This is a genomic window from Neisseria sp. P0007.S010 (genome assembly GCF_051962875.1).
Taxonomy (GTDB): Bacteria; Pseudomonadota; Gammaproteobacteria; order Burkholderiales; family Neisseriaceae; genus Neisseria; species Neisseria subflava_A.
Genome location: NZ_JBQCUX010000007.1, coordinates 1 through 57,671 on the forward strand (window position 1 = coordinate 1; position 57,671 = coordinate 57,671).

The 57,671-nt window shown below is 46.6% G+C and carries 51 protein-coding genes, 1 tRNA gene, 1 pseudogene and 1 riboswitch (1 of these 54 running past the window's edge); of the genes and pseudogenes, 25 read left to right on the plus strand and 28 right to left on the minus strand.

Annotated elements, in window-relative coordinates:
* Window positions 1–105 precede the first annotated feature (105 nt).
* The 5 genes and pseudogenes from ACTHR7_RS06320 to ACTHR7_RS06340 all read right to left on the minus strand — a co-directional run bounded on the left by ACTHR7_RS06320 (window position 106) and on the right by ACTHR7_RS06340 (window position 8,070).
* The gene (locus ACTHR7_RS06320) at window positions 106–2,835 is read right to left on the minus strand and encodes a lactoferrin/transferrin family TonB-dependent receptor (protein WP_440370531.1); all 2,730 of its coding nucleotides are present in this window, start codon (window positions 2,833–2,835) and stop codon (window positions 106–108) included.
* A gap of 86 nt (window positions 2,836–2,921) precedes the next feature.
* Window positions 2,922–4,700 (minus strand): transferrin-binding protein-like solute binding protein, encoded by a 1,779-nt coding sequence (locus ACTHR7_RS06325; protein ID WP_293206794.1) that lies wholly within the window; start codon window positions 4,698–4,700, stop codon window positions 2,922–2,924.
* Between the two features lie 137 nt (window positions 4,701–4,837).
* A pseudogene (locus tag ACTHR7_RS06330) lies at window positions 4,838–5,371 on the minus strand (glutamate racemase); the annotation flags it as partial.
* 428 nt (window positions 5,372–5,799) lie between these two features.
* Window positions 5,800–6,240 carry a TIGR01244 family sulfur transferase gene (locus ACTHR7_RS06335; RefSeq protein WP_107868273.1) on the minus strand — a complete coding sequence of 147 codons (441 nt, stop codon included), beginning with the start codon at window positions 6,238–6,240 and terminating at the stop codon, window positions 5,800–5,802.
* A gap of 78 nt (window positions 6,241–6,318) precedes the next feature.
* Entirely contained in the window at window positions 6,319–8,070 is a 1,752-nt protein-coding gene (locus ACTHR7_RS06340) for a M61 family metallopeptidase (protein ID WP_107868272.1), read from the minus strand.
* A 332-nt stretch (window positions 8,071–8,402) separates the two neighbouring features.
* Between ACTHR7_RS06340 and ccoN the strand changes: the two genes are divergently transcribed.
* From ccoN to ccoP, 4 genes are read left to right on the plus strand one after another with little or no spacing between them, the layout of a single operon-like run.
* Complete coding sequence (gene ccoN, locus ACTHR7_RS06345) at window positions 8,403–9,836, plus strand: cytochrome-c oxidase, cbb3-type subunit I (RefSeq protein WP_199900813.1); 1,434 nt, start codon at window positions 8,403–8,405, stop codon at window positions 9,834–9,836.
* A 24-nt stretch (window positions 9,837–9,860) separates the two neighbouring features.
* A complete protein-coding gene (ccoO, locus tag ACTHR7_RS06350) occupies window positions 9,861–10,472 on the plus strand; it encodes a cytochrome-c oxidase, cbb3-type subunit II (protein WP_107868270.1) in 612 nt (203 codons plus the stop codon).
* A gap of 4 nt (window positions 10,473–10,476) precedes the next feature.
* Complete coding sequence (locus ACTHR7_RS06355) at window positions 10,477–10,650, plus strand: cbb3-type cytochrome oxidase subunit 3 (protein ID WP_107868269.1); 174 nt, start codon at window positions 10,477–10,479, stop codon at window positions 10,648–10,650.
* A 23-nt stretch (window positions 10,651–10,673) separates the two neighbouring features.
* The gene (gene ccoP, locus ACTHR7_RS06360; RefSeq protein ID WP_107868268.1) at window positions 10,674–12,020 is read left to right on the plus strand and encodes a cytochrome-c oxidase, cbb3-type subunit III; all 1,347 of its coding nucleotides are present in this window, start codon (window positions 10,674–10,676) and stop codon (window positions 12,018–12,020) included.
* 141 nt (window positions 12,021–12,161) lie between these two features.
* On the opposite strand, the gene ubiT is transcribed toward ccoP, so the two are convergent.
* From ubiT to ACTHR7_RS06420, 12 genes are all read right to left on the minus strand, one after another.
* Entirely contained in the window at window positions 12,162–12,608 is a 447-nt protein-coding gene (gene ubiT, locus ACTHR7_RS06365) for a ubiquinone anaerobic biosynthesis accessory factor UbiT (RefSeq protein WP_049323906.1), read from the minus strand.
* On the minus strand, window positions 12,595–13,512 hold the full coding sequence (locus ACTHR7_RS06370) for a U32 family peptidase (RefSeq protein ID WP_070646651.1): 918 nt from the start codon (window positions 13,510–13,512) through the stop codon (window positions 12,595–12,597). The genes ubiT and ACTHR7_RS06370 overlap by 14 nt, the downstream gene beginning before the upstream one ends.
* A 10-nt stretch (window positions 13,513–13,522) precedes the next feature.
* On the minus strand, window positions 13,523–14,530 hold the full coding sequence (gene ubiU / locus ACTHR7_RS06375) for a ubiquinone anaerobic biosynthesis protein UbiU (protein ID WP_070646652.1): 1,008 nt from the start codon (window positions 14,528–14,530) through the stop codon (window positions 13,523–13,525).
* A 334-nt stretch (window positions 14,531–14,864) separates the two neighbouring features.
* Window positions 14,865–15,485, minus strand: a complete 621-nt coding sequence (locus ACTHR7_RS06380; RefSeq protein WP_440370532.1) for a DUF2238 domain-containing protein — start codon at window positions 15,483–15,485, stop codon at window positions 14,865–14,867.
* A 106-nt stretch (window positions 15,486–15,591) separates the two neighbouring features.
* Window positions 15,592–16,581 carry a phosphatidate cytidylyltransferase gene (locus tag ACTHR7_RS06385; RefSeq protein ID WP_293206725.1) on the minus strand — a complete coding sequence of 330 codons (990 nt, stop codon included), beginning with the start codon at window positions 16,579–16,581 and terminating at the stop codon, window positions 15,592–15,594.
* Window positions 16,578–17,285, minus strand: a complete 708-nt coding sequence (locus ACTHR7_RS06390; RefSeq protein ID WP_440370533.1) for a lysophospholipid acyltransferase family protein — start codon at window positions 17,283–17,285, stop codon at window positions 16,578–16,580. The genes ACTHR7_RS06385 and ACTHR7_RS06390 overlap by 4 nt, the downstream gene beginning before the upstream one ends.
* Window positions 17,286–17,348: 63 nt before the next feature.
* Window positions 17,349–17,723 (minus strand): hypothetical protein, encoded by a 375-nt coding sequence (locus ACTHR7_RS06395; RefSeq protein ID WP_070646655.1) that lies wholly within the window; start codon window positions 17,721–17,723, stop codon window positions 17,349–17,351.
* Between the two features lie 2 nt (window positions 17,724–17,725).
* Window positions 17,726–19,024 carry a phosphatase PAP2/dual specificity phosphatase family protein gene (locus ACTHR7_RS06400; protein ID WP_440370534.1) on the minus strand — a complete coding sequence of 433 codons (1,299 nt, stop codon included), beginning with the start codon at window positions 19,022–19,024 and terminating at the stop codon, window positions 17,726–17,728.
* Between the two features lie 53 nt (window positions 19,025–19,077).
* Window positions 19,078–20,820: a bifunctional alpha/beta hydrolase/class I SAM-dependent methyltransferase gene (locus tag ACTHR7_RS06405; protein WP_440370535.1), complete on the minus strand. Its 1,743-nt coding sequence runs from the start codon at window positions 20,818–20,820 to the stop codon at window positions 19,078–19,080.
* Between the two features lie 113 nt (window positions 20,821–20,933).
* Window positions 20,934–22,931 (minus strand): DUF262 domain-containing protein, encoded by a 1,998-nt coding sequence (locus ACTHR7_RS06410; RefSeq protein WP_440370536.1) that lies wholly within the window; start codon window positions 22,929–22,931, stop codon window positions 20,934–20,936.
* Window positions 22,918–24,252, minus strand: a complete 1,335-nt coding sequence (locus ACTHR7_RS06415; RefSeq protein WP_440370537.1) for a DUF262 domain-containing protein — start codon at window positions 24,250–24,252, stop codon at window positions 22,918–22,920. The genes ACTHR7_RS06410 and ACTHR7_RS06415 overlap by 14 nt, the downstream gene beginning before the upstream one ends.
* A gap of 41 nt (window positions 24,253–24,293) precedes the next feature.
* Window positions 24,294–25,046, minus strand: coding sequence for a PP2C family protein-serine/threonine phosphatase (locus ACTHR7_RS06420; protein WP_440370538.1), 753 nt, complete (start codon window positions 25,044–25,046; stop codon window positions 24,294–24,296).
* A gap of 231 nt (window positions 25,047–25,277) precedes the next feature.
* Between ACTHR7_RS06420 and ACTHR7_RS06425 the strand changes: the two genes are divergently transcribed.
* Window positions 25,278–25,562 carry a PepSY domain-containing protein gene (locus ACTHR7_RS06425; protein ID WP_440370539.1) on the plus strand — a complete coding sequence of 95 codons (285 nt, stop codon included), beginning with the start codon at window positions 25,278–25,280 and terminating at the stop codon, window positions 25,560–25,562.
* 196 nt (window positions 25,563–25,758) lie between these two features.
* Window positions 25,759–27,561, plus strand: a complete 1,803-nt coding sequence (locus ACTHR7_RS06430) for a Pycsar system effector family protein (RefSeq protein ID WP_440370567.1) — start codon at window positions 25,759–25,761, stop codon at window positions 27,559–27,561.
* A 51-nt stretch (window positions 27,562–27,612) separates the two neighbouring features.
* Here the strand turns inward: ACTHR7_RS06430 and ACTHR7_RS06435 are convergent, their stop codons facing one another.
* Window positions 27,613–28,212 (minus strand): CDP-alcohol phosphatidyltransferase family protein, encoded by a 600-nt coding sequence (locus ACTHR7_RS06435; protein WP_107868258.1) that lies wholly within the window; start codon window positions 28,210–28,212, stop codon window positions 27,613–27,615.
* A 71-nt stretch (window positions 28,213–28,283) separates the two neighbouring features.
* A riboswitch (PreQ1 riboswitch) is annotated at window positions 28,284–28,329 on the plus strand.
* Between the two features lie 3 nt (window positions 28,330–28,332).
* Here ACTHR7_RS06435 and queC point away from each other — a divergent pair.
* Window positions 28,333–28,992, plus strand: a complete 660-nt coding sequence (queC, locus tag ACTHR7_RS06440) for a 7-cyano-7-deazaguanine synthase QueC (RefSeq protein WP_371459833.1) — start codon at window positions 28,333–28,335, stop codon at window positions 28,990–28,992.
* Between the two features lie 95 nt (window positions 28,993–29,087).
* Here the strand turns inward: queC and ACTHR7_RS06445 are convergent, their stop codons facing one another.
* Window positions 29,088–30,149, minus strand: a complete 1,062-nt coding sequence (locus tag ACTHR7_RS06445) for a L,D-transpeptidase family protein (protein WP_107868256.1) — start codon at window positions 30,147–30,149, stop codon at window positions 29,088–29,090.
* A 139-nt stretch (window positions 30,150–30,288) separates the two neighbouring features.
* Between ACTHR7_RS06445 and rlmD the strand changes: the two genes are divergently transcribed.
* The 9 genes from rlmD to ACTHR7_RS06490 all read left to right on the plus strand — a co-directional run bounded on the left by rlmD (window position 30,289) and on the right by ACTHR7_RS06490 (window position 38,912).
* Window positions 30,289–31,614, plus strand: coding sequence for a 23S rRNA (uracil(1939)-C(5))-methyltransferase RlmD (gene rlmD, locus ACTHR7_RS06450; RefSeq protein ID WP_440370540.1), 1,326 nt, complete (start codon window positions 30,289–30,291; stop codon window positions 31,612–31,614).
* Between the two features lie 124 nt (window positions 31,615–31,738).
* Complete coding sequence (locus ACTHR7_RS06455) at window positions 31,739–33,214, plus strand: 23S rRNA methyltransferase (protein ID WP_440370541.1); 1,476 nt, start codon at window positions 31,739–31,741, stop codon at window positions 33,212–33,214.
* 23 nt (window positions 33,215–33,237) lie between these two features.
* On the plus strand, window positions 33,238–34,341 hold the full coding sequence (locus ACTHR7_RS06460) for a response regulator transcription factor (protein ID WP_070584882.1): 1,104 nt from the start codon (window positions 33,238–33,240) through the stop codon (window positions 34,339–34,341).
* A gap of 10 nt (window positions 34,342–34,351) precedes the next feature.
* Complete coding sequence (locus tag ACTHR7_RS06465) at window positions 34,352–34,888, plus strand: GTP-binding protein (RefSeq protein ID WP_003748733.1); 537 nt, start codon at window positions 34,352–34,354, stop codon at window positions 34,886–34,888.
* 1 nt (window position 34,889) lies between these two features.
* Window positions 34,890–35,531 (plus strand): peptidase M23, encoded by a 642-nt coding sequence (locus ACTHR7_RS06470; protein ID WP_070584884.1) that lies wholly within the window; start codon window positions 34,890–34,892, stop codon window positions 35,529–35,531.
* Between the two features lie 39 nt (window positions 35,532–35,570).
* Window positions 35,571–35,930, plus strand: coding sequence for a roadblock/LC7 domain-containing protein (locus tag ACTHR7_RS06475; RefSeq protein ID WP_070460119.1), 360 nt, complete (start codon window positions 35,571–35,573; stop codon window positions 35,928–35,930).
* Window positions 35,931–36,026: 96 nt separating this feature from the next.
* Window positions 36,027–36,102: transfer RNA gene (locus tag ACTHR7_RS06480), tRNA-Asn, on the plus strand.
* A gap of 198 nt (window positions 36,103–36,300) precedes the next feature.
* A complete protein-coding gene (locus ACTHR7_RS06485) occupies window positions 36,301–37,092 on the plus strand; it encodes a fimb protein (RefSeq protein ID WP_107857293.1) in 792 nt (263 codons plus the stop codon).
* Between the two features lie 260 nt (window positions 37,093–37,352).
* On the plus strand, window positions 37,353–38,912 hold the full coding sequence (locus ACTHR7_RS06490) for a TerC family protein (protein ID WP_440370542.1): 1,560 nt from the start codon (window positions 37,353–37,355) through the stop codon (window positions 38,910–38,912).
* A 63-nt stretch (window positions 38,913–38,975) separates the two neighbouring features.
* Here the strand turns inward: ACTHR7_RS06490 and ACTHR7_RS06495 are convergent, their stop codons facing one another.
* Window positions 38,976–40,079, minus strand: a complete 1,104-nt coding sequence (locus tag ACTHR7_RS06495; RefSeq protein WP_440370543.1) for an anhydro-N-acetylmuramic acid kinase — start codon at window positions 40,077–40,079, stop codon at window positions 38,976–38,978.
* Between the two features lie 153 nt (window positions 40,080–40,232).
* On the opposite strand from ACTHR7_RS06495, the gene ACTHR7_RS06500 reads away from it, so the two are divergent.
* Window positions 40,233–41,807 carry an inorganic phosphate transporter gene (locus ACTHR7_RS06500; RefSeq protein WP_070606917.1) on the plus strand — a complete coding sequence of 525 codons (1,575 nt, stop codon included), beginning with the start codon at window positions 40,233–40,235 and terminating at the stop codon, window positions 41,805–41,807.
* Window positions 41,808–42,135: 328 nt separating this feature from the next.
* Here the strand turns inward: ACTHR7_RS06500 and ACTHR7_RS06505 are convergent, their stop codons facing one another.
* From ACTHR7_RS06505 to secA, 4 genes are all read right to left on the minus strand, one after another.
* Window positions 42,136–42,573 (minus strand): ProQ/FINO family protein, encoded by a 438-nt coding sequence (locus tag ACTHR7_RS06505; RefSeq protein ID WP_070712254.1) that lies wholly within the window; start codon window positions 42,571–42,573, stop codon window positions 42,136–42,138.
* Window positions 42,574–42,774: 201 nt separating this feature from the next.
* Window positions 42,775–43,248, minus strand: a complete 474-nt coding sequence (locus tag ACTHR7_RS06510; RefSeq protein WP_440370544.1) for a type II secretion system protein GspG — start codon at window positions 43,246–43,248, stop codon at window positions 42,775–42,777.
* A 212-nt stretch (window positions 43,249–43,460) separates the two neighbouring features.
* A complete protein-coding gene (gene aroC / locus ACTHR7_RS06515) occupies window positions 43,461–44,561 on the minus strand; it encodes a chorismate synthase (RefSeq protein WP_293203853.1) in 1,101 nt (366 codons plus the stop codon).
* Between the two features lie 132 nt (window positions 44,562–44,693).
* Complete coding sequence (secA, locus tag ACTHR7_RS06520; RefSeq protein ID WP_107810701.1) at window positions 44,694–47,447, minus strand: preprotein translocase subunit SecA; 2,754 nt, start codon at window positions 47,445–47,447, stop codon at window positions 44,694–44,696.
* 154 nt (window positions 47,448–47,601) lie between these two features.
* Between secA and ACTHR7_RS06525 the strand changes: the two genes are divergently transcribed.
* The 7 genes from ACTHR7_RS06525 (at window position 47,602) to argF (ending at window position 53,376) form a co-directional block, all read left to right on the plus strand.
* Window positions 47,602–48,024: a DciA family protein gene (locus tag ACTHR7_RS06525; RefSeq protein WP_199900392.1), complete on the plus strand. Its 423-nt coding sequence runs from the start codon at window positions 47,602–47,604 to the stop codon at window positions 48,022–48,024.
* A 291-nt stretch (window positions 48,025–48,315) separates the two neighbouring features.
* A complete protein-coding gene (gene azu, locus ACTHR7_RS06530; protein ID WP_070460143.1) occupies window positions 48,316–48,885 on the plus strand; it encodes an azurin in 570 nt (189 codons plus the stop codon).
* Window positions 48,886–48,977: 92 nt separating this feature from the next.
* Window positions 48,978–49,487 (plus strand): hemerythrin domain-containing protein, encoded by a 510-nt coding sequence (locus ACTHR7_RS06535; protein WP_070584903.1) that lies wholly within the window; start codon window positions 48,978–48,980, stop codon window positions 49,485–49,487.
* Between the two features lie 34 nt (window positions 49,488–49,521).
* The gene (locus ACTHR7_RS06540; protein ID WP_107868245.1) at window positions 49,522–50,142 is read left to right on the plus strand and encodes a glucose-6-phosphate 1-dehydrogenase family protein; all 621 of its coding nucleotides are present in this window, start codon (window positions 49,522–49,524) and stop codon (window positions 50,140–50,142) included.
* Between the two features lie 111 nt (window positions 50,143–50,253).
* Window positions 50,254–51,387 (plus strand): succinyl-diaminopimelate desuccinylase, encoded by a 1,134-nt coding sequence (gene dapE / locus ACTHR7_RS06545; RefSeq protein ID WP_107868244.1) that lies wholly within the window; start codon window positions 50,254–50,256, stop codon window positions 51,385–51,387.
* Between the two features lie 96 nt (window positions 51,388–51,483).
* Window positions 51,484–52,239: a methylated-DNA--[protein]-cysteine S-methyltransferase gene (locus tag ACTHR7_RS06550; protein WP_107868243.1), complete on the plus strand. Its 756-nt coding sequence runs from the start codon at window positions 51,484–51,486 to the stop codon at window positions 52,237–52,239.
* 141 nt (window positions 52,240–52,380) lie between these two features.
* Complete coding sequence (argF, locus tag ACTHR7_RS06555; protein ID WP_107868242.1) at window positions 52,381–53,376, plus strand: ornithine carbamoyltransferase; 996 nt, start codon at window positions 52,381–52,383, stop codon at window positions 53,374–53,376.
* A 97-nt stretch (window positions 53,377–53,473) separates the two neighbouring features.
* Here argF and ACTHR7_RS06560 read toward each other — a convergent pair whose 3' ends face one another.
* The 3 genes from ACTHR7_RS06560 to hemN all read right to left on the minus strand — a co-directional run bounded on the left by ACTHR7_RS06560 (window position 53,474) and on the right by hemN (window position 56,235).
* Window positions 53,474–54,460 carry a TraB/GumN family protein gene (locus ACTHR7_RS06560; protein WP_440370545.1) on the minus strand — a complete coding sequence of 329 codons (987 nt, stop codon included), beginning with the start codon at window positions 54,458–54,460 and terminating at the stop codon, window positions 53,474–53,476.
* A gap of 38 nt (window positions 54,461–54,498) precedes the next feature.
* Window positions 54,499–54,744, minus strand: coding sequence for a DUF1289 domain-containing protein (locus tag ACTHR7_RS06565; RefSeq protein WP_107868276.1), 246 nt, complete (start codon window positions 54,742–54,744; stop codon window positions 54,499–54,501).
* 69 nt (window positions 54,745–54,813) lie between these two features.
* Complete coding sequence (gene hemN, locus ACTHR7_RS06570) at window positions 54,814–56,235, minus strand: oxygen-independent coproporphyrinogen III oxidase (protein WP_107868240.1); 1,422 nt, start codon at window positions 56,233–56,235, stop codon at window positions 54,814–54,816.
* Window positions 56,236–56,397: 162 nt separating this feature from the next.
* On the opposite strand from hemN, the gene fnr reads away from it, so the two are divergent.
* Complete coding sequence (fnr, locus tag ACTHR7_RS06575; protein ID WP_039862092.1) at window positions 56,398–57,132, plus strand: fumarate/nitrate reduction transcriptional regulator Fnr; 735 nt, start codon at window positions 56,398–56,400, stop codon at window positions 57,130–57,132.
* A gap of 86 nt (window positions 57,133–57,218) precedes the next feature.
* Here fnr and ACTHR7_RS06580 read toward each other — a convergent pair whose 3' ends face one another.
* Window positions 57,219–57,671: the 3' portion of a CysB family HTH-type transcriptional regulator gene (locus ACTHR7_RS06580; RefSeq protein ID WP_049336754.1), read on the minus strand. The gene runs 498 nt beyond the window's last position; the window shows 453 of its 951 coding nt (coding positions 499–951); its start codon lies beyond the right edge, outside the window — the gene reads right to left on this strand; its stop codon occupies window positions 57,219–57,221.

Genomic DNA, 57,671 nt, shown 5'->3' on the forward strand with positions numbered 1-57,671 from the left:
AAGAAGGTGCTCATGGAAAATCCCCTAAATGTCTTGGTGGGAATTTAGGGGATTTTGGGGAATTTTGCAAAGGTCTCCTATTGCCTTGATGCACGGTTGCTTAGGTTAAAACTTCATCTCCAAAGTCAGGGTGTAATTTCGTCCCGGTGCGGCGTAGCGGTTATACCTGCCAACATTATTGTGCCTATTGACCGCTCCTTCGGCAGTCTGCCTTACAGACTCCCAAGTGGTATACCGGTAGTTGAAGAGGTTATACACGCCTGCGCGCAGGGTCAGGTGTTTCTTGATATTGTAATATCCGGAAACATCCGTAACATGCCAAGGCCGCGTCCGCCGTGATGCTGCTTTTTTAGCATTGGCATTACCGTTCAACAGCGCCTGGCTGCCTAGCAGTTCGTCAACAGATTTTGCCTTGGAATAAGTAAACATCGTATTGATGCCCCATATTCCGTCAGGATGGTCGTAACCCAAACCCAATACATATCGTGAAGGTTGGACGGCATCAAAGAGATATGAAGTTACAAACGTCCTGTCGGCGCGTATATCGGCATCTTTGACCTTGATACGGTTATAGGCAAGCGTGGAATACAACCCGTCCGGCAACCCGCCCCATACACCGTGCCAATCGATTTTACCCAAAATATTGATACCGGCTATCCGTGCATTTTGAGCATTTCGATATCCGGGGTCGCCAGAAGCCGAAGTTTGCCCGTTTTGAGTTCGGGTTTCATAACCGAATGCAATCAGGTCGCGATAAGCATTGTTGAAATAGCTGGCTTCCAAATTGCCGAAGTCCCCTTTAAATACAATACCTGTCTCTCTATTAAAGGATTTTTCCGGTTTCAGATCCAACGTTTTCAAAGACTCCCCGGCTCTCCAGCCGTACATTTCGGCAAACGACGGTAGACGGAAGCCCGTAGAAGCGCGATAAGTCAAATCCATCCAGGTGAAAGGCTTGAGGACTACGCCTGCGTTCCAAGAAAGGTTGCGGTGAGTGCCGGTAGAGACACTCTTATCTTCCGAATGCGTACTGCGATAATCGTAACGTATGCCTGCTCCGACATCCGCCCACCTGCCCAAACGAACATTGTCTTGAACGGCTGCATAATAACCGTTGCCGCCGATATTCCTCGGTGTGCAGTCTGTATAGGTGTTATTGCCGAAACGGCATATCGGCGATGTATTGACCGTGGTCTTGCCGATAGACACCCAATACGGTTTGCCTTGGCTTCCGTTGGGTGACTGCGCCCCTTCCGGGATTTTCGATCCATATGCCTGAACTGCGTTTTGAAGATAATAATCGCTGTGGGACAATTGCGACTTAAAGCGGTCGTACCCTAGATTGATACTCAAATTGTGACGGATTTTGGCCGTATCAAATGCCTTTTTAAATACTGCTTGGAACAGGTTTCGGCTTTCTTCATAAATCATCCGGTCGGATTTATAGAAGGAATACGGTTTATTGCCGTCGGGACGGCAATTTTTATCCGAACCGTCGTGAGAGCAATGCGTCTGCTGCAAACGGTTGTCCAAATCTATACCTTGCCGGTCATAAGAAAGTCGGGCGTAATCGGCCCAGGTATCCTTGTCAGCATTATGGTAAACATATTCGACCCCGTACCGGTTTTTAGTATGGCGTTCATCATAAAACACGCCGGTACCGTAACCGATACCCTGCAATGTACCGCCCTCTCCCTGAACAAACAGCCTTTCGGCCTTATTATTGCCCGAATATTTGCCAAAGCCGCTCGGCGTACCGTTTCTCCGGACACTTTCATTCAGATCGGCCTCGGTAAAATAGGCAGGAACAGTCATATCCCGTGTATCAAAGGTCTGCTGCGTACGTTCAAGAACGGCTCCGACATAATGGCGGTTGTCCAAATGCCAACCCGGTCGGAACAGCCATGATTGGCTGCCATACTCAAGCGGGTCCGCAAGGAAGCGGCTGGGGCCGGTATAATCCTGCGTGCTGACGGTTTTGCGCTCATCTTTGGCCAAAGCATCTTTTTTCGCATTGTCTTTACAGGCCGCATATCCATTGGAACATTCCTCTTCGACAATGAAATTTGCGTACGGATGGGTATCCTCGACCGGCATCAGCCGGTTGAAACTCTGCACACCTTTACCAGCATCTTTATGCGCATGGATTTCCTGCCCCCACCGTTTAGTATAAATAAGGAGGGCTTCCGCGCCGCCGCTGCGTCCTGCAAGCGCAAGGGACTGTGTCAGGGCATGGTCTTTTCCAGAATAGGCAGTTTTACTCTGAATGCCCCACTGTTTTCCCTCTCCGATAATGTCGGCTGCGGTTTTGGTTTGAAATGCGACCGAACCTGCCAATGCGCCGTTTCCGTATTCTGATGAATTCGAACCCTTGCTGATTTCAACGGCCTTAACGTTTTCATACTCAATTTCATTGATTGCGCCGCTGCTGCCCGCCGTCCTCGTCCCACCCAATGCCGCCTGCGCGGTGTAGGACTGTATTTGCGAAACGCCGTCTACCGTTAAGGAAACGCGGTTTTTATCCATGCCGCGTATTGAATAGCCGGAACTTGCGCCCCGACCCTGTTCGACCACGGCAATACCCGGATCGTAACGGGTCAGGTCTCGGATATTCAAAACCTGTTCTTTACTTAGCGTCTCGGAAGATTTGACCAGCTTGCCCAGCCCGGTTACTTCGTTATCACGGCGGGTTTTCTGTTTTTTCGCATTGACCTGCACGGTATCGAGCTGCTTTTCCCACACTTGTCCAGACGGTAAAACATCCGCATAAGCAGGCAGCGCAGTCATCAGCGACAGGCATAAAATATTTAATCGGAACAAATGTTGCTGTTTCATATCATTTCTCTACTTGCTGCCTTCAGACGGCATTTAAAGCCGATATGCCGTCTGAAGAACTTTCCTCTGTCAACCGGCAGCCCAGTTTACCGGACAAGCTGTTGGCGTTTCGTACCGAATACCACTGCCGCCTTGCCGCTTTCTCCCTCCAATGTATTTCCGGAGAACGATCCGCCCATCTCAATGGCGGTTTTGCCGTAGAAGCCGCCGGACACATCTGCACGGATATTCGTCCGTTTCGGATCGATGGTATTTTTCGGATCTAATGCAAAGCCGTTTTCACCGGTTTTCGCCACACCTGAAAAACCGTTGCCCTGAATCGTGGCAGTGATGGTGAATACGGGGGCAATACGGTCTTTCGCCGTCAGCATACCGTTGAGGGTTTTCTCGGCAAAATTAACTTTAAATTCCGCCCGGTTACCGCCTTCCTTATTGGAAGGTTCGGCACTCCAGCTCGTACCATTAACAATAGTACCCGACCATGTACCGCGATATAACGCCTCTCCCGCCGTTACAGGTATATCGGAAACCGGCGTACGGCTGCCCTGCAGGAACATATCGTGCGAACCGCCGTGTTCCAACACCCCGAAATGCAGGTAATCCAAATTGGAGCAGCATACCGACACCTTCACACCGTCTTTCTCAAATACATGCTGGAATGCCGTCTGAGTGCCTTCGGACGGCACAAGCGCAAGCTCTACGCCGTCAATCAGCAGTTTGGCCACGTTGCCAAAGCTGTCTATCTGTTTTTTCACAAAATCCGCACCGATGCGGTAAGCGTCCATAAAGGTTTCAGCCAATGGTTTTTCTGCACCGTCTTTCTGTTTCGCGCTGAATACGGCAAGCACTTTCTTATCGTTTGCCAAAAACTTGCCGCCCAACTCATCGCCCTGAGGCCCGTAGAAACCACCTTCCAGACTATCAGAATCAGAAATAAAGGGATGACCGTTCCCAGTATCTTTATCTGCAGCCAACGCCTTACCTTTGAAACGGTTACCGTGCAGGTTAGCCTGAATGTCGTAACGTTTAATTTGTTTGGCTTTATTTTCGGTTTCGTTATGGGTAATCCGGTTATTGCGGTAGAGCGCGCCGGTCATGGTCTTGGCGGCGAAGTCCACCTCAAACTCGCTGGTCAGCCCAAAATCGGTCTGACCTTCCGGTGCCTCGCTTTTATTGCGCAACACATCCGCTTCCTCGGCAGACAAAGCCCCGTACCTATCGCCCGCTTGCGAATTACCCAACTGGGAAAACTTCTGTTTTTCCTTGGCATCGGTTACATAATCCCAAGTGCCTTTGTAAATCGACTTGCCCATCGGCAGAGCTTGGGAAGGATTGCTGCCTTTGTAGAAAAGGTAGCCGTCCGCGCCGGAAAGGGCGATATTGTTTTTGAAATCGATTTTATTGGCACCGTTGCGGTAGATATAGCCCGAGCGGACATATTGGAAATCCGTGTATCCTTCCACACGGCTTTTGCCATCGCCCGTTGTGATGGATTCGTTCAGCGTACCCTTATCCATCGCAAAAATCTCATTCTTTTGGGGAAACTCACCCGGCTCACCCGCACCTAATTTCTCCCAATCCGCTTCTGATAATGCCTTATGATCTTCTTTATTTTTCGGGTGCCAGTTCCGACGCGGTATTTTGGCTGCAAAACCGTAAACCGGACGGTCGTTTTCCGCCGCCTGCGCTTCATCGGGTTTTGCCGGTTTTTCAGTCTGTTCGTCTTGGTATTTCGGTGCTTCGGACTGCGGGTTGTGCTGTTTCGTTTCCACGCTGTCCAAATCGAAACTGCCGCCACCCGCGCAGGCAGAAAGCAGCAGCACAGGCAGGATACCGGCTGCTTGGGCAATAAGTGAATTTTTCATATCAACTTTTTTAAAAATGATAATAGTTTATATTTTATTAACTTAAAATGTAATTTGCAAACATTTTCTGACGTACCTTCACAAAAAACACCCGCACATCCTTACTCCGGATATGCGGGTGTTTGAGCAAACCTTGCCTAACCCAAAGACACCATTTCAATCTGCTCCATCGTTCTACTTAGAAAACGTTCGCCTATCATTCTGAATTTCAAAGGAATATCGCTGACATAAAAACGATAGTCGGGATTATTGTTGTCAGTATTGAGTAATCCCTCCTGCGCAAGGACGCGTGCTGTTTCTTCAGCCGTCGTAATTGCAGAATCAACCAACGTGACATTACCCGCCTCCCTACCGATTAAGGGCTTGAGCAAGGGAAAGTGCGTGCAGCCCAACACCAGCGTATCGATGCCGTCTGCAAGCAATGGTTTGAGGTATTCGCATACGGTCAGGCGGGTAACTTCATGTTCCAACCAACCTTCCTCCACCAAAGGGACGAGCAGCGGCGCAGCCTGCGTGCGGACGAGCGTATCAGGGTTGTTCCTATGGATGGCGCGCGCATAAGCATTGCTGTTGACTGTCGTATTGGTGGCGATAATGCCGATTTTATTGTTGCGCGTCGTTGTCAGCGCGGCTTTCGCGCCGGCGGAAATCACGTCCAACACAGGCATATTGAGACCTTTGCAAAATTCCCCAAAATCCCCTAAATGTCTTGGTTGGAATTTAGGGGATTTTGGGGAATTTTGCAAAGGTCTCGGCCTTAAAGAGGGTAGGTATAAAAAAAGGGGGTGGCTTTCGGCCACACCCAAACACACACACATCAAGAGGAAAGAAAAATCATTTAATAAGAGAGCTGGCTCTTATAGAGGAAAACTGGAGGATTCGGGCTAGGCCCTGAAGCATTGAAAGGCATTATAAATGAAAATAGGGTTAGGGTATTGATACAGGTCAATTCGGGCTTGATTTAGAAAATATATTTTTAGGATAGTGGAAATAAATTAAAAATAAGGTTTGATTGTGAATAAAAGTCATTAGGCCGTCTGAAAAATGGGTTTCAGACGGCCTGATCGGTTTAAAGGCTGCTACTTATATAAATTAAGTATTAAGCCAAACCTTTATCTTTGGCTTCTTGTAGGCGGGCTTCAAAGTTGCTGAGATTGACGCCTGCCTGCTCGGCTGCGGCAACTACTTCGGCTACGGATGCGCCGTGTTGCACTTGATGATAACCCCAAAGCAGGGAGCAGCGAGTACCGGTACGGCAGAAGGCAAGAATGGGAGCCGGAGATTGTTGCAACAGATTTTGGAAGGCTGCAACATCGGCTGCGTTGATTTGAGGCGCAACGACGGGCAGGTGGGAAAATTGGTTGATGCCGGCCTCTTTAAACCAGTTTTGTACTTCGGCAAAAGCCGGTTGGTTTTCTTCTTCGCCGTCCGGGCGGTTGCAGATGATGGTTTTGATGCCGAGACGTACGGCTTCTTGGACATCTGCTTCGGTCAGTTGGGGGGCGATATAGAGGGAGTCGGTCAGTTTACGGATGGGCATAGTTTTTCCTTTCTTTATATTAAATGGATATGTAGATTTCAGACGGCCTAGGAAGTGGCAGGCCGTTTGAAGTTTTATTTAATGATTGTACAACCAGTTTTCGAGTTTTTGGCGATCGGTAATGTGCAGTAGGGCGGTATTGGCTTCTGCTGCTTGAACTGTGATGCTGGTCTCGCGCAATAGGCCTTGGCGGAAGAAATGGATGGTAGTGCGCGTGCCGATAGGCAGTTTGCTCCACTGCGCTGCAAGGTCGTTGCAGGCATAGCCGCCTAGGGCGATGATTTTGTCTTGCGGGCAGAGTCCGGCATTTTCTGCGCTACCGCTATTAAATACATGAGTCAGGACGGCATGATCGCTGCTTTGTTTGAAACGTGCGCCCAGATCGTTGGCGGGGGCAACCAATTGGGGTTCGCTGGCAAATGCTCCGCCGTGCTGGCGTGGCAGGGGGATGAAGTCAAGTTTGACACCTACGCTTTGCAGGCATTCTGCGAGCGGAAGGTCTTCGGTGCTGTATAAGGCCGTCTGAAAGAAGGTTTCTAAATCTAAACCGGTTATTTCTTGACAACGGGATTGCCAGTGTTTTTCGGGTATGCCTTGATGAGTATTGCGCCAGTCGCGATAGTGTTGCTGCATCACGCTGTCGAGGGTGTATTTGCCTTGGCTTTTTTCACGGATGATAAGGTCGAGGCAAAGTGCGGCCAGTGCGCCTTTTTGATAGTAGCTGACGATGGCGTTGGGGCTGTTTTCGTCTTGTTTGTAGAACTTGTCCCATGCGCTGAAACTGGATTGGGCAAGGGTTTGTTTCAGACGGCCTTGTGTCTGCTGTACGCGTGTGATGCTTTGTGCAAGCAGAGTAAGGTAGGCTTCGGGACTGATGGTTTTGCTTCGGGCTAGAAAAAGGTCGTCGTAGTAGGACGTAATGCCTTCAAATGCCCAAAGTTGCTCGGTGTAGTTTTCTTGATCGAGATTGTAAGGTGCGAAGACGGCCGGTTTGATGGATTTGACGTTCCATGCGTGGAAGTATTCATGGGAAAAGAGGCCGAGCAGTTCGGTATAGGCTTTGTCGGCTTCGCCCATATCATAAGATGGCAGACTGTGGCGGTCGGCGAGCAGGGCGGTGCTGCTGATGTGTTCCAGCCCACCGTAGAGGTTGTCGCCCAGATGTAGTAAGAAAAGGTATTCGGTAAACGGGGCAGGGGAGGGGAACATCGCCAACTCGGTTTCGCAGATTTTTTGAATATCGGCGAGGAAGCGGGCGCGGTCGAAATCAGGATAGATACCGCTTAATGCAATACGGTGGGGGATGCCTTGTGCTTCAAAGTCGAGGAATTCGATGATGCCTGTTTCAACGGGGTGATCAATAAGCTCGGCATATGAGGCCGTCTGAAAAGTGGTCGCCGAAATTTGTGGCAGGGTGGTGGCTATCTGCCATGTGTGTGGCAGGGTAGGAAATTCGACTTGGTGAGGTTGTTGCTCTTGTCCGTGTACTTTTAAGAATAGGCACGCGCCGTCGAAAAAGCCGCGCTCAATACTGAGGAATGAGCCGCGTACAGACAAGTCGAATGCGTAAATAGTGTAGTAAATTTCCCACGCTCCGCTGAGGGCCGGGGTTTGCCAATGGTTTTTGCTGGTTTGTATCAGCGGCTGGGTTTTGCCGTTGCAGCGCGCGTTGATGTGTGTGATGTGGCGGGCAAAGTCACGGATGAGGTAGCTGCCGGGTACCCAGTTGGGTAAGCTGATTTCTGTTTCTGAATCATTGGTTTGAGTGAATGATAAGGTGATGTGCCATTCATGAGACAGAAAGTTGGGGGTAATTTTGTAATTAATCATGGCTATTGGTTAATTTGCTAAAGTTTATTAAGAGGAAGGGGTTTTAAAGGGTAGGCTTAATCTATATCAATAAAACTGTACGAAAAAGGGGGCTTGAAAAAATGCTGTGTCCGATTTATTGGATATGTTTAAATAATTTATTGATTATAAAAGAAATGAGATTATCTCTCACTAAAGGTTTTATGCAATGTGGAATGTAATTTTGCTTGGCATGTTGTGGTGTCTATGTTAAATTTAGAAAAATTTGAGCCTTAGCCGTATTGCGCTTTTCATAAACGTAAGGGTTGGGGTGAGATAAAAATTTTTTATACCCATAATTTATGGAGACTTCCATGGACACACAAACTTATAACTACAAAGTGGTGCGCCAGTTCGCCATCATGACTGTAGTTTGGGGTATTGTGGGCATGTTGGTCGGTGTAATTGTAGCCGCCCAATTATTTGCTCCATCCCTTGATTTATCTGAAATTGGACCTTGGTTCCACTTTGGTCGCCTGCGTCCGCTGCATACCAATGCGGTTATTTTTGCATTCGGTGGTTGCGGTCTGATTGGTACATCATACTACGTTGTTCAACGTACATGTAATACCCGTCTGTTTGGCGGTTGGTTGCCTGCATTTACCTTCTGGGGTTGGCAGGCTGTCATCGTGGCTGCGGCTATCAGCTTGCCTATGGGTTACACCCAAGGTAAAGAATACGCCGAGTTGGAATGGCCTATCGATATTTTGATTACGCTGGTGTGGGTTGCCTACGCCATCGTATTCTTCGGTACGATTGCCAAACGTAAAATCAAACATATTTACGTTGCCAACTGGTTCTACGGCGGCTTCATCTTGGCTGTTGCGCTGTTGCACATCATCAATAATATCAGCATCCCTGCCGGTTTGATGAAATCTTACCCGGTTTACTCTGGTGCGATTGATGCGATGGTTCAATGGTGGTATGGCCACAATGCGGTGGGCTTTTTCCTGACAGCCGGCTTCTTGGGTATGATGTACTACTTCGTACCAAAACAAGCAGGCCGTCCTATTTACTCTTACCGCTTGTCCGTTGTTCACTTCTGGGCTTTGATTTTCACTTATATGTGGGCAGGTTCTCACCACTTGCACTACACCGCATTGCCTGACTGGACTCAATCTTTGGGTATGGTATTGTCTTTGATCCTGTTCGCACCTTCTTGGGGCGGTATGATCAACGGTATCATGACTCTGTCTGGTGCATGGGACAAACTGCGTACCGACCCGATTTTGAAATTCTTGATCGTATCTCTGTCCTTCTACGGTATGTCTACCTTCGAAGGTCCAATGATGTCTATCAAAACGGTTAACGCTCTGAGCCACTACACTGACTGGACTGTTGCGCACGTTCATGCCGGTGCATTGGGTTGGGTAGGCTTCGTAACCATCGGTTCCGTTTACTATATGATCCCACGCCTCTTCGGTAAAAACGAAATGTACAGCACCAAACTGGTTGAAGCGCATTTCTGGATTGCAACCATCGGTGTGGTTCTGTATATCGCCGCGATGTGGATTGCCGGTGTGATGCAAGGCCTGATGTGGGGTTCTTTGAACGAAGACGGCACACTGACTTATTCCTTTGTCGAATCTGTAAAACGTACCATGCCTTACTACATGATTCGTTTTGCCGGCGGTCTTCTGTACCTGAGCGGTATGCTGATGATGGCATACAACGTTTACCGTACAGCCATCAGTGGTAAAGCGGTTGATGCTGAGATTCCTGCGGTTTCTCAAACCCAACACCACTAATAATAAGAAAGATAGGCTACCAAAATGAAATTGCAACAATTAGCTGAAGAAAAAGTCGGTGTACTGATTGTATTCACCCTGCTTGTTGTCAGCGTCGGCTTTCTGATTGAGGCCGTCCCGCTGTTCTTCTCCAAGGCAGTTACTGAACCTGCGCCAGGCGTAAAACCATACAACGCCTTGCAAGTGGCCGGTCGTGATATTTACGTACGCGAAGGCTGCTACAACTGCCACTCTCAAATGATTCGTCCGTTCCGTGCAGAAACCGAACGTTATGGTCACTACTCTATTGCCGGTGAGTCTGTTTACGACCATCCGTTCCAATGGGGTTCCAAACGTACCGGTCCGGATTTGGCTCGTGTCGGTGGTCGCTATTCTGACGAATGGCACCGCATCCACTTGCTGAACCCACGTGACGTTGTGCCTGAGTCCAATATGCCTTCATTCCCATGGCTCGCTCGCAACAAAGTTGATACCGAGGCAACTGTGGCGCATATGAAAGCTCTGCGTAAAGTAGGTACGCCTTACAGCGATGAAGAAATTGCCAAAGCACCTGAAATGTTGGCCAACAAATCAGAGCTGGACGCTGTCGTCGCTTATCTGCAAGGCTTGGGCTTGGCATTGAAAAACGTAAGGTAACATCATGGACGCTAACTGGGCTCGCTCGCTCTTTACTGTTTGGGTTTTTATCAGCTTTATTTTAGTCCTTTATATTGTGTTTAATAGACGCAATAAGAAAAGCTACGATGATGCTGCGAGCAGTATTTTCGAGAATGATGATAAAGACTCGTCTCAAAAAGACGGGCGAGAACAGTAAGTCCGTGATCACGGAGCAAAAGAATGAACACAACATCTCATTTTACCAGTAATTTCTGGAATATATACATTGCAGCTATCGTCGTGCTCAGCTTCATCGGCTTGGCTTGGCTTCTGCTTTCACAAAACGTTGTGAAACGCCCTAAAAAAGGCGAAGAAGTACAAACTACAGGTCATGAGTGGGACGGTATCTCAGAATATAACCATCCTCTGCCACGCTGGTGGTTTTGGCTGTATGTCCTGACATGGATTTTCGGTATCGGCTATTTGGTCATGTATCCGGGTGTCGGTGACTTTAAAGGTATCTGGGGCTGGACTAGCCACGGTCAGTATGAAGAAGAGGTTGCCAAAGCCGAACAAGAATACGGCCAAGTTTATGCTAAGTTTGCCAAAATGCCGATTGACCAAGTGGCTAAAAATCCTGAAGCACGTGCCATTGGTCAAAACCTTTTCAATACCTACTGTATCCAATGTCACGGTTCAGACGCCAAAGGCTCTAAAGGCTTCCCAAATCTGACTGACGATGACTGGTTGTGGGGTGGCGAACCTGAAAAAATTCAGGAAACTATTGAAAAAGGCCGTACTGCCGCCATGCCTGCATGGGGTCCTGCTTTGGGTGAAGAAGGCGTGAAAAACGTAACACAGTATGTTATGTCTCTTTCTAAACCTAAGGGTCAATACGACGAAGAACGTGCAGAACGCGGTAAAGCCCTGTTTAGCGGCCCACCTGCCAACTGTTTCACTTGTCACGGCGACAAAGGTCAAGGTATCCAAGGCCTCGGCCCGAATCTGACCGACGATGTATGGTTGTGGGGCGGTACTCAAAAAGCGATTACCGAAACCATTACCAACGGCCGCAGCAGCCAAATGCCTGCTTGGGGTCACTTCCTCGACAAAGACAAGCTGCACATCATGACCGCTTATGTTTGGGGTTTGTCCAACAAAGACGGTAAAAAAGCTCCTGCTAAAAAAGCCGAGCCTGCTCCGGCAGCTCAACCTGCCGATGCTTCTGCTCCAGCGGCTGCTTCAGTTCCTGCTGCCGATAAAGCTGCTTCAGATGCTAAAGCTGCTCCTGCTGCTGAAGCCAAACCTGCTGAAAAAGCAGAAGCAGCTCCGGTTAAGGTAGACGGCAAAGCTGTTTTTGAAGCTAACTGTAAAACATGTCATGGCGGTTTGATTCCAGGCGCTCCTGTCGTAGGTAAAAAAGAAGACTGGGCTCCTCGCATTAAACAAGGTAAAGACACTCTGCACAAACATGCTATCGAAGGCTTTAATTCTATGCCGGCTAAAGGTGGCAATGGTAGCCTGAGCGATGATGAAGTTAAAGCAGCTGTTGACTTTATGGCAAATGAGTCTGGCGCAAAATTCTAATTTTGAGTCGGATTGAAAAAAGCGTACCTAATAAGGTACGCTTTTTTATATTTGATAAAACCAGACATATCAAAGAGGTGAAATATATAAGGCTGTCTGAAACATTCAGACGGCCTTTGTTCTTGGTTCAACCAAAATTAATCAATCCAAAGTGGACGTACTGCGTTTCAGGAACCATTCGCTGAAAGGCCACTCGACGCTGTCGAGTAAGTTTTTGGTAATTAGCCCCAGTTCCGTATCGCCTTCGATTTGCAATTTACGGTTGAAAAATAAGGTATCGGGATCTTCCTCGCGCATCATCATGCGCATGAAGTCTATACCATTGGCCGCCAACCTCAGATCGGGGGCGCCGCTGAAGTTGTCGTCCAGGAATTTTTCCGTATCGGCACTAAACCGCACTTTGATACCGGCATCCAAAACTTCGATTTCGAATTTTCTTCCGGCAAAAAGTTCCATATCGGCAGGCAGTAAACCTTTTTTCAGCATGGTATTCAATACGGAGACCAAAACAAAGCGTGGAGGTTTGCCGGGAAGTTTGGTACCGATTTTTGCCATCCATTTGGGTAATATGATTTCAGGCAGCGCCATAATATGCCTCCTTCACGGTTTCAATACCGGGCTGACCGCGCCAATAGCCGTCAACCAGTGTTCCGGTAGTCAGTCGTTCCAACTCGGGGCGGATATCTTCCCATGTGGCTTTTCCGTCCAATACATCGCGGTGAATTTGGATAATTTCAGCCATGCCGTGCATTTGTGGCGACAGTCTGAGCATATTCACGCCGATTTTATTCAAGTTTTCATGGTGGGGCAGTAGGTTTTGGCAGCCGTAAGACATGGTTTGGATGCCGTTGATGGTGAGAAACGGCTGGCCTTCGCGCGTATTCATGGCCATACCGTGCTCGTGGTCGAGGCAGCGGAACTCGCAACTGTCTTTATTCAAATTGTAATGGCGGGCGGTAAAGCAACGTGATGAATAGGCAAGCGGCATTTTGCCCCAAGCGAAGAGTTCGGTTTCAATGCCGTCTGAAGCCTTGATGATTTCGGCAACCTTATCGCGGCTCAGCTCGGACGGTGTAATCCAGCGGAATGCCCCTAATTTTCGGAATACGTCCAAAGTGGTTTCGTTGTAGATATTCAGGCTTGCGCCGGCAACAAACGGGATGCCGTGTTCGCGTGCCAATTTGACCGCACCCATGTCGTTGGCTTCAACTTTAAACTTTCCCTGCTCCGTGATTTTGCGCAGGCGTTTCAGATCGGATTCGCTTTCGAGCAGGACTTGTGAAGAAAGAATAATCTCCTTACCGCTTTCCGCCAAGTCTTCAGCCAGTCCGAACCAGTCGGCAAAGCGCATTTTCTGACGGCGTGAGCAGACTACCTCGCCCAAATAGACCGTATCCAACGGCGTATCCAGCATGGAAACGTAAAATTCCAGTAGGGCTTCTTTTTGCCAGAAAAATAAAATAGGGCCCAGCGATAATTTCAATGAATTCATTTTCTTCCCCTTATTTCCATGGGCGGTTGTATGCGCCCAAAGTTGTCTGATGACCTTCCGAAACTTTGCTCAAGGCATTGTTCCAGGACGGATTGACTTTGAAATGCGACGGGTCGGCTGCGGCTGCATCCAGTGCTTGGCGCAGGGATTTGGTTACTTGCGCCGTATACATCGGACTGCGTTGGCGTCCCTCGATTTTGATGGCGGATACACCGATTTTGATGAGTTCGGGCAACATTTCCAAAACATTCAGGCTGGTTGGTTCTTCCAAAGCATAGTAGGTTTCATCATTGACTTCAAAGCGGCCTTTGCACAAGGTTGGATAACCTGCCGGTTCATTGGGTTTGTATTGGTCTATCAATACCTGGTTTAGACGTACGTTCATGCGGTCGGGCAGTTGTTCCCAGCGGACGGATTTTGCCGGAGAGCAGACACCTTGCATATTGGGCGATTCGCCTGTTGCATAGCTCGACAAGATGCAACGGCCTTCCACCATCACACACAAACTGCCGAAGCCAAAGACTTCAATTTCCACATCAGTATTGTCAATTACATGTTTGACCTGATCGATGGTCAGCACGCGCGGCAAAACGGCACGACGGATGCCGAATAGCTCTTTCATCATATTGATGGCTTCGTAATTGGTGGCCGAACCTTGTACCGACATATGCAGGCGTAAATTCGGATGTTTGTCTGTCGCATACGCCATGATAGCGGGGTCGGCAACAATAATCGCATCGGCACCCAAATCCGCCGCCGTATCCACAGCGGCGTGCCAACGCTCTACTTGGCCGGCTTGTGCGAATGTATTGATGGCCATCAGTACATTGCGCCCGCGCGCATGGGCGTAAGCTACGCCTTCCCGCGCAGATTTCATATCGAAATTCAGTCCTGGAAAGTTTCGTGCATTGGTCGCATCTTTCAAACCCATGTAAACCGTGTCCGCACCGTTGTCCACAGCGGTTTTCAGTGCAGGCAGGTTGCCGGCGGGGCAGACCAATTCTGGAATTTTCTGCATTTTGTGTTCCTCGTCTTGATGATAACCTCTATCGGGTTAATCAATATTTTGTAGAATTCCGAATATTTTATGGATTAATGACACAAGATATGCTGACTTAAATCAAATCGAAAAATTCAGGTTGACGTAGGCATATTGTTTACAAAATCTTAACAGACGTTGTTTTTTATATATTTCATGTGCTTAAAAATTTTGATGACGGATTTTGTTTTAAAATCGGCTTATGTTTTTAACTATCGCATTTATTAATTTTTACAATAATGGCGATAGAAAAATGAAAAAAGGCCGTCTGAAAATCTGGTTTCAGACGGCCTTCTGCTTTAAAGGGGTAGATTTAAGAGAAACCCAAGCGTTTATCGGGTCGGGTAAACACGAAAATAAACAGAGAAGTTAACGCGCCCAAAGTATCGGCAAGCATGTCTTTTTGCGCGTCCCAAATATCGCCTTGAGAACCCAAGAATTCCAGTCCGGCCTCTCCGCCGTCGATGACGGCATATTGCCATTCGATGATTTCATAGGCGGCAGCCACGCTCATAATGAAGAATAGGGAGAAAAATAAGGCCAACGGCAGGTTGCACAGCTTGCGACGCAGCAGCCATTCAGCCATTGGGTAGGCATAAAAGCCGATGATGTAGTGGGCAATACGGTCGTAATGATTGCGGTTTTCTCCCAAAATCGGTTCGACAAAGCGGTTGATGGATTCAAACGGCACATCGGCAAAAGTATAGTATGCACCGATGGAATGCATAATCAGCCAAAAACTCATGAATAAGTAGGCTAAGTTGCTGAAGCGGAAAATGCGGTAGGTGGCAACCAGAAGGAAGAATACGGATGCTACGGGGATGATTTCAGCGTACCAGACCGCGCGGTCATAGGGATTGATGCCTGACCAAACAATAAGGGCGAAGATAATCGTAGCAAGAAAAATGGGAAAGATTGGAGAGGGTTTATTCATGTTGTGTGTGTAATAACAATGGTTACGTATTGTATAACGAATTGGCAGGGCTGGCAGTTTCATACATTCAAGGCCGTCTGAAAACATCTTTCAGACGGCCTGAAGTTTAGCCGTTCCAGAAATAACGGGTGATGTGGAAAAACACGGGTGCGGCAAAACAAATCGAATCCACACGGTCAAGCATACCACCATGTCCGCGTATCATATTGCCCCAGTCTTTGACACCGTAATCGCGTTTGATGGCAGACATAACCAGGCCGCCAAAGAAGCCCATCAGGCAGACGATGAAGCCGATAACGGCTGCTTGGCCGTGGGAGAATGGCGTAATCGGCGCCATCAGCGCGGCAATGGCCGTGGCCGATAAAATACCGCCGACAGTGCCGGAAATGGTTTTTGATGGCGAAAGCGAAGGCATGATTTTTGCACCGCCAATCAGTTTGCCCCAAACGTATTGCAACACATCCGATACTTGCACCACGCCAATCAGGAAGATCAGCAACAGGATATTGTTGCTATTATCGAAGCCGTCCAAGTCTAGAAACATCAGCGCCGGAACATGGGACAGACAGAAGATGCAAATCATCGCCATCCATTGTGTTTTGGCGGCGCGTTCCAAAAAGTATGCCGTTTGGCCGCTGAGGCTGGCAATAATCGGCAGTATCAAAAAGCCGTAAACCGGAATAAAAATGCTGAACATGCCGTACCAGCCGTCATAGACGAAATAGTATTGCACCGGCAGAAGCAGGTAAAAGCAGACCACCATGCTGTAATAGTCGCTGCGTCGGCGATAGACGAGGGTCATAAATTCGCGCAGTGCGGCAAATGAAATCAGGAAAAACAGTACAACCGTCCCGATTTTGCCGAACCAAAATGCGCCCAGCAACACCAGCGTCATCAGCCACCATGCGTAAATGCGGGCATTGAGGTTGGCGATGGTGGCATTATCTGCGCCGTTTTTACGCTTGAGCCATTGTCCGATGATGCTGGCAAAACACAATACGGCAAATACGCCGACAAAAATATAGCTGGCTTGAGGAGTCAGATGAGCGGCGGTTTGTTCGACGATGATTTGTTGGGAAGTCGTAGAAAGGCTCATGCTTGTCCTCCTTTGTTTTGCTGAACTTCAGATTCATTTTGGCGAAGCTCGCTGCGGTCGTTTTCAGACGGCCTGAGTGCCAGCAGCGCTTCACGGCTACGTGTCAAAAAGCTGTCTTTGTCTTCGTTTTCCTGCAAAGTAAGCGGCTGTCCGATATGGACTTCACACAAAAGCGGGATAGGCAGGATTTTGCCTTTGGGCAGTACGCGGCTGATGTTGTCTATCCAAATCGGCACAAATTCGGTATTGGGTTTGCTTTTCGCCAGATGATAAATACCGGACTTAAACGGCAGCAGGATGGTGTTATCGTCAGTGTTACGCGTGCCTTCAGGGAAAATAATCAAAGAGTCGCCTGCGTTCAGCGCATCTTTCATCTGTTCGGTAATCGCTTGCGGATTATCGCTATGGCGCGGAATCAGCAAGGCGTTGAAAACATTTTGAATGATGAAGCGTTTGAGTTTGCTCGTCAGCCAATAATCCGAACCGGCGACAGGGCGCGTGGACAAGCGCCAGCGGCGGGGCAGGGAAATCCACACCAATACAAAATCACCATGGCTGCCGTGATTGGCGTAATAGACCTTTTGGTGCTGATTGAATGCCAGCTCGCGCGGACTTTTGGGGCGTACGCCCGTAAGAAAAGAGACCGACAGACATAAGGCTTGGTCGGTCAGCCAGGCAAGTTGTTTTTTGAGGAAGTTTTTCATTGTTTCTGCCTTTTGAAGTGAGATACCGCTCTAGATCTGGTTTGGGTAAATTAGCAAAAATAATCAAATGCTTTGGATAAGCAAAATTAAAAATTGTGCGGCGGTCAGGTATAAGCTTTTGCGCCATAAGGAAAGTGCGCCGTTTATCCGTTGGGTCAAAGTACGGCTGCCTGAAATTTGACGCAAACCGTTTTGCTGTAAGGCGTGGTCGAAGTCTTTAGGAGAGTAGCAGTTGTCGGCAAAGTCTTGGAATATGCGGCGATCGAAGTGAACGCGGATATGGCAGTACAACAAAACCGTTGCCAAGACAAGTTGTACCGCAAACCATGCGCCGCCATATTTTACCGACAAGGCGAGCAGCAAGGCGTTGCAGGCGGCAACATAATGTGCGGTAGAGAGCAGGTGGGCAGTAATACGGCTATCGGTTGCGTTGTCCATCATTATCCTTGTTTTAAACGGTTGGCCGCAGCTTGGACTGCTTGGGCGGTGGTCGGCGATAATACCATTTGCGGCCGAGCCTGTTTGAGTTCTGCCTTTGCTTGCGCCAAGTCTTGGCAGCCACCATAAACCAGTAGCCACGTCAGTACCACTGCGGCACTTCTTCCATAACCTAAAGCGCAACATACCAGCACTTTGCCGTGTTTTTGGCGCAAGGTTTCCAATATCAAGGCCGTCTGAACCAAATCGTTTTCAAACGGCGTTACCATATCCAGTAAAGGCAGAGCGCGATATGCTCCCTGATAGCTACAGCAGGGATATTCGGCGCATACATCCAATACAGCAGGTAGATGGTTTGAAATACCCAAAACGCTGCCAATCCATACATCATGGCGGACTTGTGCCATTTTCGCCTTACCGCGTAACCAATACGCCATGTTTAGCCGTACACCCACCAGATAAGGCAATAGCAAAACCGTCGCTGCTGCCGATAATTTACCGTTAGCCTGTTTTTGGAAGAAGGCTACATTTCCAGTTAAATAGGCAAAAGCCACCATCAGCAAAGACACGCTAATCCATATCAACCACAGCCACGCTCCACCCAGCAATGCGGGTAACGCCGTCAAACACGCACCAAGCAAATATAACAACGCAATCTTTTTTGAGTGTACATTACTCAAGCCCAGTTTTAACGGTGAAGTCATCTGACGCGGAAAAGCCCACAACACTAGCCAGCCGAGCAATGCTCCGGTCGGCACGTCGATAAAATGATGTTGATAAGTCGTCAGTACCGACAAGGCAATCAGGTTTTGCCATAAGAAAAGCGGCAGGCGGATTTTTGGAAAGCGCGTCCAATAAAATGCACCCACGATAATCGCCAGTGCGATATGTAAAGATGGTGCTTGGTTGTACGGCAAATCAAATGCAGCCAATGAATCAAACAGCCAGCCTGACAGTCCATTGGCAGGCGGTTTAGGCCACCCGAAACGCAGCGGAAACAGCACAAAGCAAGCAGTCGCAATCAGTTGGGCGGCTACAAGGTGCGCTACATATCGGTTTTGTTCATGTATATCACGACAAAGAAAAAATGCCGCGGCATACATCAGGTTCAGCGACCAATAAGGCACAATCGTCCATGCCCAAAACGGAATATTGCTCTCCCATGCAAAAGCGATTTCAGGCACATAGTCCAGCGATGCCGCGTAATGATTGGAGATGCCGTAGCTGGTGTAGAACAGGATACCGACTAAAATCAGCTTGAGCAGGGAGGCTTTGAGGGAGGATTTCATGGATAGGTACATGGTTTAAATAAGGCCGTCTGAAAGTTAAAAAAATGTTCAGACGGCCTTTATTTTTATTTCTTCACTGCCAAGCTCACGGTGAAAATACCGTCTTCGTCTATCCATTGATAGATTTTCTCAAAACCGGCTTTTTCAACCAACTGATCCATTTCCTGCTGGCTGCGACGGCGCATTACCCAGTTTGGGCTGCCTGCTTTGTGGCTGGTCAGGGCGCGGGCAATCATTTCCAGTTGCGGATGCCACGGCTGGCCGGTGTAGATCAAGTAGCCGCCGGTTTCAATGGCTTCGCCGAAGCCGTAGAGCGAGTTCAAAATCAAATCGTTGTCGGCAAACAATTCGTGCAGGCCGGAGACGATGCCCAGCGTTGGACGTGGCTGTAAATCGTGATAGTTGGCGCGGTCGTAGGCATTGACTTCATTGAAGGTTACCGTCTCTTGCAAGCCGCGCTCGGTAATCAGCTTGCGGCCGGCTTCGACATTAATCGGACTGTAATCGCGCAAGCGTACGGAATCAGGCAATGTGTCGGCAGTCAGTGCGTCCAATACATAGCGGCCATGACCGGACGCGATATCCAAAACGTGTACAGGTTTGCCTGCTTCACGCAGTTTGGCTGAGGCCGTCTGAATGGCTTTGCCGATATTGACTTTGCGTTGGCGAATGCCGCGCCAGCCGATGGCGTTGAGATAGTATTTGTCCACCCATACACCGAAAGCATTGCTGCCTTGCGGTTGATTGCGGTAAACGTAATCCAGTGTACTACCTGAATCAAAACCTGTTTCTTGACCGATTCTCAAGCCTTCACTCCAGCGCGAACCCAGTTTGAGCGAGGCGCGATATGTTGCCCAAAATGCGCCACGAGGCGTACAAACAGGCAAAGGTGTAGCCAGTTCGTCAGCTTCTCGACGGCTGTCTCCAAATAAGTGCGCTTGAGTCAGGTCGACTTGTTGCAAAGGTTGATTGAAACGCTCGCGGATAAAACGGCGCATTTCGACAAACGCGATTTCACGGTCTTGCTCGCCTAACGTATCGTGGTAGAAACCGGGCAGGATATGGCGCTCTTTAATATGGCTGCCTAAGCGGTTGTAGAAATCGTGTTGCGGTTTGTGATGAACAACCCAATCGCTGCCTGAGATCAACAGTTGTACAGGCGTAGTAATCGCTTGTGCATCGGCAACCACACGTTCAGCCGCTTCATATAAACCCAGCAGGATACGAACGGAAATAGCGCGGGCAATAAGCGGATCATTGTCGTAGCTTTTTTGACGTTCGACGTTGTGGGTCAGATAGTGGGCTTTGACGTAGCTGTTGACAAAGAAATTGCCACGCCATTTTTGCATGATTTTCAAACCGGTACGGGCAAACGGCACATAGAGTTTGACTTTGAACGCAGGCGAAGCCAATACGGCGCAACGGATTTTCGGCGCGTAATCGTGCAACCAAGTAGAAACCAATACCGCACCGACACTTTGCGCAATCACACAAATGTTTTCAGGTTTGATGCCGTATTCGCTTTGAATGTGTCGGATAAAATCATCCACATCTGCAACCGAAGTGCCGATACTCGGACTATCGCCGCGCTCACCGGGGCTGTAACCATGACCGCGTGCGTCCCAAGCAAAATAGGCAAAATCATCAAACCCCAGTTCATCTGCCACAAACATCATCCGGCCGGAGTGCTCATGTCCGCGATGGAACAGCACAATGGCTTTGTCGGAAGAACCATCGGCAGCAGGGCGATAGCGGTAGAAAAGCGAAGTACCGTCTTGGGTAGAAAAGTATTTTTGCTGTTCGGACATGAGAAACTCCTAATAGTCATATTTTTTGAACAGTATCATGACATATCGAATAAATGCAATGATTATCCGATAGACGGACGAATGCAATGATGGGGAGATATGTTAAGTGCCGATTATGGTCGATACGATGAGTCAGTCAGTGGTTCATTTAAGATTTTTAGCATTTTTTTCTCATGATCTTTTATCTCGCTTTCTGTCCAGTTTGTGTAACTCATCATAATAGCTTGTTTTAAGCTATCATAAGTATCCTTTTCTTTGTAATATTGCCGTTTCCAATCTGGAAGTTTATTACTGAAACTGGAATTTTTACTTTGAGATAACAAATATAGATTGCCAAAATTATCTAAGACATTTGTATCTAATTTATCTAGGCCAAAATCTTGAGAGGGATTTTGTGGGTAATGGTGCTCAACCGAGCTTCTAAAACTAAATCTAAAATTTTTCCAGATAGATTGTTTAGATTGGTCAATAGCTGAAAAGACCTCTACCTTGTCTTGATATTTCCATAATTGATAATCCAAGCGATTAAATACAAAATTTGGGACGTTTACTCCATCATTCCAAGACTTATGTACTGAAGAGATGGTGTAATTATCATTTAAGATAATTTTCATAAAATCCCTGTTTCCATTGCAGTTGTTTTCAAAATAAAATTTATCACAAAGATTTTCAAGAAACTGAATATATGTCTCTTGAGTAATACTTTTCTTATTCTCGAATAACCAACGCAATGTAGCATATAGCCAGTTTTTATAGATTCGGGATGGATTAGAAACATGAAACATAGAAAGCAACATTATTGCATTCTTGGTTTTATCATTGGTTTCTTGAGTATCAATGGAATCGCCATTGTCGATACCAAAAACATTTTTATAGTAATAATTCTTTGATTCTTCTTTTTTAATTTCCCATAAAGACCAATGCTCATTTTCTGAACGTAGTGAATTTGACTTAATAATATATTTATCAAATAAATATCGACAAGATAGCAATGTATCTATGAAATTTACAATCTTTTCTTTGTTCCAGTCTTCATTGTCAAAAGCACGCCAAAGTTCTTTTTCATCCAGAGGAATCTCTTTAAAGGTAGTTTTGTTAATGCCAGTAGGAAATTTTTCTAGATAAATTTTCAAGATATGCATTAAGAAGTTAGGGAAATCAATAACGGAATTAAAACGCCCATCTGTCTGCTCGTTTGTTTTTTCTTGGGAAGAGTGAATATCCCCATTATTGGCGGTTATCAATTGACGAATTGATTGTTCTTCATTTGCGGAGCCGTTATCTGAATGTTGAGTTTTTTCTGTATCAGCAATATTCTCAATAATTTCATTAAATTTTTTTGGAATAGTATTTTCCCAATTCTTGCCAAAAATATTTTCTCTAAGTGACTGGTTGATTCCTATTACAACATATCGGCTCATGTCAGAACACGCATCCCAAATTTTGGCAAAAATAGAGCGTTCACTATCTGTGTCTAAAACCTTCATCAAAGTAGCCTTGATAATCTCATGTTTTTCTAATTGCTCTCCCCGCGTATTCATAATTTCAAAGTAATGATTGAGGTCGGTGTCTTCGGGTACTTCGGTTCTAATAATTTTAACGTTTTCTTGTAAGAACTCTGCCAAACACCTTCCTTCTTTTTCTGTTCTCTCAGTTTCCCAATATTTTTTTATTGATTTTAAAGCATTTTTAAAAACATCAGGTATAGAGTCGGAGTCAAGATCTCCTAAGGCATCGTCGGAGTCATGTCTATGCTCAAAGTATACGTTTCTAACAAAGGTATCTGATTTTAAGTAGTGCATGATTTTTAAGTAGTGCATGATTAAAGTCAGTGTGGTCAATCGTTGTTGTCCGTCTATGACTTCTAAACCTCCATTTCCTCTTTTATAAATGACTAAGCTTCCAATATAATAATTATTCTTATTTTTCTTATTTTTCTTATTTTTCTCATTTTTCTCATATGCATTCCATAGGTCTTGAATAAGAAGGCTGATTTCATCATCTCCCCATGCGTAATTACGTTGATAAATAGGAATAATATATTTGTCTTTATTTAAATTTAATAATTCATTTATGGTTAATGTTTTTACGTAATCATTATTTGTTTTCATCTTTAATTTCCAAAATCTCTTTTATTTTAGGGTCTACATGTTTTGAAAAATTGACTTTTCCGGTTTGTTGAATAAAACGCATGACTTGTTCGGGTGTTATGGATCTTTCAATATAAGAAATTAATCCAGCTTTATCATGAACTTTATCATGAACTTTATCATGAACTTTATTTTCAATGGTCTTAAAGGTAATACGCTGATATTCTACCCGAGTACGGTAAGCCCATAGAAAAGCTTTGGTTATAAATTCTTCAAAATGGCTTTCTCCAAATTTATCAAAGTAGAACAATACGGTACATTCAAATAAATTTCTAATGTATTTATCACCAGTTCGATAGCTGTATTTATGATTGTTTAAAAAAGCCATTACTCCTTTTTCTAAATCAATTCCATTAATAGAATGAATTTTATCTAACAATCCATCCTTTTCTTTGAATAGTTTTTCATAGATGGCTGTATAATGTTCAATGTAATCAAAGAAATATTTTCCATTGATTAACACTTGTGTGGCCTGAAATGCTGATATTGATCGATATAAAAATGGATTTTCATGTAATAATTTTTGTATGGTATGAGTAGATAATATTCCGTGTAAGTAAGGATAATCAACTTTTTCATGAACGCCTTTAAATGTATCTAATTCATCTGATGTAAATATTTCTGCATTCTCTTTGTAATGCCAGCGGCGAAGTCTAAATAAGATATAATTGATAATTTTATCTAAATTATTTATATCATTAGACATTGCAGATTTTTCCCAGCGTTCGACACATTGGTGAATGACCTTCTCGTCTTTATCCCTTATGTCTCTTAAATGATAGGCTTTTAAGAGGTCATAAGATTCTAAAGGTTTGCCTCTGGCATTTTGTGAATCAAAAAATTGAAAAGCCTCATCTAAGTCATTTAATTCAATACAAACCATTTCACACCTGTTAAGGAGGTAATCCTTAAATTCATTTGTGAAATTATAGTTTTTAAGAAAATTATAGTTCGTTGTAATATTATTTTTGCTGATGCTATGATTCGGTTTTTCCTTTAAAAGAGACACATCCTTCCCCAGCTTATGAAGCAATAACGAGAGTGTAATAAGCCGCTGTTGGCCATCTACTATTTCAGAACAGTCTTTATCTTTATTTTTATTTAAAACAATTGTTCCGATGCGGTATATTTTTTTCCCCTCCCTAAAATTTTGGAGCAGGTCATCGATTAATTGTTGTACATTTTTGATTGTCCATTTGTATGGTCTTTGATAATTAGGGATACTCAAATTTAATTTAAATATGTCATCAATCTTGAGTATTTCTGCTTTTTCTATGCTCATATAGATACCCCTTAGTATGAAAAATAGGTAAACATTATAGACTACAATCGGCAAACTACTACCGACATATCATCATAAACTCTTTGTTTTGCAATTAATTTACGAAATACAGTCAGACGGGACTTATCGTTATCATATTGTTGCCAAATTTTTTCTCTTATTTCTTCCGATAGGGCGTCGCTTAGGCCGTCTGAACAAAGCAGCAGGCTTTCTCCTGCTTTAAGCGTAAGTTCGATATGACACATTTTGTCTTGGAATTCGGAATAATCTGCTGCTAGATAAGAAGAAACGCCGCCATATATGGTGGCGAACTCTTCTTCTTTTTTATCCGACAAATCATCCAGCAATTCGGAGAGTATCGAGTGATCTTGGGTCAGTTGCTTCCATTTTCCTTGTGTATCAATCAAATAGGCGCGACTGTCGCCTACGCTGATGATTTTGGTTTTGCCGGTGGTTTGGTCGATTTCGGCGGCAACAAAAGTGGTTGAGGAACCAAAATAATCTTCCGCCAACTCTTTAGATAAAGCGGCTTGTATATGATTGATGGTTTGACGGCTGAGTTTGGCTGTACGGCTTAATAGGTGCATGGCTAATTTGCTGGCTTTTTCGGGATGGTTGCTATTGGAAATGCCGTCAGCTATCCCGATGATAAAGTGTGGACGGGTTTCAAGACGTGTTTCAGCGGTTTTGAGTTTATATTGAAACACTTGTTCGCCGTTAAAAAGGGCATCTTGGTTGTGTTGTTTGTTGCTGCCGATTTGTTGGCAAAAGGTAATTTTGCAAAATTTGTTCATGATTTATCCATTTGTTGGGTGAATATTCGCTGCAGGCTTTTCATCGTTTCTAACCCTCCGGATTTACACTTGGGTAATACGTTTGAAATTTGATGATTAAGGTTAAAGGACGTCTGAACAGTTTTCAGACGGCCTTTACTGCGTTTAACCAAGTACTAATTAACTGCTAATTTTGTCATGTTTTAATACATCCATCGAAACCCGAATACACATTTAAAAAGGAAATCAAACATGAAAAAATTCTTATTGACCGCCATCGTTGCTTTGTCTGCCGCTACTGCCGGTGCCAGCGATTATATCGAACACAAAATCTACGGCGACAAAAACTTCGAGCAAAATCGTGCTAAAGCCGTAAAAATATTGGAACAACGCGGCTATCAAGTTCACGATGTTGAAGCCGATAGCCGTCGCGGCCAGCCTGTATTGGATATCGAGGCTTTTAAAGATGGTCGTGAGTACGACATTGTTTTGTCTTACCCTGATTTGAAAATTATTAAAGAACGCATCGATTATTAATATTTCGATATAAAGTGGATTGTCGCAGGGCTTTTAGTTCTGCGACAGTTTGCTATTTAGGCATTTAAAGAATGTAAATTATCTAAAATAAATGAACTAAATATGCTTTTTATTTTCCATTTAATTCAAAGCGTTTGATGTTGGGAGTCATGATATGAGTTTGAATGATTGGAAGGAAGATGGTCGGCCGAAGCAGATGGGTGACCAAGAAAAACCTTTAAACGACGGCGCAGCTGCCGAATCCCAACAGGATGTTGATTTTTGGGATCACAATCAAAACGGTGTTGCTGAAAACGAAGTTGAGACTGTGGCTGACGCGGTAGAAATTCAGGAAGTGGTTGAATATCCTGAGATGCCGTCTGAAAAAAACGAGAAGAAAGCCAAACGTAAAAAAGACAAGGCGAAAAAGAAAAAAAATAAAGCTGAGGATTTGAATGCGTCTGATCTGTTGGGTACGAATAAGGGCGTGGAAACCATGTTCCGCAACGCCGTACGCTCGGAGATGGAATTGTTGGCGCTGGCGGCAACTAAAGCGAACATTATGATTTCGCTGAATGGTTTTATTGTTTCTGCACTGATGATTTCGGGGGCGTTTATTTTTTCATCGTCGCCCGAGTTTTTGATTCCGGCTAGTACGTTTATGATTACTGCTGCAGCATCTATCGTGTTTGCGTTGCTTTCTGCTTCGCCGGAACGTATCGGCAAAATGCAGGCGGCGCGGACATGGTTTAAGGATTTTATCCGCGGCCGTTCTAAGCTGCGGGACTTGAAAACCCGCCTCAGCAGTACCGAAACGCGCTTTTTTGGCGGCAGCCAACCCAATATTTTGATTTATGAAGACCGTGTGAAACTGCAAAAAGATCAATATTGGGAAATGATGCAGGAGATTATGGGCGACCGTAAACAAATCTATGAAAAGATGAGCGACCATCTTTATTGGCTTGGTTTGTTGGCGGACAAACAGTTCAAATACATCAATTTGTCTTACGCGGTATTCCGCTGGGGCTTGCTGGCTTCACTGGTGGCGTTTATCGGCGTGAAAACATTGCCGTCATTGCTGATACCGCCGGCCAACAATGCGGCAGAGCTGCGTTCGCTGGGAATCAATATGTTTAACGGTGTGTACGAGCCTTCCGCCGTACAACAGCTTCCGGACGGTAATTTGCTGATTGCGGAAGACGAACCCAACCATGCATTCAGTATCATCAGCATTGATAAAACGGGCAGGTTTGTGGAAGACGAGGCATTGGATACGCGCGTGATTACCGGTTTCAAACGCCGTCTCAGCGACTTGGAGGCTTTGGCGCGCGATGATGAAGGCTTTATCTACGCGCTGACTTCACATTCGCGCACCCGTAAAGGCAACCGCTCACCCGACCGCGAACATCTGATGCGCTTTAAAATCCAAGACGGCAATGTGTTGGGGCTGACCAGTTACGACAATTTGACGCAGGTTTTGGAAACCGATCACAAGCTGCATGATTTGATTCGCGAGCGAACCAAGGCAGAAGTTTCTTTTGAAGAAATCAATATTGAGGGCATGGCGTTTGATCCGGTGAAAAAACGTCTTGTTTTGGGCTTCCGTGATCCTGAGTTCAACAATATGGCTTTGGTCGCATTTATCAGCAATCCGAAAGATGTGTTTGAGCGCAATGCCAAGCCTGAGTTTGATGAAGTGGCGGTGATTGATATTGATGGCGGCGGTATCCGTTCCCTCAACTATGATCCTGTGTTGAAAACCTACGTTATCGCCAATGAAGTGAAGGATGAGAATGGACAGAAATTCTCACAACTGTGGACTTGGAGCGGTAATCCGACCGATGAACCGCAAAAAATCTCCCTGCCTAATCTGCAACACATCACCAACGTTGAAGCTGTTGATTCGATTACCATTAACGGCAAGCCGCAGATGATTTTGATGGGTGACGAAGGTAATGCTTCGCAGAAAATTACTGCCAAGTATATGTTGGTAGATTACAGTCAGTTGGGTAAACAGTAAGTTATCTCGGCTGATGGATAAAAGGCCGTCTGAAACCGATAGTTTATGGTTTCAGACGGCCTTCAAGCCATTGATGACGCGTTTGTAGCAGGTATAAACCAATGCCGCGCAGGCCAGCCACATAAGGATATAGAAAGTCGAATGGAAGCTGCCGGCGATTGCATACCATACTGCCAATGCGCCGATAAAGAATGCGCGGTCGCTTTTGCCGAATGGCCCGTCATAACGACGGCCGTTGCCATGAACTTGTCCCAAAACGCCACAAAACTCGGTCATTGCCGCCAGCCAAATAAACAGGGCGATTTGCACGCCGCCGAAGGGCGCGATGAAGGCAAAAGGCAGATACAAAGCAGCATCGGCGGCAATATCGGTGATTTCATTCAAATAACCGCCTAATGCCGATTGCTGGCCGAACTCCCTTGCCAACATGCCGTCGATTGCATTCAGCGCCATGCGGACAAACAACCAGATCGGCAAAAGCCAGAATAATGTGGATACACCTGTAAACAATGCTAAAAGTAAACCGATCAAAATGGAAACAGCGCAGGCAAACAGAGTGACCTGATTAGCAGTAATGCCTTTTTGATACAGTCGCTTAACAATGGGGCGCAACAGGTTTTGAAATTTTGGTTTCAGGGCGTAGATGCTCATAATTATGCTATATAAAAGAAAATGAAGTGCCGTGATTATAGACGAAATCCGTTATAATCCGTCAATCTTCAAATCACGCGGTTCGCAAACCTCCCGCGTTAACAAAACTAGGAATTTACTATGGAAAAACAGCAGGCCCTCGTTATTTTTTCGGGCGGGCAGGATTCAACAACCTGCCTGATTCAGGCAATTCAAACATATGGCCGTGAAAATGTGCAGGCCATCACTTTTCAATATGGACAACGCCACGCCATCGAATTGGAGCGCGCGCGTTGGATTGCCCAAGATTTAGGCGTGAAGCAGACCGTACTCGATTTGAGCCTGATGCAACAGATTACGCATAACGCGTTGATGGATGATACAGCGTCCATTGAAACAGCTTCAGACGGCCTGCCCAATACATTTGTAGATGGACGCAATGCTTTGTTTTTGCTGTACGCCGCTATTTATGCCAAAGGGCAGGGGATACACCATATCATTGCCGGCGTGTGCGAAACCGATTTTTCCGGTTATCCCGACTGTCGCGATGTGTTCGTCAAGTCGATGAATGTTACGCTGAATCTGGCTATGGATTACGCTTTTCAAATCCACACGCCCTTGATGTATTTAACCAAAGCGCAAACTTGGGCATTGGCGGATGAAATGGGTGTGTTGGATTATATTCGCGAGCATACGCATACCTGTTATAACGGTGTGGTCAGCGGTTGTCATGAATGCCCAAGCTGTATTTTGCGCGAACGCGGCTTGTCAGAATATTTGGAAAGCAAAAAGGCCGTCTGAATCAAGAGAGGCCTATATTTCCAATATCCATTTGTACGAAAAGGCCGTCTGAACAATTCGTTTCAGACGGCCTTTGGCTATGTATTTTGTTCTGCTTAGAACAGCAAATCTTCCGGTTCGCTGCTTGCCGGAGTCTCTTTTACAGGAGCAGAGGCCGGGGCAGTAGCCGGTTCGGAAGCGGCTTTAGGCGCGGAAGCAGGCGTCTCGGCAGGAGTAGTTGCCGGTTTGGCAGCAGGTTTTGCCGGTTTCACCGGAGTCGGACGAACGCTTTGTTTCGGTTCGGATGCTGCCTTGTTTGTATCGTCGGTAGCATCGACTTCGATTTCAGTGCCTTGAGGCAATACCACATCTTTAGCAGGAGCCGGTTTCGGCATGACTTTAGGTTTGCTGTAAGCATCCGTGCCGCTGGTCCATACTAAAGACTTCAAAGGAGATTTGAGTTTTACACCTTTGGCGCAGGTCAGACAGTTTGCCGCGCCGGTGCGACCTTTCAGGATCGCATCTACACGCGCGGCAGGAATGGTTTTACCGTGCGCTTTTGCCCAGGCGGCAATGCTTTTTTTCAGTGCAGCCGTATCAAGGTTTTTCTTGTCGTATGGGTCACGATAGGCAGCCAGCCATAAGTTTTGGTTGGCATCTTCGTTCAGACTTGCCATTTGGTAGATAACGGAGGCAGGGGAACCTGTTGCGATGGTTTTGGCAAATTCCAATGCATCAGGCGATTTCATGCGCACGCAACCATGGCTGCGGACGCCAGGTACGCTGGCAGGGGCATTGGTGCCGTGAATGCCAAGGCTCAATTTAGGGTCGCCAAGACGGACAAATACCGGGCCCAGCGGATTGTTTGGGCCGGCCGGTACGCTTTTTACGCCGTCATTGCGTTCTTTTTGAATAGATTTAGGGATGTGCCAAACCGGGTTGTAGGCTTTTGCGCCGATTTTATGTTCGCCCAGGTTGGTTTGGGTCATGGCTTTACCGACAGCAACAGGATAAATTTTGCTCAGTTTGCCATTGTCGTAGAGGAACAAACGCTGTTGCGTAATATTGATAACGACGTGTTGTCCGGAAGAGGCGGGGGAGACGTCTGGAATAAGTGTGTTTGCAGCAGCGGCTGAAGTTAAAAGGGCGGCTGTCAGGCCGAACAGTATTTTTTTCATGTCGTCTTTTTTTGTAGGGTTTGAAATGAAAGTTTTTGGCGCATGATACCTGAAACTCTGTGTTTTTGTGAGAAAATATGCGCTTTCGGTATTAGAAGACAGTCAGACGGCCGGTAAGCGGCTGTCTGATGGAAACGGTATGAGTGTGAAAGAACGGTATCAAAAGGCGGAAATTTTTTCTTTGGATTATGAGGGCAGGGGTGTTGCCAGAGTTGATGGGAAGACCGTATTTATCGGCGGTGCGCTGCCTGGGGAGCGTGTAACGTTTGTCATACATAAAGAGAAAAAACAGTTTGCTGAGGCTCAAGTTGAAAAGGTTTTGAAGGCTTCTTCCGAACGTGTCGAGCCAGGGTGTTGTTATTTTGATACATGTGGCGGCTGTTCGCTTCAACATGTTTCTTTCGGAGCGCAAGTTGCGTTAAAGCAACGGATTTTGGAAGAGCAGTTGGAACGGATAGGTAAGGTCAAGCCTGAAATAATTTTACCTCCCTTATATGGTTACTCCTGGTATTATCGCGATAGGGCACGTTTAAGTGTTTCGGTGGATAAGCAAGGCCGTCTGAAACTCGGTTTTCAGGCCAAAAAAAGCCATGATGTTATCAATATCCGCCATTGCCAGATTTTGCCTAAACATGTGTCCGATAGATTGCCTGATGTCCGCAATTTGCTGCAAAAGCTGCATGATGACGGTGTGAAAGTGAAATTTGTTGAGTTTTATTGCGGAAAAAATGTGACCGTATTCAACATTCGTTTCGTAAATCAACCGTTTGGACAAATATTAAGCGAATTGCGTAATTGGTTTGATAAGATATTGTCGGGTGCTGAAAAGGCATGGCAAATATGGCTGCAGGATCATGCCGAGTCCTTGCCGTTTTACCCTGAGAACGCGTCTGCCCTGAACTATACTTTTGCTCAATTTGATGTGGAAATGCCTTACAAGCCGGGTGATTTTACGCAGATTAATGCGCAATTGAACGAAGTGATGGTGGCAAGGGCGGTCAGGCTTTTAAACCCTCAAAAAGGGGAGAGGATTGCCGATTTGTTTTGCGGTTTGGGCAATTTTAGTTTGCCGCTGGCAAAAAGTGGTGCATCGGTTGTCGGTATTGAAGGTGCCGATTATTTGGTCGATAGGGCAAGGGAAAATGCACGACTGAATCGTTGTGCCGAGAATATGACGTTTTCTGTTGCCGACTTGTTCGATACCGATGAAAAGACTGTTGAGTCGTGGGGGCAATTTGACAAGATGTTGCTGGATCCGCCGAGAAACGGAGCTTATGCTGTTGTCAAATCGCTACACAAACCGTTTTTGCCTCAGAAGATAGTATATGTTTCGTGTAATCCATCAACATTTGCACGAGATGCCGGTGTCTTGGTTGATAAGGGCTATAAGTTTAAGGCGGTAGGAATCATGAATATGTTTGCACAAACCTCACATGTTGAATCCATTGGTGTATTTGAGTTGTAAATTGGTATCAAGTCCTTTATGTGGGTAGGGTTTCTAATGTGAAAATGGGTGCGTTCATGTTATCATCATTCGTTTGGGGAATTAATAGCGTTGAAGTTGCGTGTAAAGCAACAGATGTTAATAAATGCAGTTTGCAGCACAAGACCGGGAGGTGTTCTTGAACTATCAACTTTTAACTATTCTTTTGCTGGTGCTTTTTTTGCTGGTGTTGGTTTTTGTTCGTCATAAACAAAGTAACAATTCAGACAAACAAAGCGTACATGCATCAAAAAGCGGCCGTACATCTGCTGCTCATACAGCCTCCTCTGAGGATGGAAGCGACTGGATCGAGAAAGTGAACCAGACAGTTTCCAATGCGGATAATCAAGACTGGGAATGGGGCGGAAGCGGCTCAAACGATGCAACAGCTTCTGTTTCCGCACAAGAAGTGGATCCGCTGACCGAATATCAGGTTTATAAACAGTTCGGCTATGAGAGCAAAGCAGCAGAGTCTTTGGCCGGTTATCTCAATACTTTGGAAGACGGCGCTCCGGAAAAGCTGGTTCATGAATTAATCGGTTTGAATCTGCGGGTCGGTAATATCGACATGCTGGCGGATACACTTGAGCGTCATAGTGCCTCACTTTCAGAAGACAGCGTAGCCGAATACCTGAAAGCCGGTCTGGCTTTGGACTCTACTAACCTGCGCCTGCGTGTTTTTGCCGAGCGTTATCTCGGTTGGAATATGCAGGAAGTGGACCGTCAAATTGGCGAACAAAGCGGTTTGGAAGTTGCTTCCGACGAACATATTGCTTTTGAGAGCGATTCGGTTGAACGCATTGTCGTTCCTGGTATGGGCAAACATGCGCCTATCGTATTAGGTAAGAAAGATTTTGGCGAAATCAGCCCTGAAGAGATGGGTGCGGTTATTGGTTTTGCCAAACCGGAACGCAGTGCAAAAATCCTGAAAGACAAGATTAGCTACGAGACTGCTTTGCATCAATACAACAAAGCAATCCAAACTTCTGCGAAGCCTGCTGGTCTCATTATCGATGCCTTGCGTCTGGATTATCAGAATGAAGAAGTAGGGCAGTTTGCCAAGCATCTGTGGAAGCTTTACCACTCTTTGGGTCAATATGGCCGTCAAGTAAAAGAACGTATGCTTGGTTGGGGTTATAGCCTTGGTTATCACGAAATTTTTGATGATTTGGAAAAAGGGCCGTCTGAACAGCAAATTAAAGAGATTGGCTTGAAACGCGGTTATATCCAGCCAAGTTCTTTGCAGATGAAAGCCAAATATCGTGAGTTGGTTCAAAAAGACTCTTCAGTCATCAGCGCGAGCTCTTCACCTGCAGATGAAGCCGTGAAAGAAGTCGAATCTTTGTTGGCCTATGGTCAGTTGGATTTGGCCATCGGTACTTTGGAACAGGCTGTTTTGCAGTATCCTCAAGAATCGCAGTTGTACATTATCTTGTTTGATTTGTACGAACGCGTTGAAGATTGGGGACGTTTGGAACAATTTCTGCGCTTGTTGCGTGAGCGTGTTGTCAGCCTGCCTGAAGAGGTTGTCTTGGCAATGAGCCGTCTCTTGCAACGAATGAACCAATATTCAAAAAAATAAGATAATCGTAGAAAGTACGAGTGATGAATAATCATTTACCAAAAATTAAAACCATACGGGTTATGTTACAGGAGATGGGTGAGCAACAGCAGGCGGTATTCCGTATGGCATTTAAAATGCACAATACGACGAATTACGTCATCGTTTCCCCTGATTCTGATGAAAAACCGGATTTGGTATTGGTTGATACCGATACTCCGGCAGGTGTAGAAGCTTGGAAAGAGTCGAAGAAAACTTATCCGGAAGTACCTGTGGCTATGTTTTCTTCCGAGTTGCCGACAGTAACGACTCCTTATTTGGCTAAGCCGGTCAAATTTGATACTTTGTTTCCTGTTTTGCGCAGCCTGGCTCAAGGCGGTAATGTTTTTGAGCCGTCTGAGCAACAAGCGGCTGAAGAGAATAAAAGACAATCAAATTCCGATGGCACTAGAAAAGCAACCATTCGCCGATTTAATCCAAATAAAGGCTTGTTGGGCGCGCTGAAATTTGCCAGTCAAGGACATCAAGATGTTGCTGTCTTGCATGAAGGCAAGCCGATATTAATCGTGTTTCCTAGTATTCAGCGTGTACTGTTGACAGTCAGTGCCAATGAGTTGGAGAAATTGTGTAAGAACGATAACTTGGCTGTCGTGTGTAAGGCTGTTCCTGATAATCCTCAATGGAAAGAAAAAGCCAAAGTCACCATTATGTCATGCTTGTGGCAAATGGCTATTTGGACTGCATCAGGCCGTCTGATTTATCCGATGACGCCGCAAACTGTTTTTACACTCAAGCGGTGGCCAAACTTAACCCGTTTGGCACATGTTCCGGAATCTATGCGTCTGTCGGCATTTCTGACGAAAACGTCTGTTAATCTGAACATCCTCTATAAAGTTATGCCTTTAGAAATGCCTGATATTTTGAACTATTTATCGGCAACATATATGACCGGCTTTTTGGCGACAGATACAGAGTTTGCAACTGATGCGAACAATACGCCTTCATTGAACGAACAGATTGATGTGAATAGCAAAGACGTACCTGAAACAGCAATGAGCAAAGAGGCTCAAAAAATTGCCGGTCCGTCGAAAGAACAACCTCGCGGCCTGTTGCAACGCCTGATGCGTAAGTTGCTGGGTAAATCGTAAAGGACACGTCATGAAAGAAAATAAAATTATCTTTACCGGTCCTGTTGGCGTAGGTAAAACCACTGCAATTTCAGCTTTATCTGATGAACCACCGGTTCAAACCGATGCATCCGCATCCGATATGACACTTGTCCGCAAGGGGTACACGACTGTAGCGATGGATTACGGTGTCATTCATTTGGATGAGGAAACCAAGGTCCATCTTTATGGTACGCCTGGTCAGGAGCGTTTTAATTTCATGTGGGAAATTCTGAGCCAAGGCAGTATGGGTTTGGTGCTTCTTTTGGATAATACAAGAAGCAATCCATTGAAAGACTTGCAATTCTTCTTGGATGCATTCCGGGAATTGCTGAAAAAAGCGCCTTTGGTTGTAGGGGTAACGAAGATGGATATCCGATCCTTACCAAGCGTGGATGTTTATCAAAAATATTTAGCACAGAATAATTTTAATGTACCGGTTTTTGAGATTGATGCGCGTCGAGAAGACGATGTAAAACAATTGGTTACTGCCATGTTGTTCTCAATTGACCCCGGATTAGAGGTATAAGATGGAAGCGACACTTTCTTTACAAGCAAATTTATATCCTAAGATTACACCGGCGGGTGCGTATTATGCTGTTTCAAATGATACGCCCAGTGCCAGCAGAACTTTATTGTATGGCCTGTTGCGTGCAGAGCCGTCTGAAACCATCAGCAGCGAAAAAATCTTGGCATGGGCGGATACCAGCGACATCAATACTGCTTTGAACCTGCTGTATCGGCTCCAACGCTTGGAATTTTTGTATGGTGATGAAGAAATCAGCACAGACGATATCCATTTGACTGACGAGCAATTGCCTACATTGTTGGAACAGTTGTCCAATTCTGGCAAAGCTTTATTGGCTGATGAAAACGGTTTGTATTTCGCCAATGCCAATTTTCATCACGAGGCTGCGGAAGAGTTGGGCCTTTTGGCGAGCGAAGTGGCTAAAATGGAAGACAATCACCGTCTTTTGATTCGCAATAACCTGCATATCAATAATAGTGCATGGGGTATTTGTGATCCTTCAGGCCAAAGTGAATTGACCTTTTTCCCTCTGTATATTGGCATGACCAAGCTGATTTTGGTAATTGGCGGAATGCCTGACTTAAATAAAGAGGCTTTTGTTACTTTGGTTAAAGTGCTGTACCACCGATACGGCAGCCGTTGATTTTTGCCTGACCGATATTTATTTTAGAATGGAGCGACTATGCAACAACTATTAATCTCTGTATTAAGCGATTTGAACAATACCTCTGCTGATATCACTGCTTCTGCAGTTATTTCTACAGACGGCCTGCCGATCGCAACCATGCTGCCTTCCCACCTGAATGCAGACCGTGTAGGTGCGATGTCGGCAACGCTTTTGGCATTGGGTAATCGTTCCGTACATGAGTTGGCTTGCGGTGAGTTGGATCAGGTAATGGTTAAAGGTAAAAATGGCTATATTCTGTTGAGTCAAGCAGGTGAAAATGCAGTGTTGGTATTGATGGCAAAAGAAAGCGGTAAATTGGGCTTGATTTTGTTGGATGCGAAACGTGCGGCCAAACAAATTGCTGAAATCTTATAAAGTTTTATAAATTAAAAAGATATAAAATATTTTTGTTTTTATATAGATTGTTGCTTGACAAGTTTCTGATATTTTCTATATAATTCCATCTTTAATTCCCCGATAGCTCAGTCGGTAGAGCGACGGACTGTTAATCCGCAGGTCCCTGGTTCGAGCCCAGGTCGGGGAGCCAAATTTTAAAACCACCATCTTGTATGGTGGTTTTTATTTTATCTATTTATTGGTATTTTAAACATATTAATAATGCGTGGTGAGATGGTTGCAGTTAATGCTTCAATTTTCAGACGGCCTACCAGCATATTTAAATATCTCATTTATTTTTTAAGCTATACATAATATTTATAGAAGAAATAATATCTTGTTGTTATCTATGGAAAACGCACATACATTACATTCTTCACCACGCTTTCGGTTCGCATTAAAAAATGCGGCATGGCATTTGTTGATTAGTCTGATTTTGGCAGGATTGGCCGCTTTGTTGGTATTTGGAGTTTGGTATCCTTATCCGTATGCCGAACTGACAGGCGGATTGGCTTTATATAAACTGGTCATTTCAGTAGATATTGTTTGCGGCCCGTTGCTGACTTTGATTCTTGCCAGCCCGAGCAAGAAACTTAAAGAGAGGATTATTGATTTTTCCTTAATCGGCATGATTCAGCTGGTTGCTTTAATTTATGGTTTGTACAACGTATCTTTGGCGCGTCCAGTGGTTTCCGCATTCGAAACCGATAGGATAAATGTGGTAACTGCTGCAGAAATTGATGTAAATGATTTGAGCCATGCTCCGAAGGATTTGCAGGATTTATCTTGGTTTGGCGTACGCCGTGTTGGGTTGCGTGAAGCGATGAGCCCGGACGAAGCTAACCAAGGTCTTGATTTGTCTTTGAAAGGTGTTGAACCGAGTATGAGGCCTTCTTGGTGGTTGCCAGATTCGCAGCAGGAACGTGAGAAAATTCGTAAAGCAATGAAACCGTTGTCTGTCTTGGCAAAAGCCCGTGGCATGAATGAGGAGTCAATTTTGGAACAGGCTTCGCTGAGAAATGATGGGAAAGAGTTGTATTTCTTGCCGTTTACCAGTGCGCGAAGTAAAGAATGGGTTGTGATATTGAATGAACAGGCAGATTTCTTGGGTTATGCGCCGATTGATGGTTTTATCAAGTAAGAAAAGGCCGTCTGAAAGCTGGTAAGTGCTGGTATAGGCTGTTTTTAAAAGAAAATATGCTGTCAGATTTTGCCTTTCTTTCGTCAAACTGATAAACTGATTGCCATTATTGTTGATCGAGGCATAAATTTTTCATGAAAGACGCAGAGCAGAGTAGTTGTTATACCGCTTCTTTCCCTTTATTTATGCCCGAACTTTGGCAGTCTGTCCGTTTTAAGCGGAACGGCTGCCTTTTTGTATTTTAAAGGAACGCAATCATTATGGATTTCAGTTGGTTGGCAGAGCCGCATACTTGGATAGGCTTTGCCACGCTTCTGGTTTTGGAAGTTGTTTTAGGTATTGATAACCTTGTTTTCGTAGCGATTTTGGCAAACAAGGTCAAACCGTTGCAACGGGATAGGGCGCGGATAACGGGCTTGGGTTTGGCTGTCGTTATTCGGATTTTTATGCTGGGCTTTATGGCGCACATCATGACGCTGACGCGTCCTTTGTTTGAGTTGGGCGGTCTGGAGATTTCCGGTAAAGATATGATTATGTTTGCCGGCGGTATTTTCCTGCTTTATAAAGCGACTACTGAGTTGCACGAACGCCTTGAAGGCCACAATCAATTTGCTATTGCTGAAGGGCAGAAGAAGCATTCTGCTTTTTGGGGCGTTGTGGTGCAAATCTTGATTTTGGATGCGGTTTTCTCTATCGATTCTGTCATTACGGCAGTGGCGATGGTGGATCATATTGTGGTGGCAATGGGTGCGGTTGTTGTGGCGATGACGGTGATGATTTCCGCCAGCAAACCGTTGACTGCTTTTGTCGACAAGCATCCGACCGTCGTGATGTTGTGTTTGGGTTTCTTGTTGATGATTGGTTTCAGTCTGATTGCGGAAGCCTTCCATTTCCATATTCCGAAAGGCTATTTGTATGCGGCGATCGGCTTCTCGATTTTGATCGAACTGTTTAATCAGGTTTCGCAAAAGAATGCCCGCAAAAATGACTACATCAGCACTTCTTGGCGTAAGCGCACCGCTGAAAATGTGTTGGGCATGATGGGTATCCGCGAAAGCATTTTGGCAAAAGCAGGCGATAATGGCGGCGATGACGAGCATTTTGAAGAAAACGAAAAATCCATGATTCGCAGCGTGCTGACTTTGGCGGAGCGTCCGATTATGGGTGTGATGATTCCGCGTCGGGAAATCGAGAAATTGGATATTTCCCAAAGTCGGGAAGAACAAAATGCGCAGTTGAAAAATACGCCGTATAGCCGTTTGTTGGTTGTTGGTAAGGCAGGTGTAGATGAGCCGTTGGGCTATATCAGTAAAAAAGATTTGCTGAACCAGCTGCTTGAATCGGGAGAAATCAATATTCAGACGGCCTTGCGCCAGCCGTTGATTTTGCCGGATAGTACGACGGCGTTGAATGCGATTGAATTGTTCCGTCAAAGCAGCGCGGATTATGCGTTGGTGGTGGATGAGTTTGGCGCGGTGCTGGGTATGGTGACTATGAAAGATTTGTTGGAAACCATTGCCGGTGAGTTCCCCGAGGAATTCGAGCGTGAGGAAGAAGAAGCTGCTCCGGCCAGTCAGGATGAAACGCTGTCTGTGGATGGTGCATTGGAGTATGTGGAATTGGCTTCTCAATTAAACCTGCCTGTTCAAGAGGAAGACACGGATTTCCATACCGTTGCCGGCTTGATTATGGAAGAATTGCAAAGTATTCCTGATGTGGGCGACTTCATCGATTATCATGGCTGGCGTTTTGAAGTGGTTGAGAAGGACGGACAACGGATTGCCCGTGTAAAAATCAACCGTTTGCCGGAAGAAGAATAAGTAAAGGCTAATATAGTAAAGGCCGTCTGAAAATGTTCAGACGGCCTTTTTATTGATTCAACTTTAGTTACCGTAATGTCCCGATCCTAAGATTCGGTGTGAATGTGCGCCGGTTGCATGGTGGGGATTGCTCGGAACTTGATTGCACCAACAGGCTGCAAGCCAGGCAAAAGCGGCTGCTTCGACCCATTGCGGGTCAAGATGGAGCTTGGCTGTGCTGTGCAATTTGGTGTCGGGAGAAAACAGGGTTTCCAAGTCTTGCATCAAAACCGGATTGCGGATGCCGCCGCCGCAGATATAAAGATTATGAATTGCTGGAGCAGCTTGTTTGGTCGCATCAAAAATGGTTTGTGCAGTATAAAGGACCAATGTGCGTATCACATCTTCCGGCTTTTCATTACCTTTCAGACGGCCTTGAAGCCAGCTTAGGGAAAACAATTCTCGGCCTGTACTTTTCGGATAAGGGCGGCTGAAGTAAGGATGGTCGAGTAGGGAAGCGAGCAGGTCTGGGAGGACTTTGCCTTGTGCGGCTTTTTCCCCGTTTTTGTCGTAAGGCTGTCGCCAAATATGTTGCATCCATGCATCCATCAGCATATTGCCGGGGCCGGTATCGAAGCCGAAAGAAGGGCTGTCGGGCGGAAGAATGCTGATATTGGAAATGCCGCCAATGTTGAGTACGGCACGAGTTTCATTCGCATCTTGAAACAACGCTTCGTGAAAAGCTGGGACGAGGGGCGCACCTTGACCGTTGCAGGCAAGGTCGCGGCTGCGGAAGTCGCCGACCGTGAAAATGCTGGTCAGTTCGGCCAATAGGGGGAGGTTGACCAGTTGAATGCTGTAACCGTGTTCAGGCGCATGGCGGATGGTTTGTCCGTGGCAGCCGATTGCGGCAATGTCTTTGGCCGACAGGTTTTGTTCTGCCAATAGTTGCTGGACGGTTTGGGCGTATAGGCGGCTGAGTGTTTGTGCCAGGATATTGCTTCTGTGCAATTCATTTTCGCCTATGTCTTGCAGTGCCAACAATTCTTGGCGCAGGCCGTCTGAATAGGGTAGGAAGCTGTGGGCAACGGCGCGTTGCCATTGCTTGCCCCGCATTTGAATCAGTACGGCATCGGCACCGTCCATGCTGGTTCCGGACATGATGCCGATATAGTATTGGGGTTGCATTTCGGTTACAGAAAGAGAGGGTAAAACGACATTTTAACGCCTTTTGACGTTTTTACGGGAATTTCGGCATTTAATGTAAATAGTTGGTGCAAGAAAGATTACAAAAAGGTTAAAATAACGCGACTCAACATGTTTTCCAAAAGGAAACTTTCCATGGCTCAAACTCAGTCGAGTGCGAACTTGAAGCTGATTAATACGGTTTTTGCCGCTATGCTTGTGAGCATGGTCGGCTATTTTATTTATTGGGGCTTGGGTTATACCCACTACAACCACTCCGGCCTGTTTATCCTTGCTACCTTTTTCGGCGTTTTTATGGCGTTTAATGTGGGTGGTAACGATATTGCCAACTCTTTCGGTACAAGTGTCGGCTCCGGCACATTGACCATTCCTCAAGCTTTATTGATTGCGGCAGTATTTGAAGTCAGCGGCGCAGTGATTGCCGGCGGCGAGGTAACAGATACCATCCGTAAGGGTATTGTCGATTTGAATGGCATGCATCTGGATCCGATGCAGTTTGTCTTTATTATGATGTCTGCGCTTTTGGCTGCCGCATTGTGGCTGCTTTTTGCATCGCACAAAGGCCTGCCGGTTTCCACGACACATGCCATTATCGGCGGTATCGTCGGTAGCGCCTTGTGTATGGCGGCATTGAACGGTGTGGATTCCGTTGCGCTGATTCAATGGGACAAGTTGGGCGAAATTGCCTTGTCTTGGATTTTGTCTCCGGTATTGGGCGGTATCGTTTCCTATCTGTTGTTTTCACGAATTAAGAAAAACGTTTTGGACTACAACTCTTGGGCTGATAATACGCTCAAAGGCATCAAGCTGGAGAAGAAAGCCTATAAAGAAGAGCACCGCCTGTTTTTTGAAGCCTTGAGTGAGTCTGAAAAAGTCGAATACGCCACCAAAATGGCGCACGATGCCCAAATTTATGATGAGCCGGACTTTGATCCTGAAGAATTGCAGTCTGAGTATTATCGCGGTCTGCACCGCTTTGACAGCCGTAAGGGAGAAGTTGATTCTTACAAAGCCCTGCATTCTTGGGTGCCGTTTATTGCTTCTGTCGGCGGCATGATGATTGCGGCCATGTTGATTTTCAAAGGTCTGAAAAATCTGCATTTAGGTATGAGCAACGTCAACAGCTTTCTGACCATTTTCATGATCGGCGCGGCTATTTGGATGGGTACGTTTGTATTCGCCAAAAGTTTGAAACGCAAAGATTTGGATAAATCAACCTTCCAAATGTTCTCATGGATGCAGGTATTTACCGCTTGCGGTTTCGCATTCAGCCATGGTGCAAACGATATTGCCAATGCGATTGGTCCGTTTGCCGCGATTATGGATGTGTTGCGTACCAACAGCATTACTGCTCAAAACGCCGTGCCGCCAATTGCCATGTTGACTTTCGGTATCGCTTTGATCGTCGGCTTATGGTTTGTCGGTAAAGAAGTGATTAAAACCGTAGGCACCAGCTTGGCAGAAATGCACCCCGCGTCAGGTTTTTCTGCAGAGCTTTCTGCCGCCGCCGTCGTGATGGCCGCATCATTTATGGGCTTGCCTGTTTCCAGTACCCATATCTTGGTGGGTGCAGTTTTGGGTATCGGCTTGGTTAACCGCAATGCCAACTGGAAATTGATGAAACCGATCGGCCTTGCTTGGGTAATTACCTTGCCTGCAGCTGCCGTTTTGTCTGTTGTCAGCTATTTGGTTTTGCAAGCCGTGTTTTAATTGATTATTTGATTTAAAAAGGCCGTCTGAAAGATATTTCAGACGGCCTTTTATGTTTATAAGAGGAGATTTTAATTTGCCTTAATGTTGAACAAATAATGCTGTTCAATGTTTGAACTGATACAAGAATAATCAAGGTAATAGAGAAATACCTTATTGGGAATAGCTTAGAAAAGATTTTGGGGCTTAGTGAGGGCAAACAAAGCTATTTTTAATCAATCCATTATAAGGTTAAGGCAATAAAAAAGCCCCAATTCATTGACGTTTAAGTGCCGTATCGAATTGGGGTTTTTCTATTTAGTATGAGCCTTATCAGGCCGTCTGAACATTATTCAGCAGCTTCGTTGGTCTCAGCTTGTGCAGGAGCTGTTTCTGCTTCAGCGGTAGCCTTAGCGGCTTGGCGTTCGGCTTGTGCAGCTAATGCCTGTTGAACGGCTGGGTGCTGTTGGGCGATGGTTTGTTCTTCTACGCTGACTTCGCCTTTGAAGCGGTTGTTCAAGTCAAAACGTTTGCCGCCGCGAGCCAAGGCTTTCAGATAGCGCGGACGGCGGCAGTGGTTGGCCAGTACGCGTGCAATCAGTGCAGGGTCGTATTGAGGCAGGGCGGCAACCAAATCTTGGTCAATGCCGACAGCCAACGGTTTGAATCGTTTGAACACATCATATTTGCCGTAAATGTGGTCGGCAATCATGTCTGTTTGTTTTTTCTTGCTCATGGTTTGGACGGCAGATTTCAGCGCAGCGCCCAAAGCGGTTTCTTGTGCCATTGCGGTTGTATTCCTCTAATATAAATCCGTATTTTCGTCATACGGCAATAAGGTGCTATTGTAGTATAAAGACTGTGATTTGGCTAAATTTTTCTGAGAATATTCGATTCTAAATGTTTAGTTTCAGACGATCTCAAGTGAGCAGATGAAGCGCTTCGTATTTTCAGCCTCCGAAAAGGATTTGAAGTACCCATTCAATCTTTACTGAGCTTCTTTTTGCAATAATAGACCGATTTTGCTGTTTTCGGTCTGTTCAATATTAGGCAGGATGTCGTCAGCAGTAAACGCTTTGCCATCATTGCCCACGCTACGCAAATAATAATGCGCATCGCCACTGCGTTCGTAATAAAACAGTCGGAGCGGTTCGGAACTTAAAGGCGTAGTACTCGTATCGTACATAAATATCGGCTTGTTCGGCTGAGTTTCTTGGAGCTGCTCTAATGATTCAGGATAGACACCGTGTTGCAGACGGTAGAATTCGACTTCGGAAACCAAACTAGACAAAGTATTGGCCGTCAGTTGTTGCCTTAGTTCGTCGTACACGCCTCCTCGCTGAATAAAGCCGAAATAAAACAATGCACCATAAAGCGCGACGGTGCATAACATTCCTAAGGAGGCAATCAAGGCAACGATTTTTGCACCGCGTTTGCGCCATCCCAATATACTTAAAACCAAAGTCGCTATGCCGAAGATCAAACCGATAAGCGGAATAAAGGAAATGCCTGCAAGGACATAGGCGGCTGTGTGGATTTTGGCAGGTGGTGCGACGGATGTGTGGTTTTCAGTATTTTCTATTATAAGGCCCGGATATATAGTTTAAGGTCGTCTGAAAAGTGCCATATCATAATATCATATAAATAGGCGTTTTCAGACGACCCTTTTAGATTTTACCCGCGAGTCTTGGCAATATCTGGCGTATCAACCACTACATCGGCATTTTGCGCACGATGGCGTAAGGCGTGGTCAATCAATACCAATGCCAGCATGGCTTCTGCAATCGGAGCGGCGCGTAATCCGACGCAGGGGTCGTGGCGGCCGTGTGTGGCAAGCTCGACAGGGTTGCCCTCTATATCAATGCTCCGGCGCGGTGTGGCGATGGAGCTGGTGGGTTTGATGGCAATATTTACATGAATGTCTTGTCCGGTGCTGATGCCGCCCAAGATGCCGCCTGAGTGGTTGGATAGAAAGCCTTGTGGCGTGAGCTCGTCACCGTGTTCGCTGCCACGTTGCGTTACGCTATTAAAACCTGCACCGATTTCCACGCCTTTGACAGCATTGATGCCCATCATGGCATAGGCAATTTCTGCATCGAGGCGGTCAAAAACCGGTTCGCCCAAGCCAACAGGGACGTTGGCTGCTTCGATATGAAGTTTTGCGCCGACAGAATCCAATGATTTGCGCACGCTGTCCATATAGTTTTCCAAGTCTTCAATTTGGCTTTGGTTTGCTGCAAAAAAAGGATTTTGGGAAATATATTTGTAACCTTCAAACTGGATTTCTTTTTCACCGACTTGGGTAACGTAAGCGGTAATTTCCGTGCCGAATTTTTCTTTCAGCCATTTTTTTGCAACTGCTCCGGCTGCAACGCGGGCAGCGGTTTCGCGGGCGGAACTTCTACCGCCGCCGCGATAGTCGCGTGTACCGTATTTGTGCCAGTAGGTGTAATCGGCGTGTCCGGGACGAAAACTGGTGGCGATATTGCCATAGTCTTTGCTGCGTTGGTCGGTATTGCGGATCAGGAGGGCGATGGGGGTACCGGTGGTTTTGCCTTCGAATACGCCGGAGAGGATTTCGACTTGGTCGGCTTCGCGGCGTTGGGTAACGTGGCGGCTGGTGCCGGGTTTGCGACGGTCAAGGTCAAATTGGATATCCGCTTCGCTCAATTCTAATCCGGGCGGGCAGCCGTCAATGATGCAGCCCAAGCCTGCGCCGTGGCTTTCGCCGAAAGTGGTAACGGTAAAGATTTGTCCGAAGGTATTGCCTGCCATAGGGATACTCTTTTGAAATTGGGTTTGGAAATTTTTTGCTTATTTGGATAATTCTCAGGCCGTCTGAACGGTGAAACGAGAATCTTTGATTTCGTTTTTACACTTATTCAGACGGCCTTTTGAGATGACTGCTTAGTTTAATTTACCGTGGCACTGTTTGTATTTCAGGCCGCTGCCGCAAGGGCAAGGATCGTTGCGGTGAACAATCAGGCCATTTTGTGCAAGCGCTTCAGGGCTGAAGTCTGTGCCGTCAGGATCGAATGCTTCGGTAACCAAATCGGTTTGCGATTGACCTAGCAATTCTTCCATATCAGGCGCATCGGAGTGGACGGTTTGAACATCGCTGACGCTTTGTGCGGCAGTATGGTCGTATTCGCTGTTGCGCTCGATTTGAACGGCGGTCAGCAAAGCGGCAATGTTTTGTTTGATACCGCGCCACAGATTTTCAAACATGGCGAAAGCTTCGCGTTTGTATTCCTGTTTCGGATTTTTCTGAGCATAGCTGCGCAGGTGGATGCCTTGGCGCAGGTAGTCCATAGCGGCGAGGTGTTCGCGCCATTGGTTGTCGATAACTTGCAGCATAACATTGCGTTCGAAGTCAGACATGGCCTGTTTGCCGACCAATTCGACTTTCTCGGCATATTCGTCTTCGATGCGTTTGATGAGGCGCTCTTTAATGTCTTGGTTGTCTAAAGTACTGTCTTCTTTCAGCCAGCCTTTAATATCGACATGCAGGCGGAAATCGGCGGCAAGTTGGTGCTCCAGTGCCGGAATGTCCCATTGCTCTTCCATGCTGTCAGGCGGGATGTGGTAATCAACCAAGTCGCTGATAACGTCGGCGCGGATTTCGCGGGTCAAATCGCTGACGTCTTTGCTGGTCAGGATTTCGTTACGTTGATGGTAAATCACTTTACGTTGGTCGTTGGCAACGTCATCGTATTCCAAAACCTGTTTACGCATATCGAAGTTGCGGCCTTCGACTTTACGTTGCGCGCCTTCGATTTGACGGGTCAGCAGGCCGTGTTCGATGGCAACGCCGCGTTCAGGTGCCAGACGGTTGAGGATGGCAGCGGCACGGTCGAGTGCAAACAGGCGCAATAATGGGTCTTCAAACGACAGATAGAAACGGCTGGAGCCGGGGTCGCCCTGACGGCCCGCACGACCGCGCAACTGGTTGTCGATACGGCGGCTTTCATGGCGTTCTGTACCGATAATGTGCAAACCGCCTGCGGCCACAACTTGGTCGTGTTCAGCTTGCCAACCGCTTTCAAGGGCTGAAATTTGCGCTTGTTTTTGCTGTTCGCTCAAGGTTTCATCGGCATGGATGGCTTCGATTTGATGTTTGAGGTTGCCGCCCAAGACAATGTCGGTACCGCGGCCTGCCATGTTGGTGGCAACGGTAATCGCGCCGACTTTACCGGCTTGAGCGACAATTAATGCCTCGCGCTCGTGTTCTTTGGCGTTCAGAACGTTATGCGGCAGACCTGCTTTATGTAATAAGTCAGAAACCAGTTCGGAGTTTTCGATGCTGGTTGTGCCGACCAAAACCGGTTGGCCGTTTTTATGGCATTCGGCGATGTCTTTGACAACGGCTTCAAATTTTTCTTCGGCTGAGCGGAAGATTTGGTCGTTGAAGTCTTTACGTTGTACAGGACGGTTGGTCGGGATGATGACGGTTTCGAGGTTGTAAATGCTTTGGAACTCGAAGGCTTCGGTGTCGGCCGTACCAGTCATACCGGACAGTTTGCTGTACAGGCGGAAGTAGTTTTGGAAGGTAATAGATGCAAGCGTTTGGTTTTCGCGTTTGATTTCTACGCCTTCTTTAGCTTCAACAGCTTGGTGCAAGCCTTCGGACCAGCGGCGGCCGGCCATCAGACGGCCTGTAAATTCGTCCACAATCACGATTTCGCCGTCTTGAATGACGTAATGTTGGTCTTTGTGGAACAGGGTGTGTGCGCGCAATGCCGCCATGAGGTGGTGCATCAGGGAAATATTGGCGGCAGAGTAGAGCGAATCGTTTTCCTGCAATAAGCCCATTTGGGTCAGGATTTGCTCGGCGTGTTCGTGACCGGCTTCGCTCAGGATGACTTGGTGTGCTTTTTCATCTACCCAGTAATCGCCTTCGCCTTCTTCGGTTTCTTGGCGGATAAGGTGGGCAGGAACAGCGTTCATTACACGGTAGAGCTGGATGTTGTCATCCGCCTGGCCGGAAATAATCAGCGGCGTACGCGCTTCGTCAATCAGAATGGAGTCCACTTCGTCGACAACGGCAAAGTTCAATTCACGTTGAACTTTGTCGTATTGGTCGGTCACCATATTGTCGCGCAGGTAGTCGAAACCGAACTCGTTGTTTGTACCGTAAGTAATGTCGGCACCATAAGCAGTTTGGCGTTCAAAAGGTTGCAAATCGGCGACGATCACGCCGACGCTCAAGCCTAAGAAGTTGTACAACGGCTCCATAATGCTCGCGTCACGGGAGGCGAGGTAGTCGTTTACGGTAACGACGTGTACGCCTTTTCCTGACAATGCATTCAGATAAACGGCAAGGGTGGCCACCAGAGTTTTACCTTCACCGGTACGCATTTCGGCGATTTTGCCGTTGTGCAGGACCATACCGCCGATCAGCTGTACATCAAAGTGGCGCATGCCCAATACACGGCTCGATGCTTCGCGGCAGACGGCAAAGGCTTCGACCAAGATGTCGTCCAGGCTTTGTCCATCGGCGAGACGTTGTTTGAATTCGGCTGTTTTAGCTTGCAGTTCTGCATCGCTCAAGGCCTGCATTTGTTTCTCAAGCGCGTTGATTTTGGCAACGGATTTACGATATTGTTTCAGCAGGCGGTCGTTGCGGCTGCCGAAGATTTTCTTAGCAATGTTTGTCAGCATGAATAATTCCTGCGCCTTGATATAATAGTGGGCGAAATTGGGATTTTAACACAAGCGCTTGTATAACGCGGTAATGCTGTTTGAAATAAAGGCGGTTTTGCTGTATTTCAATTGTAATTGTTTGGTTAATTTACTGAGAGGCCGTCTGAAATATATGGATTTAGCACAATTAGGCAAGCGCGATCATTTATTGGCGGGCTTGTTGCAACAATCGCAACAATGGCGGAAATTGGATGCAAAAATCAAAACGGTTTTGCCGGCCAACCTGCATCCGCATTTTCAGACGGCCTGCGTAGAAGACGGAAGATTGGTTTTGCTTGCCGCCAATAATATGGCTGCTTCGCGTTTGAAAATGATCCTGCCTGCCATGTTGCCCAAGTTGCAAGCATTGCATGCAGGGGTAAGGGAAGTGGTGGTCAGGGTAGTCCCCAAGCCTCCGACTCAGCCGAAAACCAATAGTTTGCGATTGAGCGAGGCAGCTTTAGACAGTTTTGACGAGGCGGCAGCCAAATTGGAAGGAAAACATCCCGAATTGGCGGCGGCATTGGCAGAATTGGTACGCAAGCACAGCCGTTAAAATTATGTCAGATGAGATTATTGTTAATAAATGTTAAAAATTATTTCATTCGGATGATAGCATCTAATACTAAAGAAATACGACCTAGAAAGTATCTGTTTTCTTTTAGGTAAACTGATGTAAACTTGGCTTGAAACTTTGATTTCGTGTGAAGTTTGTAGCAAAATAACGCCTGAATTTCACATCACGCTATGCGGATAAATTTTAGTTTGGCGTTTGCCTTTTATTAATATATTCGTGTGGTGCTATTAATAGAACTTAACAAAACTCTCATCATTAGGAGATACATCAATGAAAGCTTATCTGGCTCTGATTTCCGCTGCCGTTATCGGCTTGGCTGCATGCTCTCAAGAAGCTGCAAAACCTGCTGAAGCCCCTGCTGCTTCCGAAGCTGCCCCTGCAGAAACTACTGCACCTGCTGATGCAGCTCCTGCTTCTGAAGCCGCTCCAGCCGACGCTGCCGCTGCTCCTGCTGCCGGCAACTGCGCGACTACTGTTGAAGCCAACGACGCTATGCAGTTCAACACTAAAGAAATCCAAGTAAGCAAAGCTTGTAAAGAATTCACCATCACCCTGAAACACACCGGTACCCAACCTAAAGCCAGCATGGGTCACAACATTGTCATCGGTAAAACTGAAGACATGGACGGTATTTTCAAAGATGGCGTTGGCGCAGCTGACACTGACTACGTTAAACCTGATGATGCGCGCGTTGTTGCCCACACCAAACTGATCGGTGGCGGCGAAGAATCTTCTTTGACTCTGGATCCTGCCAAACTGGCTGACGGCGAATACAAATTCGCTTGTACCTTCCCAGGTCACGGTGCTTTGATGAACGGTAAAGTTACTTTGGTTGACTAATCCGCCTCAAGCTCGAAAACAGACAGCCTGCCTTGCGCAGGCTGTTTTGTTATAATCTGGAAACATTAATTTAAGAATAAAACCTCAAAACCATGAATCCGTTTGAAACCAAAAGCGTTACTTTTGCCGAACCCATTGAAATGCTATATGCCTGCCACGGCAAAGTGCGCCGTTTCTGCAATCAGGTTGCCATGTTGTCGGACTATATTGCCGAAAACGGCTGTAATCAGGTTGTTTTGCAAACCATCCGCCAAATTGCCCAGTATTTCAACGTTGCCGCGCCGTTACACCATGAAGATGAAGAAGAAAACTTCTTTCCGCTTTTATTGCAATATGCGCCGCAAGCTCAAGAAAGCGTTGACGAGCTGTTGCGCCAACATGTCAGTCTGCATAGTAACTGGGACGGCGTAGCGGCTGAATTTGCCAAGCTTGAAGCGGACAACGCCTATATCCCCGATGCCGAAGCATTCAAACGTTTTGTCGCAGGATATGATGTTCATCTGGCGATTGAAGAGCCGCTGTTTGATATGGGCAAAACCTTTATCCCCAAAGAAAAATTAACCGAAATCGGCGAAATTATGGCCGCACGCCGCCGTAAATAAGGCCGTCTGAAACAATCGTCTCAAGGAATACACTATGCTGACCCCAAAAAGTTGCGATTTGTTCAATATCCCTTTTTTCCAGTTTTCCCAGCTTAAAAAATACCAGCCTGAAAGCATTCCGCAAATCAAGGCAGACTATAAAGAAAACTGGCAGGTATGGCAGCAGCTGATCCAGCAGGTTGCCGCCGAATTGGGTGCACCGTTCGCGCCGCCGCATATCGAACGCTGGTGTAACGGCTGGCAGGTCCGCGCTCATTTCTTTGCCTATTTCAAATACGAACAATATAAAAATTCCGCAGCAATTTTGTCGATTTTGCTGAATCGCCGCCGTTTGAGTGTCAGCTTGGATTGGCACTGCTATAAAGCCGATGTTTCACCTATTGCGCTGCCTGATTACAACCGCTGGCTAGATAATTTTGATACTGAAAAATACGCTTCCTTCGATATGTGGCACGGCGCGGAAAGCGAATATGACGACTACCGCACCGTCGCCCAACAAAGCGACGGCGATAGAAAGCTTCGGGACGACAAAGATTTCTTCTGTATCGGAAAACACATCGAACGCGATGATTTGGGCAAGCAGGATGTCGCGAAATGGATAGTGGAAACAGTGGAAGAATTACTGCCGCTGTATGAAGCTTGCCATGGACAATAACTCAGAAGACTGAAAGGCAGACTGCCCATTCAGTATCTTCAAATAAATCAAGGCCGTCTGAAAATTATATTCAGAACGTTTCAGACGGCCTGTTTCTCAAAGTGAACAAATATGACCGAAACTCAATCCTTAGAGCTTGCCAAAGAGCTGATTTCCCGCCCATCTGTTACGCCGGATGATCAAAACTGCCAACAACTGCTGGCCGAACGCCTGCAAAAAATCGGTTTTGCCGTAGAAGAGCTTCATTTTGGCGACACCAAAAATGTTTGGTTGCGACGCGGTACGCAGGCTCCGTTGTTCTGCTTTGCCGGACATACCGACGTCGTGCCGACAGGCCCTGTTGAAAAATGGGATTCACCCCCGTTTGAACCGACCGAGCGTGAAGGCTGTCTGTATGGCCGCGGCGCGGCGGATATGAAAACCAGCATTGCCTGCTTCGTTACCGCCTGCGAGCGTTTCGTTGCCGAACATCCCGATCATCAAGGCAGTATCGCGCTCCTGATTACTTCCGACGAAGAGGGCGATGCGCTGGACGGTACGACTAAAGTCGTCGATGTGTTGAAAGCGCGCGGCGAGTTGATTGATTACTGTATCGTCGGTGAACCGACTGCCGTGGATAAATTAGGCGATATGTTGAAAAACGGCCGCCGTGGCTCGTTGTCGGGCAATCTGACCGTCAAAGGCAAGCAAGGCCATATTGCCTATCCGCATTTGGCAATCAATCCCGTGCATACTTTTGCCCCGGCCTTGCTGGAGCTGACACAAGAAGTCTGGGACGAGGGCAATGAATACTTTCCACCGACCAGTTTCCAAATTTCCAATATCAACGGCGGTACAGGCGCGACCAATGTTATTCCGGGCGAGCTGAACGTCAAATTCAATTTCCGCTTTTCTACCGAGTCCACCGAAGAAGGGCTGAAACAACGCGTCCACGCCATTTTGGACAAACACTGCGTGCAATATGATTTGCAGTGGTCTTGTTCCGGCCAACCGTTTTTAACTCAGGCCGGAAAACTGACCGATGTGGCGCGCGAAGCCATTGCCGAGATTTGTGGCGTTGAGGCCGAATTGTCCACTACCGGCGGTACTTCGGATGGGCGCTTCATCAAAGCCATTGCCAAAGAACTCATCGAATTAGGCCCGTCTAACGCGACCATCCACCAAATCAACGAAAACGTACGTTTGGAAGATATTCCGAAGCTGTCGGCAGTATATGAAGGTATGTTGAAACGTTTGTTTAAGTGAAAAAGGCCGTATAGGCTTTGAAAAACGATAGGGCGATATGATTCTTTTGCTCTTTTTGTTTTCGTTTAAGTTATCGATAATTGGACAAGGCAAAATATGATTACTCTGCCTTCTTTAAACGACCTTCCATCAAGGTGGAATGAAATCCGAGAGCAGTTGGAAACTGACTTTCCCGTTACTCTCGAAGCCTTGCTGCACGAGCGTCTTACGGAACACGAAGCCAAGCAGTTCGTGCAGGATTTTATCGACCGTATCGGCTGCACGCCCGAAGAATATGTCCGTATCCGCCGAGCCATCCGTCTGTTGGAAGCGCGTTACCCTGATAGTCCGAACGAACTGACTGCGGCCGCGGTTGCTACGCCGTTGGGCGAGATGTTGGCGGTGTTCGGCAGTAATGGTTTGTGTCTGCTGGAATTTGTCGGTCAGAAACATATGGAACAGGAAATCATGGCTGTTCAAAAAGCTTTGCGCGGGCAGTTTATTTTCCAAGAAAATGAGCAAACGCAACTTTTACGCCAAGAATTGGATTTATACTTTCAAGGCCGTCTGAAAGTTTTTGCGACGTCTTTGGAAACGATAGGTACAGCCTTTCAGCAGCAGGTGTGGAATGCGCTGCTGACCATTCCTTACGGCGAAACGCGTAGCTACAAGGAGCAGGCGCAACAGTTGGGTAATCCTAAAGCCATTCGCGCCGTTGCCGCCGCCAACGGGCAGAACAAGGTGTCTATCCTGATTCCCTGCCACCGTGTCATCGGCAGCGACGGTAAGCTGACCGGCTACGCAGGCGGTCTGAACCGCAAACAATCGTTGCTTGCCTTGGAGCGAGGCGAGGTTCAGACGGCCTTGTTTTGAGTTTTGAGAGGATAAGAGGCTGCATTAGGGGCAGGCTTCGCACGTTGAAAAATTGAGCAGCAGAAGGTCGGGGAAGCCCGGAAAAATCTGCATGGAGAAAAATGTTGGGCAACGCCCACGCTAGAAAAAGAGAAATAAGACATGAGCCTGAAAAACCGCCATTTTTTAAAACTTTTGGATTTTACGCCGGAAGAAATTACCACCTATCTCGACCTTGCCGCCGAATTAAAGGCCGCTAAAAAAGCAGGGCGTGAGGTACAGCGGATGAAGGGGAAAAACATTGCCCTGATTTTCGAGAAAACATCAACCCGCACCCGTTGCGCGTTTGAAGTGGCCGCACGCGACCAAGGAGCAGGGGTAACTTATCTGGAGCCGTCTGCCAGCCAAATCGGGCATAAGGAAAGCATTAAGGATACGGCGCGTGTTTTAGGGCGGATGTTTGACGGTATCGAGTATCGCGGTTTTGGACAGAATGTAGTGGAAGAGCTGGCCAAGTATGCAGGCGTGCCTGTGTTCAATGGTTTGACCAACGAGTTCCACCCGACTCAAATGCTTGCTGATGCGCTGACGATGCGCGAGCATAGCAATAAGCCTTTGAACCAAATTGCGTTTGCCTATGTCGGCGATGCGCGTTACAACATGGCCAATTCGTTGCTGGTGTTGGCTGCGAAACTGGGCATGAATGTGCGTATCGGTGCGCCGAAAAGCCTGTGGCCGTCTGAAAACATTATCAAGACGGTGCAGGCTGTTGCCAAAGAGACCGGCGGACGGATTCTGTTGACGGAGAATGTGAAAGAAGCCGTGAAAGGCGTGGATTTTATCCATACCGATGTGTGGGTCAGCATGGGTGAGCCTAAAGAGGCTTGGCAGGAACGTATTGATTTGCTGAAAGGTTACCGAGTTACGCCCGAATTAATGGCTGCGGCTGAAAATCCGCAAGTCAAGTTTATGCATTGCCTGCCTGCTTTCCATAATCGCGAAACCAAAGTCGGCGAATGGATTTATGAGACATTCAGCCTGAATGGCGTGGAAGTAACGGAAGAAGTCTTTGAAAGCGAAGCCAGCATTGTGTTTGATCAGGCAGAAAACCGGATGCACACGATTAAAGCGGTGATGGTAGCGGCATTGGGCGATTGATTTTGTCTCAACATTGCTTACCGCTTCATTTAATAGAGATTAAATAAAGGCCGTCTGAAAGAAAGACTTTCAGACGGCCTTGTTGTTTGATTGGGGTTTATTGCCAAATCAGGACTTTGGGTTCGGGCGTTACTTGATAGCCTTCTTGACGCAATAGTTCGATTAAGCCTTTTTCGCTGGGTAAATGGGCAATACCGACGGCAAAGAGGGTGCTTTGTTTGGTGGATTGCTTGCGGATTTCAGGCAGCCATGCCAAATTGCGGCGGATCAGGAGATCGTTTTTCAGCCAATCGGACATGGCTTTGGCGTATTTGGTATCAACACGTTTGAGGGTGCGTTGTTCGGTTTCTTCCAAAAGTGGGATCAGTTCTTCAAAGCGGCCGTCTGAATAGGCTTGATGGAGTTTTTTGATATCTTCGGTTTCTTCTTTATTGGTTTTAATGCTGGCTTTCAGAAAGTTGAGCATGGTTTCTTCAGGCTGTGCTTTGAAGATCGCGGTAACATCATCCAAACTTTCCAATGAACCACGCGGCTTATTGATGTCGGCTGCCGCGTTGGTCAGCAACATATCTGCACCGATTTCTGAGCTATACCCTTGGGGAAATGTACTGCCGGCAAAAATGAATGCTGCCCACGGATGGAGTTTGTCGGCAATTTGGGCGATGGGTCGACTCTCTTCATTTTGTGAATAGATTTCTTGTAAAAGACGGAAATCTGCTTTGCCAAGCTTACGGCTGAGTGGTTCGGTACTCATGATTTCTTTGAAGTATTTTTGATACATTTTTTTCGTTTCCGGACTGCTGTCCGGCAATGCGTCAACTTCTGTCGTCAGTTGGGCGGTGGATTGCAACAGTTTGACTGCATCGGGAGACAAGGTTTGATTGGTTTGCCCCATGTGGATGGTGCCGAGCAGGTAGGAATCGGGTTGGCCTTCTTTGCTGATTTTCCAAACATTGCTGGTGAGTTTGGGCTGCTGCCAGTTAAGTTCGGCAGGTTTGCTTTCGGGTAAAGTTGCGGCGGGTTTGCAGGCGCCCAAGGCGAGGGCGGTAAATGGTATCAGCAGGCAGGCAAGCAGTTTTTTCATGTTTTTCCTTATTGTGGTGTGCGGTAGGCAAGGGCAATTTAGAAATCGAGCAGGTTTTGAACTGGATGTTCGTTCGTTTCGGGTTTTTCCAGTTTGCGGTTGCGGATTTTGGCCTTCCTGAGGGATAGAAGGTGCATGACTTGATGCTTTTGGCTGTCGGTCATCTGGAGCCAGTACAAGCGCTCTTCCCGGCTGCGCAGGCAGCCTTTGCAATAGCCTTTGGCATTGGCTTCGCAAACGCCGATGCAGGGGCTGGGAATGGGGAAGAAATCGGGTTGATCCATTTTGTGTTGCTTTTGATGTGAAAAAAGGCCGTCTGAAATATAGCACATATGTTCAGACGGCCTAAGTGTTTATACGGTTTGCGAGTATTTGGCTTTAGTTTCTTTATGGCGTAAATGGTAGTCGAACACCATGGCGATGTTGCGGATCAGGAAACGGCCCTTCGGCGTAACGGTCAGGCCGTGCGGTTTGAGACGAACCAGACCGAGGGTTTCCAGTTGCTTCATATCTTCCAGTTCCGCTACAAAATAGCGGCTAAACGGAATGCCGAACACGCTTTCGTAAATTTGATAATCAAGCGAGAAGCGGCACATTAAATCCTGAATGATGTTGCGGCGCAAAATATCGTCTTGATTGAGCTGGTAGCCGCGCATAATCGGTAGATGTCCGGCGTCGAGTGCGGCGTAATAGGCATCGATGTCGCGCTCGTTTTGGGAGTAGGTGCTGCCGATTTTGCCGATAGAAGATACGCCGATTGCCACCAAGTCGCAGTCGGCATAGGTCGAGTAGCCTTGGAAGTTGCGTTGTAGGAAGCCTTCTTTGAGGGCGATGGAGAGCTCGTCGTCAGGTTTGGCAAAGTGGTCCATGCCGATGAAAACATAGCCGCGCTCGGTCAGGGTTTGAACGCAATATTGCAGCATATCGAGTTTTTCTTCGCTGCCGGGGACGACATTGGTGTCGATACGGCGTTGCGGTTTGAAGATATGCGGCAGGTGGGCGTAGTGGTAAAGGGCGAGGCGGTCGGGATCGAGGGATAAGACCGTATCGATGGTGTTTTTGATGCTTTCGGTGTTTTGGTGCGGCAGGCCGTAAATCAAATCGACGCTGACCGATTTAAACCCGGCTTCACGCGCGGCATCAATCACTTCTTTGGTTTCTTCATAACTTTGAATGCGGTTGACCGCTTCCTGCACTTTAGGGTCAAAGTCTTGAATACCGACACTCATGCGGTTGAAACCGAGTTTGCCCAGTTTGAGGACGGTTTCGCGGCTGACTTTGCGCGGGTCGATTTCGATGGAGTATTCGCCGTTGGGAATCAGCTGGAAGTATTTGCGGATCATGTCGAATACGCGTTCGAGTTGGTCGTCGCTCAGGAATGTGGGCGTGCCGCCGCCGAAGTGGAGTTGTGCAAGCTGGTGTCGTCCGCCCAAATGCGGTGCCAGCAATTCCATTTCTTTTTCCAGATACTGGATATAGGCATCGGCACGGCTTTTGTCTTTGGTAATGATTTTGTTGCAGCCACAGTAGTAGCAGATGGTATTGCAGAAAGGAATGTGAATATAGAGCGAAAGGGGTTTATTGAGCGCGCCCATGTTGCGCAGGCTTAAAGCTTGGATATATTCGGCTTCTTTAAAGCCTTCATGGAAGCGGTCGGCGGTCGGATAGGATGTATAACGTGGACCGCTTGATGGCAAACTGGCAATTAATTCACGGTCAAATTCCGGTAATTCATTGTTTGTGTTGGTGTTATTTGAGATGGGGATGATTTTCATGGTCGGGGCTTGTAGTATAAAGTGAGGAAATTAGGGAAAATTTTAGTCAAAATTTCGATAGTTTGGTAGAATGCCTCATAATGATATGCCGACTTTGACATGGGTCAATAGTTATTCGGCTTAATCAGGGGTTGAGAGAATTAAGCAAATTAAAGGTGCGTTATGGCTACACACAATGCAACACATCAAATGAAAACCTTGTGTTCCACATGTTCTTTACGCGAACTGTGTTTGCCTGTCGGACTAATGCCTAACGAATTTTCACAATTGGATGCGGTTATTCGTCAAAGCCGCCGTCTGAAAAAAGGTGAATACCTGTTCCGTGCCGGCGAGCCGTTTACCTCTTTGTTTGCCATCCGTGCGGGCTTCTTTAAGACAACAGTCGCCAGCCAAGACGGACGAGATCAGGTAACCGGCTTTTTTATGTCGGGCGAGCTGATCGGTATGGATGGGATTTGTTCCCATATTCACAGCTGTGATGCTGTGGCTTTGGAAGACAGCGAGGTATGCGAGCTTCCGTTTACACACATTGAAGAACTCGGTCAGGATATTCCCAGCCTCCGCTCTCACTTTTTCCGCTTGATGAGTCGTGAAATTGTTCGAGATCAGGGCGTTATGCTGCTTTTGGGCAATATGCGCGCTGAAGAGCGATTGGCAGCATTCTTGCTAAACTTGTCTCAGCGCCTCTATTCACGAGGCTTCGCCGCCAATGATTTTATCTTGCGGATGTCGCGTGAGGAAATCGGCAGCTATTTGGGGCTGAAGCTGGAAACAGTCAGCCGCACCTTGTCTAAATTCCATCATGAAGGCTTGATTTCGGTTGAACACAAGCACATCAAAATCTTAGATGCGACAACCTTGAAGAAAATGGTTTCCGGTTGTTCGCACGCTATCTGAATCTTAGGCCGTCTGAAATATTTCAGACGGCCTTTTTAACAAGAATTAAAGAATAATTGTTAAGTTACGCAAGTGATAGTCAGATATTAAATTGAAAAATCTTCAACAACCGGCGTGTACAGAATGCGGTCGACTACTTCTCTGGTCAGTTTCGGTGCAAACATCTGGATAAAGTCATACGCGTAACCGCGCAGGTAAGTATCCGAGCGTAAGGCTATCCAAGTGGGTGACGGTTCAAATAAGTGTGCCGCATCAATCAGCTGTAAATCTTGATCGACAACGGGATCGTACGCCATTTTGGCCATTAACCCAACGCCCAAACCTAAGCGGACATACGTCTTCAGTACATCTGTATCGGCAGCCGATAAGGCAACATCAGGTTGCTCAATATGCGCTTTATTAAATGTACGCGCGATACTGCTGCCGGAATTAAAAGCAAATTCGTAAGTAACTAGCGGAAAAGAAGCCAAATCTTCAAGGCTTAAAGGATTGCGGCAGTCCAAAAGAGGGTGGTCATGCGGAACAATGACGGCATGGTT

Excerpts from the sequence above, each read along its gene's own strand:
- ACTHR7_RS06380 (WP_440370532.1), bottom strand. The coding sequence starts at position 15,485 with ATGAATAAACCCTCTCCAATCTTTCCCATTTTTCTTGCTACGATTATC.
- rlmD (WP_440370540.1), top strand. The coding sequence starts at position 30,289 with ATGAGTGTGAAAGAACGGTATCAAAAGGCGGAAATTTTTTCTTTGGAT.
- ACTHR7_RS06430 (WP_440370567.1), top strand. The coding sequence starts at position 25,759 with ATGGGTGACCAAGAAAAACCTTTAAACGACGGCGCAGCTGCCGAATCC.
- dapE (WP_107868244.1), top strand. The coding sequence starts at position 50,254 with ATGACCGAAACTCAATCCTTAGAGCTTGCCAAAGAGCTGATTTCCCGC.
- ACTHR7_RS06400 (WP_440370534.1), bottom strand. The coding sequence starts at position 19,024 with ATGTACCTATCCATGAAATCCTCCCTCAAAGCCTCCCTGCTCAAGCTG.
- ACTHR7_RS06320 (WP_440370531.1), bottom strand. The coding sequence starts at position 2,835 with ATGAAACAGCAACATTTGTTCCGATTAAATATTTTATGCCTGTCGCTG.
- ccoP (WP_107868268.1), top strand. The coding sequence starts at position 10,674 with ATGAACACAACATCTCATTTTACCAGTAATTTCTGGAATATATACATT.
- ACTHR7_RS06370 (WP_070646651.1), bottom strand. The coding sequence starts at position 13,512 with ATGAATTCATTGAAATTATCGCTGGGCCCTATTTTATTTTTCTGGCAA.
- aroC (WP_293203853.1), bottom strand. The coding sequence starts at position 44,561 with ATGGCAGGCAATACCTTCGGACAAATCTTTACCGTTACCACTTTCGGC.
- ACTHR7_RS06395 (WP_070646655.1), bottom strand. The coding sequence starts at position 17,723 with ATGGACAACGCAACCGATAGCCGTATTACTGCCCACCTGCTCTCTACC.
- ACTHR7_RS06540 (WP_107868245.1), top strand. The coding sequence starts at position 49,522 with ATGCTGACCCCAAAAAGTTGCGATTTGTTCAATATCCCTTTTTTCCAG.
- ACTHR7_RS06455 (WP_440370541.1), top strand. The coding sequence starts at position 31,739 with ATGCAGTTTGCAGCACAAGACCGGGAGGTGTTCTTGAACTATCAACTT.
- fnr (WP_039862092.1), top strand. The coding sequence starts at position 56,398 with ATGGCTACACACAATGCAACACATCAAATGAAAACCTTGTGTTCCACA.
- ACTHR7_RS06500 (WP_070606917.1), top strand. The coding sequence starts at position 40,233 with ATGGCTCAAACTCAGTCGAGTGCGAACTTGAAGCTGATTAATACGGTT.
- ACTHR7_RS06420 (WP_440370538.1), bottom strand. The coding sequence starts at position 25,046 with ATGAACAAATTTTGCAAAATTACCTTTTGCCAACAAATCGGCAGCAAC.
- ACTHR7_RS06445 (WP_107868256.1), bottom strand. The coding sequence starts at position 30,149 with ATGAAAAAAATACTGTTCGGCCTGACAGCCGCCCTTTTAACTTCAGCC.
- ACTHR7_RS06470 (WP_070584884.1), top strand. The coding sequence starts at position 34,890 with ATGGAAGCGACACTTTCTTTACAAGCAAATTTATATCCTAAGATTACA.
- ccoO (WP_107868270.1), top strand. The coding sequence starts at position 9,861 with ATGAAATTGCAACAATTAGCTGAAGAAAAAGTCGGTGTACTGATTGTA.
- ACTHR7_RS06340 (WP_107868272.1), bottom strand. The coding sequence starts at position 8,070 with ATGATTAATTACAAAATTACCCCCAACTTTCTGTCTCATGAATGGCAC.
- ubiU (WP_070646652.1), bottom strand. The coding sequence starts at position 14,530 with ATGCAGAAAATTCCAGAATTGGTCTGCCCCGCCGGCAACCTGCCTGCA.
- ACTHR7_RS06425 (WP_440370539.1), top strand. The coding sequence starts at position 25,278 with ATGAAAAAATTCTTATTGACCGCCATCGTTGCTTTGTCTGCCGCTACT.
- ACTHR7_RS06495 (WP_440370543.1), bottom strand. The coding sequence starts at position 40,079 with ATGCAACCCCAATACTATATCGGCATCATGTCCGGAACCAGCATGGAC.
- ACTHR7_RS06565 (WP_107868276.1), bottom strand. The coding sequence starts at position 54,744 with ATGGATCAACCCGATTTCTTCCCCATTCCCAGCCCCTGCATCGGCGTT.
- argF (WP_107868242.1), top strand. The coding sequence starts at position 52,381 with ATGAGCCTGAAAAACCGCCATTTTTTAAAACTTTTGGATTTTACGCCG.
- ubiT (WP_049323906.1), bottom strand. The coding sequence starts at position 12,608 with ATGGCGCTGCCTGAAATCATATTACCCAAATGGATGGCAAAAATCGGT.
- ACTHR7_RS06355 (WP_107868269.1), top strand. The coding sequence starts at position 10,477 with ATGGACGCTAACTGGGCTCGCTCGCTCTTTACTGTTTGGGTTTTTATC.
- azu (WP_070460143.1), top strand. The coding sequence starts at position 48,316 with ATGAAAGCTTATCTGGCTCTGATTTCCGCTGCCGTTATCGGCTTGGCT.
- ACTHR7_RS06410 (WP_440370536.1), bottom strand. The coding sequence starts at position 22,931 with ATGAAAACAAATAATGATTACGTAAAAACATTAACCATAAATGAATTA.
- secA (WP_107810701.1), bottom strand. The coding sequence starts at position 47,447 with ATGCTGACAAACATTGCTAAGAAAATCTTCGGCAGCCGCAACGACCGC.
- ACTHR7_RS06535 (WP_070584903.1), top strand. The coding sequence starts at position 48,978 with ATGAATCCGTTTGAAACCAAAAGCGTTACTTTTGCCGAACCCATTGAA.
- ACTHR7_RS06525 (WP_199900392.1), top strand. The coding sequence starts at position 47,602 with ATGGATTTAGCACAATTAGGCAAGCGCGATCATTTATTGGCGGGCTTG.
- ACTHR7_RS06465 (WP_003748733.1), top strand. The coding sequence starts at position 34,352 with ATGAAAGAAAATAAAATTATCTTTACCGGTCCTGTTGGCGTAGGTAAA.
- ACTHR7_RS06485 (WP_107857293.1), top strand. The coding sequence starts at position 36,301 with ATGGAAAACGCACATACATTACATTCTTCACCACGCTTTCGGTTCGCA.
- ACTHR7_RS06475 (WP_070460119.1), top strand. The coding sequence starts at position 35,571 with ATGCAACAACTATTAATCTCTGTATTAAGCGATTTGAACAATACCTCT.
- ACTHR7_RS06560 (WP_440370545.1), bottom strand. The coding sequence starts at position 54,460 with ATGAAAAAACTGCTTGCCTGCCTGCTGATACCATTTACCGCCCTCGCC.
- ACTHR7_RS06460 (WP_070584882.1), top strand. The coding sequence starts at position 33,238 with ATGAATAATCATTTACCAAAAATTAAAACCATACGGGTTATGTTACAG.
- ACTHR7_RS06405 (WP_440370535.1), bottom strand. The coding sequence starts at position 20,820 with ATGTCCGAACAGCAAAAATACTTTTCTACCCAAGACGGTACTTCGCTT.
- hemN (WP_107868240.1), bottom strand. The coding sequence starts at position 56,235 with ATGAAAATCATCCCCATCTCAAATAACACCAACACAAACAATGAATTA.
- ACTHR7_RS06550 (WP_107868243.1), top strand. The coding sequence starts at position 51,484 with ATGATTACTCTGCCTTCTTTAAACGACCTTCCATCAAGGTGGAATGAA.
- ACTHR7_RS06505 (WP_070712254.1), bottom strand. The coding sequence starts at position 42,573 with ATGGCACAAGAAACCGCTTTGGGCGCTGCGCTGAAATCTGCCGTCCAA.
- ACTHR7_RS06325 (WP_293206794.1), bottom strand. The coding sequence starts at position 4,700 with ATGAAAAATTCACTTATTGCCCAAGCAGCCGGTATCCTGCCTGTGCTG.
- ACTHR7_RS06390 (WP_440370533.1), bottom strand. The coding sequence starts at position 17,285 with ATGAAAAACTTCCTCAAAAAACAACTTGCCTGGCTGACCGACCAAGCC.
- ACTHR7_RS06415 (WP_440370537.1), bottom strand. The coding sequence starts at position 24,252 with ATGAGCATAGAAAAAGCAGAAATACTCAAGATTGATGACATATTTAAA.
- ACTHR7_RS06335 (WP_107868273.1), bottom strand. The coding sequence starts at position 6,240 with ATGCCCATCCGTAAACTGACCGACTCCCTCTATATCGCCCCCCAACTG.
- ccoN (WP_199900813.1), top strand. The coding sequence starts at position 8,403 with ATGGACACACAAACTTATAACTACAAAGTGGTGCGCCAGTTCGCCATC.
- ACTHR7_RS06385 (WP_293206725.1), bottom strand. The coding sequence starts at position 16,581 with ATGAGCCTTTCTACGACTTCCCAACAAATCATCGTCGAACAAACCGCC.
- queC (WP_371459833.1), top strand. The coding sequence starts at position 28,333 with ATGGAAAAACAGCAGGCCCTCGTTATTTTTTCGGGCGGGCAGGATTCA.
- ACTHR7_RS06490 (WP_440370542.1), top strand. The coding sequence starts at position 37,353 with ATGGATTTCAGTTGGTTGGCAGAGCCGCATACTTGGATAGGCTTTGCC.
- ACTHR7_RS06435 (WP_107868258.1), bottom strand. The coding sequence starts at position 28,212 with ATGAGCATCTACGCCCTGAAACCAAAATTTCAAAACCTGTTGCGCCCC.